Annotated in this window: 39 protein-coding genes (2 of these 39 cut by a window edge); 15 read left to right on the top strand and 24 right to left on the bottom strand. The window is 45.2% G+C overall.

What is annotated here, in order from left to right; translation table 11 throughout:
* Positions 1-651, bottom strand: the 5' portion of a protein-coding gene (locus J4N23_RS00615) for a hypothetical protein (RefSeq protein ID WP_207425068.1). It extends 384 nt beyond the left edge of the window; the window shows 651 of its 1,035 coding nt (coding positions 1-651); the start codon lies at positions 649-651; its stop codon lies off the left edge, out of view.
* 471 nt (positions 652-1,122) lie between these two features.
* Between J4N23_RS00615 and J4N23_RS00610 the strand changes: the two genes are divergently transcribed.
* The 3 genes from J4N23_RS00610 (at position 1,123) to J4N23_RS00600 (ending at position 4,874) form a co-directional block, all read left to right on the top strand.
* Positions 1,123-2,100, top strand: coding sequence for a hypothetical protein (locus tag J4N23_RS00610; protein WP_207425067.1), 978 nt, complete (start codon positions 1,123-1,125; stop codon positions 2,098-2,100).
* A 44-nt stretch (positions 2,101-2,144) separates the two neighbouring features.
* Complete coding sequence (locus tag J4N23_RS00605) at positions 2,145-2,831, top strand: peptidoglycan-binding protein (RefSeq protein ID WP_207425066.1); 687 nt, start codon at positions 2,145-2,147, stop codon at positions 2,829-2,831.
* 633 nt (positions 2,832-3,464) lie between these two features.
* Positions 3,465-4,874, top strand: a complete 1,410-nt coding sequence (locus J4N23_RS00600; protein ID WP_207425065.1) for a hypothetical protein — start codon at positions 3,465-3,467, stop codon at positions 4,872-4,874.
* A 286-nt stretch (positions 4,875-5,160) separates the two neighbouring features.
* Here the strand turns inward: J4N23_RS00600 and J4N23_RS00595 are convergent, their stop codons facing one another.
* From J4N23_RS00595 to J4N23_RS00565, 7 genes are all read right to left on the bottom strand, one after another.
* Complete coding sequence (locus J4N23_RS00595) at positions 5,161-5,721, bottom strand: peptidoglycan-binding protein (protein WP_242689030.1); 561 nt, start codon at positions 5,719-5,721, stop codon at positions 5,161-5,163.
* A complete protein-coding gene (locus tag J4N23_RS00590) occupies positions 5,718-6,086 on the bottom strand; it encodes a hypothetical protein (protein WP_207425064.1) in 369 nt (122 codons plus the stop codon). Before J4N23_RS00590 ends, J4N23_RS00595 begins: the two co-directional genes overlap by 4 nt.
* A gap of 26 nt (positions 6,087-6,112) precedes the next feature.
* Entirely contained in the window at positions 6,113-6,733 is a 621-nt protein-coding gene (locus J4N23_RS00585; protein ID WP_207425063.1) for a DUF6266 family protein, read from the bottom strand.
* A gap of 65 nt (positions 6,734-6,798) precedes the next feature.
* Entirely contained in the window at positions 6,799-7,362 is a 564-nt protein-coding gene (locus J4N23_RS00580; protein ID WP_207425062.1) for a hypothetical protein, read from the bottom strand.
* Positions 7,363-9,057: 1,695 nt separating this feature from the next.
* Positions 9,058-9,360 (bottom strand): hypothetical protein, encoded by a 303-nt coding sequence (locus J4N23_RS00575; RefSeq protein ID WP_207425061.1) that lies wholly within the window; start codon positions 9,358-9,360, stop codon positions 9,058-9,060.
* A gap of 17 nt (positions 9,361-9,377) precedes the next feature.
* The gene (locus J4N23_RS00570; protein WP_207425060.1) at positions 9,378-10,799 is read right to left on the bottom strand and encodes a GntR family transcriptional regulator; all 1,422 of its coding nucleotides are present in this window, start codon (positions 10,797-10,799) and stop codon (positions 9,378-9,380) included.
* A gap of 221 nt (positions 10,800-11,020) precedes the next feature.
* Positions 11,021-11,224 carry a hypothetical protein gene (locus J4N23_RS00565; RefSeq protein WP_207425059.1) on the bottom strand — a complete coding sequence of 68 codons (204 nt, stop codon included), beginning with the start codon at positions 11,222-11,224 and terminating at the stop codon, positions 11,021-11,023.
* 252 nt (positions 11,225-11,476) lie between these two features.
* On the opposite strand from J4N23_RS00565, the gene J4N23_RS00560 reads away from it, so the two are divergent.
* Complete coding sequence (locus J4N23_RS00560; RefSeq protein ID WP_207425058.1) at positions 11,477-11,896, top strand: helix-turn-helix domain-containing protein; 420 nt, start codon at positions 11,477-11,479, stop codon at positions 11,894-11,896.
* Positions 11,897-12,436: 540 nt separating this feature from the next.
* Here J4N23_RS00560 and J4N23_RS00555 read toward each other — a convergent pair.
* The 9 genes from J4N23_RS00555 to J4N23_RS00515 form a co-directional block, all read right to left on the bottom strand.
* The gene (locus tag J4N23_RS00555) at positions 12,437-13,324 is read right to left on the bottom strand and encodes a hypothetical protein (protein ID WP_207425057.1); all 888 of its coding nucleotides are present in this window, start codon (positions 13,322-13,324) and stop codon (positions 12,437-12,439) included.
* 25 nt (positions 13,325-13,349) lie between these two features.
* Complete coding sequence (locus tag J4N23_RS00550; protein ID WP_207425056.1) at positions 13,350-14,117, bottom strand: hypothetical protein; 768 nt, start codon at positions 14,115-14,117, stop codon at positions 13,350-13,352.
* A gap of 52 nt (positions 14,118-14,169) precedes the next feature.
* The gene (locus tag J4N23_RS00545) at positions 14,170-14,886 is read right to left on the bottom strand and encodes a hypothetical protein (RefSeq protein WP_207425055.1); all 717 of its coding nucleotides are present in this window, start codon (positions 14,884-14,886) and stop codon (positions 14,170-14,172) included.
* Positions 14,879-16,720, bottom strand: coding sequence for a BREX-3 system phosphatase PglZ (gene pglZ, locus J4N23_RS00540; RefSeq protein WP_207425054.1), 1,842 nt, complete (start codon positions 16,718-16,720; stop codon positions 14,879-14,881). Before pglZ ends, J4N23_RS00545 begins: the two co-directional genes overlap by 8 nt.
* The gene (locus tag J4N23_RS00535) at positions 16,713-19,823 is read right to left on the bottom strand and encodes a helicase-related protein (protein ID WP_207425053.1); all 3,111 of its coding nucleotides are present in this window, start codon (positions 19,821-19,823) and stop codon (positions 16,713-16,715) included. Before J4N23_RS00535 ends, pglZ begins: the two co-directional genes overlap by 8 nt.
* Position 19,824: 1 nt before the next feature.
* Entirely contained in the window at positions 19,825-20,148 is a 324-nt protein-coding gene (locus J4N23_RS00530; RefSeq protein WP_207425052.1) for a hypothetical protein, read from the bottom strand.
* 11 nt (positions 20,149-20,159) lie between these two features.
* Positions 20,160-21,842, bottom strand: coding sequence for a DUF262 domain-containing protein (locus tag J4N23_RS00525; protein ID WP_207425051.1), 1,683 nt, complete (start codon positions 21,840-21,842; stop codon positions 20,160-20,162).
* Between the two features lies 1 nt (position 21,843).
* Positions 21,844-24,474, bottom strand: a complete 2,631-nt coding sequence (locus tag J4N23_RS00520) for a DNA methyltransferase (protein WP_207425050.1) — start codon at positions 24,472-24,474, stop codon at positions 21,844-21,846.
* Positions 24,475-24,700: 226 nt separating this feature from the next.
* A complete protein-coding gene (locus J4N23_RS00515; protein ID WP_207425049.1) occupies positions 24,701-28,366 on the bottom strand; it encodes a DUF6079 family protein in 3,666 nt (1,221 codons plus the stop codon).
* A gap of 678 nt (positions 28,367-29,044) precedes the next feature.
* Here J4N23_RS00515 and xseA point away from each other — a divergent pair.
* The 5 genes from xseA (at position 29,045) to J4N23_RS00490 (ending at position 37,065) form a co-directional block, all read left to right on the top strand.
* A complete protein-coding gene (gene xseA / locus J4N23_RS00510; protein ID WP_207425048.1) occupies positions 29,045-30,586 on the top strand; it encodes an exodeoxyribonuclease VII large subunit in 1,542 nt (513 codons plus the stop codon).
* Positions 30,564-30,755, top strand: a complete 192-nt coding sequence (gene xseB, locus J4N23_RS00505; RefSeq protein WP_207425047.1) for an exodeoxyribonuclease VII small subunit — start codon at positions 30,564-30,566, stop codon at positions 30,753-30,755. Before xseA ends, xseB begins: the two co-directional genes overlap by 23 nt.
* Before the next feature lie 1,063 nt (positions 30,756-31,818).
* Positions 31,819-34,617 (top strand): SIR2 family protein, encoded by a 2,799-nt coding sequence (locus J4N23_RS00500; protein WP_207425046.1) that lies wholly within the window; start codon positions 31,819-31,821, stop codon positions 34,615-34,617.
* A 298-nt stretch (positions 34,618-34,915) separates the two neighbouring features.
* Positions 34,916-35,284 carry a hypothetical protein gene (locus tag J4N23_RS00495; protein WP_207425045.1) on the top strand — a complete coding sequence of 123 codons (369 nt, stop codon included), beginning with the start codon at positions 34,916-34,918 and terminating at the stop codon, positions 35,282-35,284.
* Positions 35,285-35,286: 2 nt separating this feature from the next.
* Positions 35,287-37,065, top strand: a complete 1,779-nt coding sequence (locus tag J4N23_RS00490; RefSeq protein ID WP_207425044.1) for a hypothetical protein — start codon at positions 35,287-35,289, stop codon at positions 37,063-37,065.
* Between the two features lie 173 nt (positions 37,066-37,238).
* On the opposite strand, the gene J4N23_RS00485 is transcribed toward J4N23_RS00490, so the two are convergent.
* Positions 37,239-37,439, bottom strand: a complete 201-nt coding sequence (locus tag J4N23_RS00485) for a hypothetical protein (RefSeq protein ID WP_207425043.1) — start codon at positions 37,437-37,439, stop codon at positions 37,239-37,241.
* Between the two features lie 800 nt (positions 37,440-38,239).
* Here J4N23_RS00485 and uvsE point away from each other — a divergent pair.
* Positions 38,240-39,151 carry a UV DNA damage repair endonuclease UvsE gene (uvsE, locus tag J4N23_RS00480; RefSeq protein ID WP_207425042.1) on the top strand — a complete coding sequence of 304 codons (912 nt, stop codon included), beginning with the start codon at positions 38,240-38,242 and terminating at the stop codon, positions 39,149-39,151.
* Entirely contained in the window at positions 39,148-41,757 is a 2,610-nt protein-coding gene (polA, locus tag J4N23_RS00475; RefSeq protein WP_207425041.1) for a DNA polymerase I, read from the top strand. Before uvsE ends, polA begins: the two co-directional genes overlap by 4 nt.
* A 591-nt stretch (positions 41,758-42,348) precedes the next feature.
* On the opposite strand, the gene J4N23_RS00470 is transcribed toward polA, so the two are convergent.
* The 5 genes from J4N23_RS00470 to J4N23_RS00450 form a co-directional block, all read right to left on the bottom strand.
* Entirely contained in the window at positions 42,349-42,492 is a 144-nt protein-coding gene (locus tag J4N23_RS00470) for a hypothetical protein (protein ID WP_207425040.1), read from the bottom strand.
* Between the two features lie 668 nt (positions 42,493-43,160).
* A complete protein-coding gene (locus J4N23_RS00465; RefSeq protein WP_207425039.1) occupies positions 43,161-43,304 on the bottom strand; it encodes a hypothetical protein in 144 nt (47 codons plus the stop codon).
* Between the two features lie 518 nt (positions 43,305-43,822).
* Positions 43,823-49,591, bottom strand: a complete 5,769-nt coding sequence (locus J4N23_RS00460) for a carboxypeptidase-like regulatory domain-containing protein (protein WP_207425038.1) — start codon at positions 49,589-49,591, stop codon at positions 43,823-43,825.
* Positions 49,584-50,084, bottom strand: coding sequence for a hypothetical protein (locus J4N23_RS00455; RefSeq protein ID WP_207425037.1), 501 nt, complete (start codon positions 50,082-50,084; stop codon positions 49,584-49,586). The genes J4N23_RS00460 and J4N23_RS00455 overlap by 8 nt, the downstream gene beginning before the upstream one ends.
* Positions 50,085-50,616: 532 nt before the next feature.
* Positions 50,617-50,760, bottom strand: coding sequence for a hypothetical protein (locus J4N23_RS00450; protein ID WP_207425036.1), 144 nt, complete (start codon positions 50,758-50,760; stop codon positions 50,617-50,619).
* A 1,068-nt stretch (positions 50,761-51,828) separates the two neighbouring features.
* Here J4N23_RS00450 and J4N23_RS00445 point away from each other — a divergent pair.
* Positions 51,829-52,095 carry a hypothetical protein gene (locus tag J4N23_RS00445; RefSeq protein WP_207425035.1) on the top strand — a complete coding sequence of 89 codons (267 nt, stop codon included), beginning with the start codon at positions 51,829-51,831 and terminating at the stop codon, positions 52,093-52,095.
* 169 nt (positions 52,096-52,264) lie between these two features.
* Here the strand turns inward: J4N23_RS00445 and J4N23_RS00440 are convergent, their stop codons facing one another.
* Positions 52,265-53,194, bottom strand: a complete 930-nt coding sequence (locus J4N23_RS00440; RefSeq protein ID WP_207425034.1) for a hypothetical protein — start codon at positions 53,192-53,194, stop codon at positions 52,265-52,267.
* 289 nt (positions 53,195-53,483) lie between these two features.
* On the opposite strand from J4N23_RS00440, the gene J4N23_RS00435 reads away from it, so the two are divergent.
* From J4N23_RS00435 to J4N23_RS00425, 3 genes are all read left to right on the top strand, one after another.
* Entirely contained in the window at positions 53,484-54,005 is a 522-nt protein-coding gene (locus J4N23_RS00435; protein ID WP_207425033.1) for a hypothetical protein, read from the top strand.
* A 209-nt stretch (positions 54,006-54,214) separates the two neighbouring features.
* Entirely contained in the window at positions 54,215-56,083 is a 1,869-nt protein-coding gene (locus J4N23_RS00430; RefSeq protein ID WP_207425032.1) for a transglutaminase domain-containing protein, read from the top strand.
* Positions 56,083-57,671 carry the 5' portion of a hypothetical protein gene (locus J4N23_RS00425; protein ID WP_207425031.1) on the top strand. Its footprint extends 622 nt past the window's final position, so only the first 1,589 of its 2,211 coding nucleotides appear in the window; it begins with the start codon at positions 56,083-56,085; the stop codon falls past the right edge of the window. Before J4N23_RS00430 ends, J4N23_RS00425 begins: the two co-directional genes overlap by 1 nt.

Raw genomic sequence — 57,671 nt, 5'->3', positions numbered from 1 at the left:
AAACGGCCTTTGCGGATCCCCTACGCGAGCCCGATCATAAATATGTATCTTTTCATTTACCATTGAAACCTCCCAATCGGAGGAGCGCTTAATGTAATTTTCCGAGAACTCTGATATTACCTGTTTTCTTTTTACAGCGTTTTGCAGAGCATCCGCCAAAATAGTTTCGTGCAGCTTACGTTGCGCCGAGACCCAGCTGCCTTCATCGGTGAAGGGTTCAAAACCTTTGTAGAACTTAGGATCGATTGGTGCTAAGTCGTTCTGAGCGGCCACCATAAACCCACTGGTAGTAATTGATCGAAGTTTTATTTGTTCGTTTTGCGGAACTAAACGGATCGAATTGCTAAAGCTTTTTATTTTGAAAATTTCCTTATCCAGTGCTTCTTTTATGGACATTTCTTTGATTGAATTACCCACTGAAAATGTGATAACCCCAGTGTTGCTACTAATAGTTGAGAAACTCAAATCCGAACCAATTTCGGGCCATTTTCGTGGGGCGTCTATACAATATGCAGGTATAACCGCCAGTCCACCCTCGTCAAGTTTAAAACTATTCAGGGCCGGGATCATCAAACGTTGTGTCGCCTTTTGGGCCAACAACGGATGTCTAAGACAGAGAATAATGAAAGCAAGAACGGCTAACGTTTTCATAGTTTTTCGTGTAAGCAGATAATGAATTTAGGAAGAAAGAAGCGCTAAGAAAATAGCTAGAGATGGCTATTTTTCATGGTGGTGAAGGATGGCATTTTACTACTGGATCTCTCTATAACGGTTTTCGAATTCCTCCTATTCCTAAATCAAGGTAGCTGCAGATTGCCTCCCCCTACCCCCTCCAGAGGGGGACAGTTACCTACCAGCTTTTCTACCGATTAGAATTGAGCGGGTATTAAGTTCCGGCGTATCAGGTCTTCTTTGGCAAATTGAAGGTACCCCTTGGCGATCACGATCTAGAGAGAGCGTTGGGTTTCTTAGTACCCGTTAGATAGGTGGGTGTCGACCGCTGTCCTCCGCTGGCCTAGCTTGCCCCGAGGAAATCTCGACGCCGGGTTCGCGCAAAATGACTACCAATAGCTATTTCACATCCGTGTATTAATAGGGATATTGAAATACAAACTCAGCCTCATGAAAACATCAATCTATAGCTTTCTCAACCTGAAGCTTTACAGTGAAATCAGATGGTTTTGGACACTGAATATCTTTCTCCTAACGCTCGTCGCCATTTATATTGCCGCCCATCACTTCACGCGTGAGTTGAAGATTGACTATGAATACGCAAAGTTGTCCGACCACCAAATTCAGCTTATCAACCGGATCTATTTCGACACCCTTACCGTCGAAGGGCCTCAACAAGTTGCTAAATTGGAGCAAGATACTTTAGCACCCCTTGGGCAAAAGCCGGCAGAGAAAGTTCAGGTGAACCAACTTGCTTTTGTACAAGCAGCGCAAGATGTCGAACAAAGTGAGAATGCCAGGGCATCTAAACATATAAAGGCGCTCCGGTTTATCGACAATGAGTTTAATAACAAAGTTGACAGAGTACAGCTGGACAGTATCAGGTTGCTGCTCGCATCTGCCAGCGATCTGGAAGCGACAAGCTACCTGGACGAAGCCCGTTTCGTTGTAAAGTCTTACTTCTGGTTGACGGGGCCTGCAATTTATTACGAGATCGTATTTTGGTCGATTTTCGGGGTGCTCGCCAGCCTCCTTTTTAACCTGGGCATGGTAAGTAAGAACAGCACAACGGTTCCCGGTGATCCCCACACGCAATTCGACAGTTCTGAAATTCCCTACCAATGTGCAAAAATCCTCTACGCTCCTATTTGTACATTGGCAATTGTACTCGGATATAACTTCTTCAATGACTCAAACATGGCTGATATTAACTCAGGAAAGGGGGTGATTGCCTTTGCCTTTATCGGTGGATTCTACAGCTCCCGGGTGATTGCGTTTCTTGACCGGTTGAAAGAGGTTATCCTGCCTACAAGTGCCCTCTCTGGTGCTGGCAGCTCCTCAACCACCACCAATAATATTCCCCCTGATGTCTATAACCCAACTATTGATACGCCGCCGCCTCCGCCAAGTGCCACTACAGGAAGCTAAGTAAGACGGGCGCTTTATGTTGAATACCTATTAATCATAAGAAGATGATCGTATTAAGAAACCGTGTGCAGGATAAACTCGTTGAGTACCTGCAAAAAAAATTGGTTAGCTTGCAGTACGACCTGTTGGTAGACGGCAGCTTCGGTCCGGATACACATGCAGCAGTGGTAGACTTCCAGACAAAGAATAAGCTGGATCCTGACGGCATTGTTGGCGGTGATACCTGGACGAAGATCTATGAGATGACGGAGCCTGCACGGCAGGTTACAGTGCTTTCTGAGCGACACACGAACGTCATGCACCTGCATCCAAAAGTCAGGACAGCAGTGGTGAAAGTGTTTGTGCAGCTGCAGTCGGAGAATATCCCCTTTCGCATTTTCGAAGCCTACCGGTATCCCCAGCGCCAGGCACAGCTCTATGCGCAAGGAAGAACGAAGCCAGGAAATATAGTCACTTATGCTCGTCCATGGTCATCCTATCATCAGTATGGACTGGCTGTTGATTTCGTTCTGTTTCTGAATGGCAACTGGAGCTGGGATACCGGTGCAACAACACGCGGATGGTGGAATCGACTCCACCAGCTGGGAATACAGGAAGGCTTGATGCGTCTTGATTTTGAAGTACCACACCTACAACTGGCAGGAACAAGTTCCAGCGCCTTGAAACAGGGAATGTATCCTCCGGGAGCGGATAAGAGCTGGACTGATAATATGAAAATGGCAATAGGCTGAGGGTGAAGTAGGTGAACGAGGGCGTTTAATACCAAAAATGACGATACAAGTTGAGAGAAAGACTCTTTTGCCAAACACTAAACAAATTTTTGTGACGCTTGTAACTCTCTTCATAAAAGTCTGTGCATTGCATCTCCAGCCCTGTTCCCCACTCTCTAATTTTTAATCCGATAGAGCCTTTAGCCGCATAAACAACTCCAACTTACTCAATTTGCTTGTTTATATGCTTTTTATCGTGCGATCATGAATAGATAGTCCTAGATATAGTACTACTTTATTTAGAATTTGTGTATTGCAATTATTTGTGAATGTGATAATTATTTGTAACTTACTAGTAAATGAGGCAGCGGACCGTCATTGATTTACAGATTGACTAGAAAAAGCAATGATCCATTTACAATTTAAATTTTAGCTATGGAAAAAAAAGTGAAAATCATATTTTGTCGAACGGGACATTAAAGTCATAGGGTACCTTTGTTTAGTTTTTAAATAAATAAGATAGAATTATCAAATTCTATGGACGAGACTCCTTCGGGAAATAATGAAAGTCCAGCTAGTAATTAAAATAACAAACATCCCTTTAATAGTCAAGAAGTTACGAGCTCAAAGTGTTTGCCCTTTGGGCTTTTTATTATGATAATAACTTTGCAATACACAGTTACTGATATTAGAAAGTTTTCTAATTCGGAATCTTTATTGAAGTTGCCGAAGTGGCCATCCCCAGTTCCATTCAAGGAATTTGTTAGGGGTAATGGGAGAATAATACCCGGTTCACTACATAGCCCTATAACCTACTTTGGAAGGACATGTATTGCTGAAAATTTCGTCTGTAGAATTAACAAGGGGGTAAAAGTTCCGAAAATTATCAGCATAAACGATGTTGAAGGACTTATTTTTAAAAACGTTCACAACCACTACTACTCAGACGGAGGAGTTTTATCAAAATTTGAATTCACATTTAAATCTGAAGGAGACCCGCCAACATTAAGCCACATAGAACTGAAGAAGCTAACTAACAGTCTTTTAGAGACAAAAATATTAATTAGAAATAAAAATTTCGGCTACTCTGCTTATACTTTCAAAAATTCCTTTAGGGGGCTTAAAGAACTTCATCTGATTTCCACTACAAGTAAGAACTTTTTTGACGTGGTTGAGGCTGAGAGTTTGCTACTAAAATGCACGCCCCAGGTATTTACTACCTTTCACAAAAATGAAGCTTTCATACCAAAAACCAAAAACCGTGTAATTCTTCCGCTAGAGAACCTGAGTAATTCCACCCTTGTTGGATGGTGGGAAAACTATAGTAACAATCCCTATAAATTCTGGGTATTACAGACGAATGAAAAACGAAACTTAAGTGTTAATTTACTTAGGACAGGAATATTGCGAATACACTCGGAAAAGGAGTGCATCAACAATGTAATTCAATCTATTCTGATAAACTTAATTTCCCTTGGTGTACAAACAAAAGAATCGGATTTAGTCCAGCATTTCTTAAACCAAAAGATTAAAGATTTAGGCAGCGACCTAAAAAAAATCAACAGTTTTAACAAGTCGCAGAGATTAGAGAAATTTATTAAACAAGCCTATGAGCAATTTAATCCGGGGGAAATACAGAACCTTCGAACGCGAATAAAAGAATTGAACTTTCGGCCTCAAGTTGAAACAAAAGTAATAAACCATATTACCAATTATGCCACTTACATAGAGAGAATCGAAATGGGACATAAAATAAGTATCAAAAATAGTAACATTACCGGCCCAGTAAATGCTTCCATAAATACCTCTACAGGAAATGGGCAGGATTTCAGAACGATATACCAGGAGTTAGAAACCCTTTCGCAACATATCGAATCAGAACCGGAGTCTTTTGAAAAGAAAGTAGCTTTAGTAAATATTGAAGATGCAAAGAATGCAGCTGTCAAAGCCGACTCCAATTCATTAACTAATAGTTTAGGAAAAGTAGGAGCGTGGACATTCGACGTAGCGACAAAGTTGGGAGTAAACGTCGTGAGTGAACTAATAAAAAGATCATTACAGTGATTGATAGGGGGTTAGGAGCTATATGGAGACGTGACCTCCTTGGGGCGTGCTAAGTAGGGGTTGTGGATATTTATTGTCGCCCTAACACGTCTTCGTGCGCCGGCGGCTGTCATCTCAGCCTATGAAAAAGTCTATCTACTTCAAGAAATAGATTCCGCCTTCCTTGGAATGACAAAAGCAGCGATAGTGCAAGCACTTGTATTACAAAATCAGGGATAGTAGCCGTCCCGGCAGGGTCTCCCGCAGGGGACCCAGCCCAGGAATAGCTGCCTTTGAGCACCGTGACTTATAACCAACTCGCCACCGCATAAATCCCTTTCACCCACCTTCGTCTCTTGTATACCCCGTCTCCTTCCCTGCTGCCTTCGGGGTTGGTATTGCCTTCTACGGTAATGAGCCATTTGTCCGTCCAGTGGTCGACGAAGCCGGCGTGGGCGATGCGCTTTTTGTTGGGGAACCAGATGCCGAAGATGTCGCCGGATTGCGGAAGGGACCGAACTTGCTTTCCGTTTCTCCAGATCACCTTGTCGGCGGGAAAAAGAGCGGGCGACCAGGCGGTGCGTGGTTCGGGAAGGCCTGCCTTTCCGTAGGTCCAGCTGATAAAGGCGGCGCACCAGGGATTGCCTTTGGGCAAGCCGGTATACGCCAGGTAAGCCTCTACCCTTTTACCATCGTTGCGACCGGTCTCTTCGCGGGTTCCGATCTCGGCGGTATAGATCTGTCTGATCAATAGACGCTGTTTGTCCCCTGAAGGACTGCTGCCAGTCCGTGAAGGAATAGCAGCAGGTTCAGCAGGTGTTGAATCGGTGGTGTTTAACACGTTAGTCTCCTGATCGTTGCGGGTCATACAATCGCGGCCAAGGTAAAGACAAAGGAAAACAGCAGCGAGAGGTAAAAGGCCAGGAAAATGAGGATTTTTTGCCATGAGCTTAGGGATTGAAAGTCGTTTTCGAATTGGTTTCGGGAGTACGTCGCCAGCAGCGGCCAGACGGATTTGATGAGCCACCAGGTCACTGCCTTGAAAGAAAGGATGGCGACTATACTCAGGATGAGGGCACTGATAATGCCGGCGTCGATCGGTGCGGCACTGATGTCTATATACCGGATCAGCTTTGGAAAAAGCAGAAAGAGCAGGATAGTGAACACCAGACCTATCCACTGGCGGTGCAGCGAAATAGGCGGCAAATACTGGTTTAAATTAATAGCAGTCATAATCTTAAGGATTAGAAGGTGAATTGTTAATGGATATCGACAGAGCCGAGATAGGCGGTCGCTGAAGTATCCTGTTGATCTTTGCTACGGAAGAACAAGAAGGCTTCGGCAACTTGTTCGCGAAGGTGTTTAGGGATCCGGACTGCAAGGCTTCGAAGTGGTTTGGGTGCTATCTGGTACAACCACTGATTTGTCAGGGGAAAATAGAGCACGGCTACTGCTTCGCAGTCCTTGCCGGCGAAGTCGCGCTTATGCCAGAACCACTTGAAAAGCACTTCGTCGCTGTTAGCGGCCACAGAATAAAGCGCAGGGCTCTTCAACGTTCCTTCGCTGAGTTGCAGCCGGGTGTAATCAATACTGAGGGCGGTGGCCGTCTCGCACACTGCCTTCATGACTAATTTCATTGCCCGCGAATAGCGGCTTCTCGGGTCGGAAGCAAAGGAAAGGCGGAATACCTCCAGTGCCTGGGCCAGGAAGGCCGTCGCGAAGCTGAAAGACCTGCGGGTGCGTTCTTGCATTTCTGACACCCGCTGCGTCCGGCGCGGGCGGCGGCGGGCGAACGTGCCCCTTTCAGTGGTTACCAGTACGTAGTTGCCCAATTTTCCGGAGCAACCGTATAGTAAATGTTTTGGATGAAGCTTTGCCATGATAAAGAGTTTAAGGATGAACAAAAAGCTTAACTGCGGACGGGCCGCAGTCAAGCACGATGAAATTAGAGGGTTACTACCCGCTCGGTTTGGTTTCCGGGAACATCCGTTGCCGTGATCTTAATGGTCGATCCAGGCAGGGTATTGTTCTTTTTGGTGGCGGTATAGATCCATTGCAGACTACCTCCTACCTGTGCCGCGGCACCTTCTTCCAGCACGGTTCCGTCGGCATTTTTGATCTCTACGCGAACGGAAGTAACGGTAAAGTCATCCAATGCGTTCAGGATGATCTGCTGTCCGATATTGCCGGAATAACCCAAGAGATTGATGTCGTCGATCTCGGGAGGAGTCAGATAGTCGGTCACCGCCATTACGTAAATGCTGCTGCCTCTCTTTAGCGAGGTTTGGTAAATGGCGCTTTTTGCAGCGTCGTCTACTACTGCTTTTGCATAAGCGGAGGCACTGCGGAAGCGCTTACGGGCCAGGATCTGTTCGGGGCTTAGCGGCACCGTGCTCTGTTTAGGTTTGTTCGCTACGATGGTTGCACCATTCCGTTGACGGAACACTACCAGGTCTCCTACCAGGCCACTCAGGCCATGGGTTAAAATGTTGTTTTTGGACTTTGCCATGTGAATAAAAATTAAAGATTAAACATTCTATTTCAGCAACATTTTGTACCGGTACCGCTGCCTTGAAACAAACATAAAGTGCTGGTTTACAGAATGCAATAGATGGGGTTGAATTGGCGGGGATTGGCGAGAAGTGGCGGGAGTTGGCGAAGAAATGAGGTAAAATTTGGTTGCTTACAGTTCTAGATGTGACAGTGCTAGCAAGCTCCTTAGATGTGGTCGAGTTTTTTTCCTCCAACTTTATTCGAATTGTCAGTTCTCTATAGGCACTCATGAGCTCCCTCCGGTCGGTTTTCTTGACAAAAAGTTGGGCAAAACTTAGCGAAGCGTTCTCTTTCAGGCCATTAAAAATCAAATAATATGCTGAAAAACTCAAGGACTTCCCAAGGTGCCTTTTCGCTCAAGGCAGCTGCACAGTTCCTGGATCAGCGCTCGAGGGCTGCGCCTGCTTGGCCCTAAACGCATAGGGCCTAGGCTTCAGCCAACCAGCCAATGCCCTCTTCCTTTGCTCAATCCCTGCTGATCCAGGAACTTTTGCCGGCACTGAGGGAAGTCCGGGCCCTCCGGATCAACTGTTGTGCGATTAGAGCAACTAATACAAGTAATAAGGTAAAAAGCTGTTAAACGGTTAATTGTAGTGCCCGCGATCAAGGGTAGTATGGTTAGCTTGGTTGAAATTTTGCAGTTCCGTTGATCAATGGACCCGCCGGCCCGTAAGTTCCGGAAAAAATTTTCGCATCAGCTGGCTTGTGTTTTGGGATGGGGCCTTGGCTGGTTGTCTGAAGCGAGCGCCCGTGCGTCTCAGGGACAAGCAGACGCAGCCCCGAGCTGATGCGCAAATTTGTGCGGCTGGCATGTGCGGCAAAGGAACATTCGGGAAGGCTTGATTTTTTTGTTTCTTTTTGTATCAAGACAAAAAGATAAAAGGAACAGAACTTAGCGAAGCGATCTCCTGATAGGAATACTAAGGAATATCTCTTGTCACTTTTCTCTTGAAAGAAAAGTAACCAAAAGTTCAAGGACTTCCCAAGGTGCCTTTTTGCGCAAGTCAACCGCACAGTTCTGCCAGCAGCGCTCAGGGCTGGGGTGCTTCGCCCTCTAGCTCATATCCCTCGCTTCGCAACCAGCCAATGCCCTTTCCTATCACACAAACCCTGCTGCTGCCAGAACTTTTGCCGGCACTGAGGGAAGTCCGACCCTCCGGATCAACGCTACTACTAGTACCATTGTCCCTTTCACCCTAGTACATTTTATCAAGGGTAGTATCGGTTAACTTGGTTGAAAACTTGCAATTGCCTCGTTTAATGGACCGCCGTCCCGTAAGTTCCGGGAAAAATTTTCGCATCAGCTGGCTTGTGTTTTGGGATGGGGCCTTGGCTGGTTGTCTGAAGCGAGCGCCCGTGCGTCTCAGGGGACAAGCAGACGCAGCCCCGAGCTGATGTGGAAATTTGTGCGGCTGGCATGTGCGGCAAAGGAACATTCGGGAAGGCTTGATTTTTTTGTTTCTTTTTGTATCAAGACAAAAAGATAAAGAAAGAAACTCTCACAATGGACAAAAGCAACGGTACTTACAAAAATCTTTAAGACAAAACAGAGAGGAAAAAAACTTCTAGCTTCGGTTAAGCTACAGTTAGTGTACAGTATAGGTACAGTATAGGAATAGTGTGGGATCAGTGATGGAACGGTGAGAATTCACTAAGTAGCTTTCCCATTTCTGGTAGAAATCCTGCCGGAAATCAAATCGATAATTTCAGAAATAAAGTAAAACTCTCTTCCTGCAAACTTGCGCGGCTGCACTACCCGGAGTGTCTTCTCCCGCTGGAAGCTTCTTTCGGAAACCTTCAGCTTCTTCTTCAGATCATCATACTCAATCAGGTCGTCGAGGGATTTGCGGCTGGTGGCTTTTTGAATTTTCAGCAAATTGGCATTAATCTCCGTGAGCAGCTTCAGCATTTGTTCCAGCATTTGGAGGTTTTGTAGAGACTGGTCGTTTTTCATGATGAAAAGGATAGGTCTTATAGCTGATACATCACAGAAATATTGCGGAACAAAGTTTCCAGCTGCTCCCCCTGCTGCATGCCGAAACCAAGGCGAACGCCGTCGTAGCGATATAGCGCAGCTGCTCCGGAGGGGTCGTCGCTGATTCCGGTCTTCTGCAAGGGACCAAAATCCGGCACTACTACTGATTTCCTGGACGACAGCCAGGCGCTTAGTCCCACTTCCGGCAAAATCAGATCCAGGTGGTCTCCCAAATACCTGGCTTTCAAACGCCATAAATCCGACTCCCGCTCGCGAAAAAATGAGGCCAGTTTTTTCTCATCGGTCTGCAGCATCTCTTCGTTGATCAGTCGCGCAATCGTCTTCTCCATCACCAGGTCGCGGTGCTGGTAAAAAGGCTTATGGATCATCCAGAGGTTATGGATAAACTCGGGGGAGCCGATCACCAGCTGGTAGTTGCTTAAGGGTGCATACAGCTTGGTCAGGGTACTGATGGTAATGATGTGTTGGCCGGCCGACTGCGTAATCAGGGGCTTCAGGGGCTGCTCTCGCCAAAGCTCATGCTCTTCGTCGATCTCCAGGATCACAAAGCCGTATTTGGCCGAGAGTTGCAGGAGCTCCCTTCGTTCTTCGAGAGATAGTGCGAGTGGAACGGGAAAACCGGCGGCGGGACGGGTGACGACAAGACTAAGGCGCTGTTTCCGGCAGATCTTCTCCAGCTGCTCCAGGTCCAGCTGCGATGAATCCCGGGAACTGAAGCAGAGCTTCGCACCCATAGAGAGCAGCAGGTTCCTGACCTGCTCGTCGGCCGGAGAAGCCAGCAATACCGGATGATCCTTCAAAGCCAGGGCGGAGCAAACCAGCTGTAGGGCCAGGGCCCGCTGAGGGACCAGGCAAAACTGGTTCATGCCGACGAAGATCTTCCGGTCGTGCAAGAGTTTCAAGAGCGCCTCATCCAGTCCGCTGAGCATGCAAGGCCGGTGTTTATTGGAATAATGGGAAGCATACACACTGCGGTAGACATTCAGGAAGCGGTCGTTAGGCAGAATGCCAGGATGAGGATAATGCATACCCATCTCTAGCCATGAAAGCGAGTGTTTAGAAAAATCCCTGATCTTCTTCACGGTCAGCGAACAGGGTACTTTTCCAGGCTTGCAAGGGGAAATGATCTGCTTAGCGGAGCCAGGCATTTTGATGAAGCAGCCTTTATTGCCGCGACACTCCAGCAAGTTCTTTTGTTTCAGCTGGCGATACGCTTTCTCCACGGTCCGGTGGTGGACAGCCAGCAGTTCGGCCAGCGCTTTAATAGTTGGAAGCCGGTCGGTAACAAGCAGCACACCGTCGGCCATTAAACGGACAATGTTTTCTTCAATCTGTACAGCAAGGGGACGACTGCGGTCGAGCGAGAATTTAAGGTAATTGCAGGGCCTTGGTTTCATAATTGTGTTCGGGTTAGTTTTTAAAGCATCGTACTGTAACATTCGGGTATCCCGAGTGGAGAGCGTGATGTAAAGATATTGAAATGAGGGGATTGTAAAACAGATTTTACTTAACCTACCGCAAAAAATTATTTTGAACCTACTGCCATACGAGCTGGGTAAGCAGCTGTTCAACGCTGTCCTCCGCTGGGCGGGCCTGTCCCAAAACAGTCGGAACGGTGCTAAAAATGGCTATGGTGCGTCTCTCTGATTCTTCCTTCGTCGGAATTATAAAGGCAGCAAAAGTGCAAATCGTAGTAGTTCCCTCCTTTCTTGTCATCTCGACGTGAGGAGAGATCTCTCAGTGTGAGGTTCATAGGTTCCTTCTTCGTCGGAATGACAAAAGCAGCGGTGTTGCCATTCATGGTAGTTCCGTCTTTTGTCATCTCGACCTTAAGAGAGATCTCAACTCCCAAAAAAGTCCCGGCCTGTGGGAAGCCGGGACGGACCCTACATCTACCCTTTCCTATGAAAGTATTTGCGCTCCTAGCCAGCAGATTCAGTTTAAAGATGAGCCCTGCCCTATTCCTAGTCCTGCAAACAAAGGAATTAAACGAGCGGTACCGAACTCATCCTGCCGATACTTTACTCATTTTTCCGGGTTTCTTACCAGTTCAAATTTCTTCTATATTTGAAAGATGGAAAGCAATCAAAAACCTGCACATATCGGAAGAAAAATCAGTCGCATTCGTGAGCTCAGAGGCATGAAACAGGAAGTCCTTGCCCTGGAACTGGGTGTAAGTCAGCAGACGGTTTCGAGAATGGAAGCGAGCGAGACGATCGAGGAAGAGGTGCTGGAGAAGGTGGCGAAGGTGCTGGGGGTGAGTGCTGAGGGTATTAGAAATTTCAGCGAGGAAGCTGTTTTTAACTACTTCAATAATTTCAACGATAATAGTGGTGCCGGAGCCTGTAGCCCATATGGAACCTTTAACTTTAATCCTTTAGAGAAGTTAATGGAAGCGATTGAAGAGAATAAAAAACTCTATGAGAGGTTGTTACAGAGCGAACAGGAAAAGGTCCAGATGTTACAGCAATTTGTCAACCTGAAGAGCTCGTAATTCCATCTGGATGATACTCTTGTCTAGTGCCCCAAAACCCATCAATAATTGACTGGAGTCAAGCTCCCTCTGTCTTCCTCGGCGCTATAGGCTTAATTTATACGAATGTCAGAGCTCCTAGCCCATCTTCAACCTTTGCCAAACCACAATAACAATTAATTGTCTTAATTTACCGATGTACTTTACCGCGGAACTACTGGTGTACTATGGAGCGGAATATCCAGATTAAACAACACTATCCCTACTACCGGTAAAAAAATAGATGAAGTAAATGAGATAAAGAAAGTAATCGGCCATCTGGAGATTCAAAAGATGTTGGTTACAATGATATAAAGATTACGCTCGGCACTGAAAAATTAGATTAGTCCTTGTAGCTTACTTCTGAAGTAACCGCTTAGGTCATCTAGATAACTTTTGGGAGTATCCTATTTCCCCATTGGTTGTGGTCGAATTGCCGAACTTGTAAAGTGACCTGATCCGTGGGAACATACACAATAAACACTTCTCCTTACTAAAGCTCCTGAAGAGAATTGACGAGATCTAACGCCAAATTCCTTCGTAAAGATCTTTATAACCTTGCAGATCGATTATCTTAAACCCAACTCTTTCGAGGAAAAGACGTTTACCAGAGTTCATCTCACCATTTTCTAGAACATTAATATAGTAACCTTCATACTTTCTTTCAGGAAATTGGCGAAAATACTGCATGCGTTGCAGCAGTAACCAGCGTAAAAAGGTTTCGTTTTCCTCTAACTGCAATCCAAAAATTATCAGGGTACAATTGAAGATTATATGTAACCAGCTATTACGGCCTTTCCAATTTTCCTGATTTTTCCCTGAGAACAATGATTCCTCATTGCCGGCGTGGATCAACAGTCTTGCCTTTTCAACACTGCCCATATAATGCCCAAGACCTAACCGGATACTTCTGGAATAAAGGATCATTCCATTGATGTGCCATATACTAAATCCATTTAAGGGCGAATCAAGAACTTTATCGCTGAAATACGTCTGCCAAGGATAAAAATCTGTGAACACAGGGCCATCCAGTTTTTGAAATTTCCCACCAACTGTGGCCTTTTCAAGGCAATCGTCAAAATTAGTCGTAAGAATTGGCAAGTTATGAAGACGAGCATACTCTACGATACGAAAGTGTTGTGAGGATGGGGACCAAGTTGAAAGAATTGAGGCAACTTCCTTTTGGAAGTTGATCTTTTCGTCATTTTCAAGCTCCAAAATATCATAATATTCCGTTAGGGAAATACCAGCCGGCCTTATCGGAGGTTGATTTGAAACTTTTTGCCATAATCGTTCCAGCAATCCATCCCACGATAGGACATCGGACCGAGCGTTGAATTTATTAACGCCATTTCCTATCAACAAGGTAGGATTTGATTCTTGAAGGCAAATATCTTTTAGTAGGAACATATTGGTGAATTTCCTCTTTATGTAACTAGGGATTTACAAAACGGTGATTCCTACTGTACATCCTTATTCTTCTTTCCCCAAAATAGCCTCGCCCAAATCCAAATTTCATACTTACTATTGCTAGTATAGTGAAAAAGGCAGAAAAAGCAATCATCGGATTCAAAGTAGAAATATCATTACTGTAAGTTTCAAAGTAGCCTTCTGAGGACAGGAACTGAAACGCAAATAAGATCCAAACGCCTATAAATGCGCTACTTATTATCTCGTTGATTTTAGAAACCGAGTATGTCCGATCTGTACTTACAGTTTGATAGAAAGGTCCATAGTATTTTCGCTCTAAAAGATCTATATATTCTTCCCAATGCCTTTGCCAAGCCTTGCTTCCTTTATTTATTAGAAACCAGGCTGTCGAGAACGTGATTCCTAAGCAAGTTATTACGAACAGTTCATCGGGCTTCGCAGACAGCTCCCCAGAAATAGAATTTTTGTTTATCAAAAAATATCCTCCGAATGCAGGCACCTGGAACAGCCAAAAATAATTAGCGCGTTTCCAATACAACTCTATCTCAAAGTCACGCACTTTCCACGCTTTTTCAATCAGCTCCTTCCATCTTTCCGTTCTTGCGGATTGGTTTACCGGCATCACCTGCTCGAACTGATCGTAAAACTCTATTTCATTTAATTGCTTTATTGCCCTCGGATATGGCTTATAAAATATATGTCGGAATTTTCGAAAGCAAATAGCTATTAAGAATAAGGCTGTTACAATAAAAAATAGATATGAGAATAGCATCTGAAAAAACTTGTTTTACATTGGTGTTACTATTAGAGTAGTTTACAATTCTTTAAGCTATCGAAAGATAGCCTTTGCCCACTGCGCTCTCCCGCACAGTTACCAACGTATCCAAACGTCTTGAATCAAAATTTTGCAAACTAAAATACAAGAACCAGGGCTTATAACTTAAATCGTCTAGTAGTATGGATTTAGAACCTGAAAGTTTAATATCTGTGTAAATTACCAATTCGGAAATAAAGGGATCGTTAACAACCAGTTTTGTTGCGAGGGAATACAAACTTATTTTATCTCGTTTAATAGTGTTCAGTTCAATTATCATGGGAAGTAATGCATCGATAGCGACATCTACGGTTCGGTTGCTTCCATAGATTGACATCACCCTTTCACTGATAAATCTCTTATTGATTTGGGTTTGTACCTTGAAGCCCTGCGCCAATCCAGTTAACAGATTATAGGTTATTGGATAGGTTAAGCTAATTAGACTGAGACAAAATGCTTTTCTATCATTAACCTTTAACGAAATGTAAGGTACTTCTTTTAAGATCCGCCGCAACTTATTCAGGATCGGTAACTGGCGCTTCAATATCTGGGCTACATATTTGGAAGCCTTTGCTGCCCGGTTTGCGCCTGAAGTGAACTCCTGCATACGTTCAAAAATGTAGGCTTTATCGATAACCCCATTTTTTATATAAAAATCAATACATGAGTCCAAAACCTCAAACGGAATGCGCTGATTTAAGCCTATGTACTTTCCTGTATTATTCATTGATACTAATAAAAGGGACAATTACTTCCCATAAATGAGAGCCCCCGTGGGTAATCACGTGTGTGTTTTCTGTTGTAAAGGCGTCGTTATGCTTTAAATAAACAGATAACCCTTTTTTGCCAATCAATATGCCGATGTTTTGTTCAACAAAATTAGTTAATAGCGTTTCATTTGTGAAGCAAATATGTCTTTTTCCACGGCTTAGCGCACCTACTTTTTCTTTCAAAGTTAGATTCTTTATGCCAGAAGCTTCGATGTTTCCGTGATCAGCGGTAATGTGAATTTGAAAACCGTTTGTACGAAGTTCTGCTATTAACTGTACAATGTTTGATTTTTCAATCCATTGTTCCGTAGACGTCTTTAACTGGTAATTGCCTAAGATCGACCCGTGCATTATGTTGTCTAGATCATTACAGACTAATCCTAAAATTGCGGTGTCTCTCGAAATATCGTGGGTGGAAAATGGTTCCGATATGCCGAACTTTTTGAAATCAATTTGATAGGCGGGAACGCCACGTTTTGTCCAATATTCTTCAAATAGTTTTGCCTCCTTCGAGTTGTCTTCTTGTAAAGCTGGTTTATCTCCCCTAAAGATCGCCTGACGTGACCAGGCTGTAATGGAGGGTATAAAAGCTAATGATGCACCTGGGGAATGCTTGATGCCTGCTTTGGACAATGCTCCACTTAAGAGTTGCCATTGCCAATAATTCATTCCATCGATGACTAGAAGGGTTTTTCTAGTTTCGGCCCGAGCGTTGAGGTGTTCAAGTATTCTGGTAACTACTACCGGTTTACGAACACCACTTAAAGAGAACAGACTTCCATAGGTATTATCAATGAAACGTTGAAAACGAATATTGAACTTATTTTCTATTTCTTGGTAATTTGCTTTCAATCCTTCGTTTCCAGACAGTAAACACTTCAATTTACCGTTGGCAAGTACCGGAACAATTTTGAACCACTGATCTGGTATATCTTCGATAGTTTCAAGGTGTTGTTTTAAGTGTTCCATCAACCCCTCGAGTTCCTGGTCGATATGACCTTCTTCATCTATATGTAAACCAATTTTTAATGGAGGTGGGAAAGTGTTATACTTCGATACTGGCACTTTTATCTGCTTTAAATTATCGAAGGCAAACAGATATCCCAAACTTTTAATGAGAAGAGGTTCTTTAAAATCAAGTATCGACTGTTCGTATGTCACAAAGGCTAGCCACTGCTCCTGTATGAAGTCAATTAAATTCTGCTTGCTTAACCCTTTTGAAATAAGCGTGGGATAATAGGGTCGGGCTATACTAACCAGAAAATCGAGGAGGGGCTTATTGATATCATCTTTTTCAATTAACACCGTTATTAAGGCGTTCAAAACACGCTCCTTGGCCTTGGAATTTGTTAGTGTATCAAAATCTATATTGTATAGATTTTCCAATAGGAACTTCAATGTTTTGCCATGGCTCAGTTCTTCGTATGGCTTGATGTTTGACAGCAAGCACAATGCATTGAAACTTAATCCTTTTATTGCTCTCGAATTCAGATTGGGAAACACCTGAGACAACCCGATAGACTGGAAATTAACCTCCATCTCGATATCTGGAAGAGGAGTATAAGAAGAGGGTGCAATAATTAAAAATTTACTATCTGAGCCACGTACCTGTAATTCGAATTCAACCCTAACTTCCAACTCCGTTTTAGCGTTAACAATAGAATATCCTTCAAGTATGAATGCCTGCAGCAACTCTTCATATGCAAATAGACTATCTTGATCTGCAATTATAGTATGCTGCTTGTGACTGGAGATCACCAGCTTTTTAAACTTGTCGACCCAATTACTCATCTTCAATGCTCACCATAAGAAGACAGGACAAGGATGGAACAACTTGCGTTGCAGAAGAAAACGTTGATTCCCATGCTTCTTTTTCTTTATACAGCCTGCTTAGTCGTGATTGTCTAATGTTTTCAATGCCTATTCGATTCATCTGCTTTTCCTGAAATGCAAAGGACTTCTCTTTGTTGCTCCTTATTTTTTCTGTGTTTTGAAGAATGCTATTTTCAAATTCTTCGTACTTGTATTGAAGTAATTGCTCTGCTTTTTGAGAGATCTCACTGAATATCACTTTTGATTCCTCTGTAGATCGCACTCCAATGCAATCAATAAAATCCGTTTCCTGGACCAACTTATCCCAAATACTTTGCGCAAAAGCAGAAAAGTTTTCGCCTTCCAAGGAAATAAAAATAGGCTGGATGATCTGGTTCGTTTCAAACTGGTTTTTTACTTCCAAATGCCAGAGAGACCAAATGCCTGCAACTGTCTTTCCTTGCTTGATTTTAGCTATCGGCACTCTTTGGGATGAAGTGTAGTGAATTGCGTCCTTTAAAATGGTTTGAATTATCTCATGCTGCAAAGAAATAGGCTCAGGTATAGGGTTGTTTACACTTTCCTTAATATTGAAGGTGTAGATGCTTTCCTGATGGCCTGGAAATTTGAAATTTATCCCGTCGTTTAAATACTTGTAACCAATACCTTTTATTTGAAGATAGCTCTTCGTCAACCCTTCAAGCCATTTAGGAAGAGGGCTATGTTTGATAGCTTCAACTTTGTCCGCTTTGATTTCTGCTGATGCTAATGTTGGCAGCGCCCCCTCTGTACTTCTATATTCTTTTAGTTTGCTTTTAATGTCATCGAGCCAATTGTTACTTTCTTGTTCAAACATTGCTGGGTTGAGCAACGAAGTTAGGTATAATCGGTTTAGTCGGTCTCGTTCCAATGTGCTATCAAGAACATCTGATGTTTTATCAATTCCAAGCTCATTCATAATTTGTGTCAACTTTGTTTCGACGACTTCATAGACTCGCTTATCTACCGAATTATCAAGCATCATATTTAAAGCAAGGACTTCAAATGACTGCCCAATACGATCAACACGGCCGATGCGTTGCTCTAGCACCATTGGATTCCAAGGCATATCATAATTGATAACGATATGAGCAAACTGCATATTCAGTGATTCGCCCGCTGCATCAGTACAGATGAGTACTTGAGCACTTTCTTTGAATTGTTTTAGTGCGTCTACCCTTTGGTCGAAGTCCATTGAACCATTGATCACCTCGCAGATGTATCCGCCATTTTCTTCTAAAATCTTTTGCAACATGAATTGAGTGCTGGTGAATTCTGTAAAGATTAAGAACTTCAAATCTGGATTTTGTTCTATTCTTTTCAGTTCCATCAATTTGTTCAATAGGACAGCTACTTTAGCGTCGGTCTCTTTGTCCAGACAGTCTTTAGCATCTCGAACCAAGCCTTGAAGGATGCTTAACTCCGTATCATAGTTCGCGCGGGTTTCTTCAACCAACGAGAAAATTTTATCCTCAAAGTCCAATTCCATCTGCCCCTCGAAGCCAAACTCATCCATGTTGTTGACGATATTTTCTTTGTTTACCTCTTGTCTTTCCCCAGAAAGTCGGTCCGCGCGCTTTTGCATCGCATCCAAGATGGCCTGAGTTGAGCTGCTCATCATTCGTTGGAACAAAATCATCACGAATCCATAGGACGTGTTTTTTGTTTGTTGGGCAAGGTTAAAGCCATTTACTACATACTCAGTTACTGCAGTATATAGTGCTTTTTGTTTGCGATGTAAGATTTCGTCGTAAACTACTTCAATTTTCTTCGTATGGCGCTTATTAAATAGCGGTTTACCATTATAATCAACAGCCTGACGCTTTTCGGTACGAACTACATATGGTTCTAATTCCGGAATAGTTGGCATTCCTTCCCCCGCAAAGGCATCTGCGTTAAGTAGTTGTAGAATACGTCTAAAGTGATCACTTTTACCGCGATGAGGAGTTGCAGAAAGTAATAGCACATTAGGGATCGCATTACATAATACATCTGCCATTTGAAAACGACCGACCTGCATATTGCTGCCTCCTACTTTATGGCACTCATCTATTACAAGTAAATCAAACTCTGCCTCCAGCACACTATGGATGCGATAACGGTTGTATTCTTCAACCTTTTCTTTGCTCCAGCCCTGCCGAGTTTCGATTGGTCTTAAAGCGTCCATAGAGACAATAATCTGGTTATGCTGAGTAAAGAGGTTTATTTCATTATCTAACTCAAGCCTCGCAAAGGTTTTACTTAGCGTGTTTATATATTCAGTATCGTAAATGTGAAACAGCTCATTAAAGTGTTTCTTCATTTCCTGTTGCCATTGCCCCATTGCTGATTTTGGAACTACGATCAAAGTACGTTTAGCAATGCCCCGTAATTTAAGTTCCTTTAAGATCAAGCCAGTTTCGATGGTTTTACCCATACCTACCTCATCAGCAATCAAAAATCTCAGGGATTGACCGTTCATCACCTTCTCTAAAGCAAGTATTTGATGTGGTAGGGGAATAATGTTGCTTTCGAGAGGAGCAATCATAGCTTGATTAGCAATTTCTGCTTTAATTTTTGCAGCAATGGCTAAGAACCTAATTTTAACATTAGAGAAAATTGCTAACTGCTCTTCTAACTGGTCAACCTTCACTTCAATTATATTCCCACTTCGCAAGAGTTTGATTTGAGCTTTTTCAACGCCGAATACCTTAGATAGCTCAATCACTTCAGCATCGTCCCCGTTGAATGACACTAGTTCTCCAATCTTAAAACGATTCTTTTGTATAGAAATGACTACCCCACGAGCTACCTCTCTTAGTCCCTCAGTAATGGTAAAATGAGATCCTTCAGTAACTAGACTAGTCCTGCTTGGATGCAAAATTTTTATTTCGACCCTTTCTGATTCTCCTGGTCTAATGTAATTACTATTAAGAATAGTAATTACGCAGTCAGAGCTTTGATTTTGGCTAGTGCGAAAAGTCGGTCTATATCCATTATAAATCGGGTTAATCCTACCACCCTCTTCAGTCGCTATTAAATCTAGTCTTCCAATAATTCTCATTTTAATTCATGTTGATTGGATCGATTCTCAATATTGCATCATTAAATTCATTTAAAACCCGCATATCTATGCTTACTGCATCGCAATCATCTAACCGCATTATTTCTTTACAGACACTATTGATATTAATGACAACTCTTAAAAGTATGTAGGGAACACGATCAATCTTCATTACTATTTCCCGGCCATAATAATGTCCACATTCTTCAGAAATAGCGAATTGCTTCGCCTCCAATGTTCGTTCTGTACATCTAAAACGGTAGCCTTGGGCAATAATGTCATCATATTCCGTTTGAGTGACAGCTCGAAATAAAATATACTCCATGGATAACTACATTATAACGACCAATACTCTTTAGCCCAATATGCAATTTCTCCAGCCCTATCTTCTATATCTGTTCTCCTCCAATTATTCCTGGGGTCGGCAGTGATTCGAGCAATTGACCAGTCTTTTAAATGTTCTTGATAAAAACTCTTCTTAACACCGTAATCAAAGTTTTTCACTTCATTATTAGTAGTGGGGTCAATTACAAAGAGATTACCAATGTTATTTACGATATTATTGTAAGCATTTGTGTCAATCTCACCGTTTTCATCTATTACTGCAGCTTCTGCATACCAATAATCAGTCCCAGTTTGGGGCATCAAATGCTCCAGTTGATAGTCTAAAATAGTTCTATTGCCTCTTTCGCCTTCCTCATGGTGTCTTAAAATAATACGAGCCGGATAATTACCATGGTAACCGGAAATTTTCACTAAGGTCTCAAAGGTGGCGTCATCAGGAGCATCCGCTCTTAGTATTCTAGCGATAATAGTATTTGCTCTACACTTCCTGATTTTCTGTGCTTCATTTTCGTCGACTGGATCTCCATCTTCTGATCTGCTAAAATCTATGCTGCTAAACCAGCCAACAAATTTTCGTTCCCTTGACCGCTTTCGGGAAATCGCCATTCTGATTTGATATGATGCAAGCATTCTTAAAAATGCTTCATCGAATATTGATTTTTTTCCGAAGGCAGCTGCATATTGAAAAAGCAGTGAGCTGAAGTCTCTACGACCTAAATCACGAAGCACTCGTAAAGCCTTGCGTCCATCAGAAGTAATATTCAGTCCATCAGAGAAATGTTTAGGGATGCCATCTATATCTACATGCCAGAACCAATGAAATATCTCGCTGTTTTCGGATATGTCAAGTGTAGTTATAGTTGTAGGATATAGCTTTGTAATTTCTTTGAATAGGGCGTTCTCAGTTACAAACTTCTTTGCCTTGTAACGAGCCAGGAATAATAGGTAGGCTGTTGAATCAGCTTTTAAGGGTAAGATTTTCTCCTCCCATATTTGACCTGCCTGTTCGCCAATATCCGACCTACCACAAACGTAAGCTTTCACCAAGTCTGTCGGGTTTAAGGGCTCACCTTTACCGTTTAATCCTATAAATAAGTCCCAGGCCTTGCCATAATCATCAGCCACAATTACAATAAATTGCGTGTATTCCCGTAGGAATGCCGAAAATGAATCTGGACTGAGTAGTTCATTTATTTTACTGCGAAAGTAATTTGCACTCTCAACCATTTGAGAGTTACCTTCAAGCGCGTCGGCACTCTGCATAATTTTAAGGTAAACTGGAGCGTCCTTTGCCGAAACCTTCAGCTTAGCTTCTTTCCCTAGAAAAGTTAGAATTTGATGTATTCTCGCTTTTTCCGTTTCATCTGTCAACCTTTTATAGAGGTACCAAAGGATTACGTGAAATGTGGTGGAGCGTTGTTGCCCATCTATAATATCAAAACTTCTTTTTAAACTATTTTTGACGAAAACTACCGGACCGAGAAAGTAATAGTCGGGCGTTCGATTTTCCTCCAGCGCTTTCAAATATTCGGCATAAGCATCGCTAAGGTCTTCCCAAAGTACTTCATAATTCTCGGTGTTCCAGGTATACGGTCTTTGATACTGCGGTATCGTATAAACGTCTACTTCGGAACTATTTAATGTTGCTGCAAGGCTTAAGGCATCTGCTTTCATTTTATACCCTGTCTTTTGCTATATCGTAATACATTAGTAATTGCTCGTCTTCCAGAAGAATGTTCTGGGGAATCATATCGCCAAGAATGACGATAGTTTTGAAATTTTTGAGTTCCCAACTATTTTTGAAACCTGCCCGTAGTGCTTCTACGCGAACCTCCTTGAGCTTTTTAGCTTTCGGTTGGTTAATGGCGGCAACATATCCATTGAATTCTTTCAGCAGCACTTTTAACCGCAAGGCTTCCCGGTCTTTTGCTTCATTTGGATCCGGTGTTCTCCAAGTTCCATCGGCCTCTTGAATAAAGTTTTCGTTGAGGATGTCTTTTAGCTCCGGTAGGGTGTCACCCTTTCGAAGAGACTGGGTAGCAATCCGAAAGTCGGGCATAATATCCTGGTATTTTTGAGCTCGTTTACGTAGTCGATCTTTTAGCCATTCAATCGCATCTGACTCGTTTGTGACTATTAAAGACAACTGTACAAATTGTGGAGCTTTTGCTTTTTTCTCATCGTACTCAGCTGCCTGTTGTTTCGTGAAGTACATCCCATCTCTTTCAACGAAACGCTGCTTTAGGCCATCTTGAAAGTTCCTTGCATCAATTGGGACAGGCATCCCCTTCATTAAATAGAAGGATATCAATCGGTCGTAAAGAATTTTTGCGCTTCTTTCCACAATAGAAGTTGTACTGCCTTCCTTAGTCAAATGTATCGGGAGATGATTCAAATGTTCATCGACAAAGTCCCATACTAAAACTTCCTGGGAGTTACTTGAAAACCTACCGACAAATTCTAAAGAAGGTTTATAACAACTAATAGCTAAGTCCTGTCGTACACCTGTAGCGGTGGTTATTGAACGCATTCCCCCCTGCTTTTTATCTATCGCAGCGACATTGGCAATAATAAAGCCGGCTTTTTGCAAAGCAGTCTGAATGCCGTTCCAAACAGCAGCGGATGTATTGCTAAACTCAATAGTCATCCATTTTCCTGGTTTCAAGAGGCGATAGTATTCCTGAAAACATTCGGTCATTAGTTCTTGATAATCTAGCAAGGATTTTCCCTGCTTCCTGTTCTGTATCGCCTCTTTTTTGTTATTTGTCCTCACCTTTAACCACGACTCCCACAGAAAGTTCAATTCAGAATACATGATATTAGCACCAAATGGAGGATCAGTGAAGATGTAATCTATAGAGGAATCTGGGATCGGTTGATGTGATGCTGAGGATATATAAACTACGTTTCCCGATGCATTAATGCACTGCTTGGCCTTAATAAAAGATTGAATCTTGTCCCCCACCTGTTCGATAATGGAGGTCTCAATAGGAATCGAAGGGATGTGTATGGTTCCTTTCATTATTCCAGCATTCCAACCACCCCCTCCATGGAAGAAATTCTTTACATGCATTCTATTCATTTTTGAGGACCTTTGTATCATACCCGTAAGGATAAATAATAGAGGCTGTTTATATTTTGAAGAGCTGATAATACTTAAATACTTGGCCAAAGCGATTAAATTGCGTTTGGTATAAAACTTATGCACGCAGTCAATACCCATTCTTAATGGCTCCGAGGTCTTTTCTCCTTCAGGTAGACTATCAAGAGGGTGCCAATCCAGTATTTTTTCATTTTCAATCCTATTTACTAATTCTATATCCTCGGCTGAAGCTTCTTTCAAGTAACCTTTCCCTCGGAATGTGTATTTTATTAGAACAGGTTTTGAAGATATTTTCCTACTGGCTGTCATTGTAAGGGAATCAAAAACAGTTTCCCACTTATAATCCAGACCCTTCTTTTCATGCACCGCGTTGCAAGACTTGCATTTGAATTTATCTAAAACCTCTTTAGCTAAGAAATCAACCGCGGAGTCCCAGAATACAATTTCTTCCCCGCAATTCGAACACAGAAATATATCGCTCCAAACAACATAATTAATTTGACCGATTTCGTTTTCCAAATGTTTGGTCTCATACATCCAGGCGCAGCTTGACTGTAATTCTGCAAGAGTTCTTTCTGCTTCATTTCTAAAGTCTTCTAATGGAAAACTCGTATTATAAACACTTGACAGGAAACTTGCAAGGGGAGACAAATCACTGCAAATGGCGTTTCTCCGTCCCCAAATGGGTGAGGAGCCAAACTGAAGTTTAAATTCCTGCTGGATTTGGTACTGTAATTCAGTCGCCGGACTTTCGCAAGTGTAGGCAGCAACACCAGTCATGCCAGTTCCGGCGAAGCCGTCTAAAACAATGTCTCCAGGCTGAGTGTAATGCAGTATGTACCTTGCAATCGCTGGATGGGGAACCTTAGTATGGTAGCTATGGGCGGTGTAAACCGGATTTTTCTTCCCTTCACTTACGTCACTTGCGTATGGTTCATCTACATGAAAGTCTCTGTGTCTCCCAGAAATATTTTCTTTCTCTTTTTCCCATTCATTGATAAAATCATTCAACCAAGGATTAGGGCATGCCGTGTAGTATGGTGGATCACTTAGGTTGATGATATCTTCATCTTCACCAATGGGAAAGCCTTCTATTTTTTTAAGCTCAGGTAATTTAATCCGTAGTTCATTCCGAAAGTATTCTCTGCGTTCGTCTTCTGATGTAAACTCTTTGCCGAGGCAAATTACTTTTCTATTCTCCATCTATAAAATTCATTAGTTCGGTGATTACAGCACCTTTTGATGTGGTGCGGTATTTTTTCCTTGGGCTGGTGGGGTTTCTAGGAATGGTCATGGCAACGTTTGCCATCGACCTTCTCAATTGATAGTTTAGGGTGATATGCAAACTGCAAAGATTATTGTCCCCCATCATCTTTCTCTGGATTTTCGGGAAGCAGATCCTGTGAATTAATATGCAGAGCCACGGGAGTTACTTAATTATAATTCTGACTTTGTTTCTTTCCTTGCCAGCACACAAACCATCAATGTAGCTGGTGAGCGTGTCGATTGCTTCCTGCGGCGTTAGTGGTTTGCTCAATTGCTTCCTCACGTCATCGATAGTAATTTCTACTTTATCGATTCCTTGGGAAAATTGGGCAATAAGGTTTCTTAGCCTTGGTGCATTCTCGACAGTTAACTCCACCGACCCGGTCCTAAAATCTACCACTAATTGCTTGTCGGTCGAATTCAGTATATCCATGTTTTCCTGTACGGAAGGATCCTTAAAAACGGAACGCATGGCAGAAGTCCATTTTTCCAGAATAGTGTCCAACTGCTCTTCAAGCTGATAAATATTGAACATTGGCTTTCCATAGTATTCGCGAGGATTGAAGTCGTGGTATGGCTCGGTCAATACTTGGGCTTTTGTTAGGAAAGCATCCGCCGGACGTAAGGAGGTGATACTGTTAACCAAATTTTGATATTCGGTAGCAGTGATAAATTCAGAATCTTTGATGACGTCGCAGATCCGTTTTTTATCACTGGCTAAAATCCGGGCTTTTGCTAAATCGTCTTTGTTAGACAGGCGGAATCGGGTGTATTGTTGTAAGTAATAATCCGCATATCTGTCAATCAATGAGTTCAGCAGTGCTTCATATTTTTTAGTATCGGAGTCGTTTGCAGAAGCAACTACTGCCGGCAAGTTATCGATTGCGGTTTTTATGTCGTCATATAACGGTCTTTCTTCATGGACGACATAAGATTGTGCAGTGTAGAGATAGCCTACCAATCGCTCAAATTTTTCAGCTTTATCCTTCAATTTATCTACCAGATCGCAATATTGCCACGCTTCAAAAGCAGACGTTAATTCATCCTCTGTAAATTTAAAGGCCTTAAGTTTGCCATAGGAATTGTAAGATTGAATGCTGTCTAGAATGCCGGCTAAATTGTCCAATTCGACCTTCATGTTAGCACTCATATCATCACTTAGTAAAGAAACATTTCTGCATTTAAGCCCCTGAGCGATGGTTGCCTTTGTTGTTACCGTTCTTTCTACTTTTGTCTTAGCTTCTGTAATAATCTTGGTGATAGTCTCTGGTTTTTCCAGTTCAGATGTATAATCGGGCAAACCTAAGCATGAAAACAATGCCTTTAGATGCTTTACCGGAATGCCTTGCGGCTGCTTAATGTGCTGGAAAGTAAAGTAGTCTTCATTCGAAAGCGTCAATACTGTGTCGATATTGGTTGCTGAAAGACTTTTATTCCCATGCCAGTTAACTTCAATATCTCCTTTATAAGCTAATGCCGCCAAAACGATGAATTCCAGCTGATAGTCAATATTGAAATCAACGGAGTACCACAGGTTAGCCGGTGCATAGTGAGCCCAAATTACTTCGGACCTATTCAATACTGCGCCGTCGCCCGCCTCTTTAATTTTCTTTTTAATACTCTCCGCATATTTACTGTTATCAGAGACAATTGCCTGGCCGCTCCATAGACCCAACCCACCCAAAATAGCTTCGCCATCCCGGTTCGGCTGGGAGGGAGTGGTGATCTTTTTCAGGGCAGCCTTAATACGCCCATCAAAATTCTCTTTGCTTAAGGGCTGTAATAAATCGGTGAATGCCGGATAATCCCGGTATTTATCGGTGAATGTTTTATTTAAAAGTTTCGCAGCGACATTGCGAAAAATCATTTCTTTCGTTGAGCCTTCACCTGGCAAAGAAAATGATTTTAGTGATTTTATTTCACCATTGTAAATCACTCTAGTCTTATCGACATACTCTTTGTCGAACATAGCAATTGCTCTACGCTGATACTCTTCAATCTGACTGCTAAACAATGCTTTTTGGTTGGTTGGAGCAGAGGCGTATTTCGCCTTAGCAGCGCCATAGAGGCAGATAGTGTCTTTAAAATCATTAGACAAGCCCGCAACATCGAAATAAACTTCATCAGCTTCATCATTTCTGTTAATCGAGTTGAATAGCGGACAGAAGAAAATATAGTATTGCTGAATAGGCTCGGTTGTGCTTCTTTCATTCGGGTTGCCAAAGAAAACATAGCCTAAACGGAAACTCTTTTTATCAATCCATTCTAGTGAATGTTGCCAGATCTTGAAGCCTGAGCGATAAGAATCCTGTTGGATTTCCAATACAAACTGCAAAAAGTCGAAGTAATATTGATCGGCCTGGTCGATATCTTTTTTAATAACCTCGTCTGCATAGTCACGGATGAGTTGAGGTACATTGATGCCGCCTTCCGTACGAATGTAAAAATCTGCACTAACGGGATCTTGATCAACGTATTGGCCCGCTGTTGCTGTTACCAATTGTTTTGCAGTGCTATCAATTGCAGCTAATAACAGTTCCGGTTCGTCCACATTTGATATAGTCGTGCATAAATCTTCTTTCAAACTGTGAGCACTTGCCCCATTCCTTTTGTCAAGATCATCGCACAAAATGCGGATAGCTAATGCCTGAACAATACTCTGACCAATGTCTTTCCGATTGGCTCGTGCACCAGTAAAATGATTTGCAACCCGTCCGGTAATAATATCGACCTTGTCTCTTACATTTCTAATGTCAGGAATTGTAAGCATAGCCGGATTACTGGCAAGATCATCCCAATACGTATCGTAAGTAATTAATCCTGGATTGTTTGATGGTACTTCCTTATCCAGGATATCATCAAACTTCGCACTTAGAACTTTTAATATTTCTCGCTGGCTTTTACCGTGTTTTATTTTCTCAAAGTAACTGACATAGTTAGGGTGGACAGGAAACAGGTCTACAAACTCGTTCAAGTTAGTATTGATCCCTTCGAATAGGTGAGCATACTGTAACAGATGTTCTCTTATCCTCGCTTTCTGGTGGATATCTTTCTTGAGTAATCGCTCCTTCACCACGTGGGAAACATCTTCTTTGGTAATGATTAAATCAGCGTATCTATCTTCGATTTTGTTGAGCATGTCTGCCTGAAACTGAAATTCAGGCGAGCGGTATAACAATTCTTGGACACCAAAAATGAGTTTGAATCTGGAGTTATCGCATGCCTCCCCAAGCTGTCTCAATAGCATCAAATCATTATGAAGCTCATTGGGTTTTCTACCTTTCAAGTATTCGAGTAGCTCATCGATCACCAATAGGAAGTGATGTTTAGGGAATTTTGCTTCGAATGACGCGATCATTTGTTGAATGAGTTCTTTCCAACTAAAGTGCGAATCTTCATCAAAAGCAAAGTCTACCCCTTCCTTACTTAGATATCTTTCTATCTGAGCAAACACAATATCTTTTAAAGGTTTGTCCGTTCCAATCTCAAATCGGAGAACTTTATAATGCCCTGCTATTGCTTCGAAATCCTTCTTTAATTCATCATTCTGCAAATGATCCAAAAGCTCAGCATTTTCAGCTATAGCAGAAACTAATGACATCAAGTGCGATTTCCCTGTTCCATAGCTACCTACGATCTGAATGCCTTTTGTTTCATACGTTGGCTCAGCTTTGAGATTCTTAATTATGACCTCCCGTACATCTTCCTGCATCTTATTAGAAAAAACAAAACTTTTGACAAGGGTTTCGGCAACGGACAGGTCAGCGGCAGTAACTAATTTCACGACCGTAGTTATCGGTTCGAATTGAATCAGCTCTTTATATTGCATAATGAAGTTTTTTTACGTGAAGATCGGACATGTCAAGGAAGTATAAATCTTCTTGGGCAGGCCAGAACAACCTATCACCATCTTTCAATCTATTCTCCCACAGAATTATTAGAGCGGATGTTTTCGAAAATTCTTTTAGTAATTGTTGCGCATCAAGGCGAAGTGTTGGTTCTAGAAGAATGCCTAGGTTGTAAATAAATAGCAAGTGAGTATTGGATGTTCGACATTGTTTTTTTTGTGAATCGAAAAGTTTCACTAAAAACTCTTGAACATCCAGCTGTAAATATCTAAATGAATTGAGCCGATTTATAAATAATGCAATCTCTTTACCGATATTTAGTGGAGTAAACCCTAGGTTTTCTATGTACTTAATTTCGTCTAAAATATTCGCATTACACTCCCTAACGTAAATCTTATGCCTGTCTCGGGAATTATAAACATCAAAAATTGAACATTCAATCATCGTCTAATCCCTTATTTAAGGGAATGTTTTATTTTATAAAAGTGAAGGTTTACTTAGAGACTAGAATTTGGCAAGCCTTTCATCTAAATGATATGTCTCTAATAACGTGTAAAAATAAATAAAAAGAATCGAGATTTACTCTGACGAATCGATCTTTTGTCCGAGCAGAAAAGGTTCATCCCGCGCTCTTACTGTAAAATTCATTGTTGGAGTATGTGTCGCTAGATTTAATCTCTTTTTCTTCCCTTATCTTTGCTATACCCATGTCGACCAGCACTTACATCCCCCTCAAGCAACTCCTCACCCAGGTTCAAAATACCATCCGGGAGCGTTTCCCTGCCTCCTATTGGGTAAAGGGAGAAGTGGCGGGTGTGCGGAAGATCGGCAGCCATGTCTATTTTGACCTGCTGGAGCTGGAGAAAGGCGCTAAAGTAGCGCAGATCCGGGCCTGTGCCTTTCTGGGGGAAGGAACGATGGCGATTGCGGGCTTTGAGAAGGTTACGGGACAGAAGTTCGCCGAAGGGATCAAGATCGGTGCTCGGGTGACGGTGAATTACCACCCGGTGTACGGGCTGAGCTTGGTGCTGTGTGAGATCGATGCCGAGCTGACGCTGGGAGGTATTGAGCTGCAACGGAAGGAGACGCTGCAGAAGCTGCTGGCGGAGCATCCCCGGGTGATCCAGTTTCAGAACGGTGCTTTTATGACGCCGAATAAGCGGCTGCCCCTGCCACGGGTGATCCAGCGCATTGCCCTGATTACTTCTGCCAGCTCGGATGCGTATTCTGATTTTATGCATGGGCTGCAGAGCAATGAGCAGGGCTACCAGTTCAAGGTAGATCTGTTTAATGTGCTGGTGCAGGGTTATGGAGCGCAGTCCTCACTTTACGATGCCTTTAGCAAGGTCCGCATTTCAAAGATCCCTTACGATGCTGTGGTGCTTACCCGCGGTGGTGGTGCTCCGGCCGACTTTCTTCCTTTTGACGACTATCACCTGAGTCTGGCCCTGGCGCAGTTTCCGGTGCCGGTGATCACGGGTATTGGTCACCATATGAACCAGGGGATCTGTGATTTCTTTGCCCGGGTACATACCAAGACACCGAGTATTGCTGCGCAGTTTATCATCGATCATAATTATAGCTTTGAGAAGCAGCTGAAGCAGCTGGGGGCTGGGATCCAGAAGAATGGGCAGGAACTCTTGTCGCGGTGCAGCCGGAACCTGCATGTGCTGCAGGAGGGCCTGATGCGTTCGGTACGGGAGGAGCTGAAGCGGCGGGGGCAATCGCTGGAACGGAAGTCGGAAGTAATCAAAGTGGCTGCGCTGACTTTGCTGCGAGCGTCGGGACAGGATTTAAAGTCGCGGCAGTTTGTGTTGAACACGAAAGCACGAGCGATCTTGCATCGGCATGAGAAGGAAGTGCAGGAAAAGGTGATCCGGATGGGGTTTCGGGTGCAGCAGCTATTAAAAGAGGAAAAGCAAAAAGTGGGGTCGCTGCAGTCGGGTTTATCGGCTTCCCTCCCACGTTTATTGGCTAACCGGAAGCGGGAGCTGGAGCGATTGGGTGAAGGGATTGCGGCGGCGAGTCCGGAGAAGATATTGAAAAGGGGCTTTGCAGTATTGAAGAAGGATGGGAAGATTGTAGGAGCCGGAGAAGAGCTGAAAGCGGGAGAAGTGGTTCAGGTGATCAGACATAACGAGATGATAGAGACAGAGGTTAAACGAACAGAACGAAGTAATGGAAGAGAATTTAAGTTATGAGGCTGCGTATAAGGAATTAGAGCAGATCTATCAGGATATTAATAATGAGGAGGTGTCGATTGATGAGCTGGCGGAGAAGGTGAAGAGGGCGTCGGTGTTGATAGGGTTTTGTCAGAGGAAGTTGAGGGGGACGGAAGAGGAGATTGAAGGGATTTTGAGAGAAGGGTAACTTGTGCCCTCATGGCCGGGCAGGCCTAGTCCTTTTCTCTTGAAAGAAAAGGACCAAAAGTTCAAGGACTTCCGAAGGTGCCTTTTCGCTCAAGGCAGCCGCACAGTTCCTGGATCAGCGCACGAGGGCTGCGCCTGCTTGGCCCTAAACGCACGAGGCTTAGGCTTCAGCCAACCAGCCAATGCCCTCCTCCATTGCTCAAACCCTGCTGATCCAGGAACTTTTGCCGGCACTGAGGGAAGTCCGACCCTCCGGATCAACGCTACTACTAGTACCATTGTCTTTTTCACCCTAGCACATTTTATCATGGGTAGTACGGTTAGCTTGGTTGATAACTTGCAGTTCCGTTGATCAATGGGACCGCCGTCCCGTGAGTTCCGGGAAAAATTTGCGCATCAGCTGGCTTGTGTTTTGGGATAGGGCCTTGGCTGGTTGTCTGAAGCGAAGGTTTGCGCGTTACAGGGGACAACCAGGTGCAGCCCCGAGCTGATGTGCAAATTTGTGCGGCTGCCTGTGCGGCAAAGGAACATTCGGGAAGGCTTGACTTTTTTGTTTCTTTTTGTGTCAAGACAAAAAGAAAAAAGAATCCCAAAGGTGCCTTTTCGCTCATGGCAGCCGCACAGTTCCTGCATCAGCACCCGAGGGCTGTGCCTGCTTGGCCCTAAACGCACAAGGCTTAGGCTTCAGCCAAGCAGCCAATGCCCTCTTCCATTTCTCAAAGCCTACTGATCCAGCAACTTTTGCCGGCACTGAGGGAAGTCCGGGCCCTCAGGATCAACGATAGTGCAATTTGAGTTACTTGGAGGGGTAGTGCTCTGATAGAAGCGATAAGATGCATTAAAAATGCATTTCTAACTACACCCTCGTTGCAAACTGGCGCGTTCAGTGCTCCTTATAAAACCTCCTATCCCAGACACAAATGACTACTAATAGCTATTTCAACTTACTCCCTCCTGTACCGACCTTTATAAGATCTTATGACAGTAAGCAAATTGATAACTAGACTTTTACCTCAAGCATCAGCATAAGGCAACTATCGTTTTACAAACGCAACCAAACTTAAATGGAAGATTACTACTGGGAACTGAAAGAAGCAATGGACGACGATAAACTCGTCGTTTTCTGCGGAGCCGGCACCTCCCAGTATCTCGGCCTGCCCTCCTGGAAAGACCTAACCCTGAATATCGTACAGAAAACCAAGCGGTATAGCCGGCAGTACAGGTGTTTGGAAGACCTGCTGCGGAATGACACAATCAGTCCGCTATTTATTCTTGATCTTCTGGAAGACGATTATAGGAGCCTGATCGTCAAAGAGCTGTCAGACCGGATCAAACTGGACAGAAAACAAGACTTCGAACGGCAGAAGAAGATTCTTAAAATAACAGAAAGGGTAATTACATCAAATTACGACAAAGCCTTCGAATACGCGTCGGACTCGCCAAATGTTATTATGAACGATGGTAAGTTTAAACTGGCACGGATAGCAGATAATAAAAAATTCATCTTCAAAATTCACGGGGATATTGATAACCCCGAGGACTGTATCCTCTTTACCAGGCAGTACGAGGAGTTATATCGGGACAGCGCTTTTCTTTTAGGCCTCAAAATGCTCTTCATTCAGAAGACGATCCTCTTCATCGGCTTCAGTTTGAATGATCCCTATATTGAGCACATTATCAATTCGATCACTCAGACCTTTGGTGCTTTCAACAGAAGGCATTTTATTGTTACCACCGATAAAAAGTTCGACACCTATCGGTTTAAAAAGGTGGTTAAACCAATCCTGCTTCGTCGCTACTCGGAGTTGGACGTCTTTCTGAACACCCTTATTAGTTTAAAGAATCAGGGGGTGCAGTCGCTGGACTCGGTTCACAATCTTAAAAATTCCCCCGCAAATTTTAGCATTTGGGATAAAAGGCAGCTGGAAGACATCATCCAACTCATCCTAAATCTGCAACCGGTGACGGTGATCCTGGGACCTTCGGGCTCGGGGAAAACAAGTCTGGCACAGGAAGTGGCTTATCTCTGTTTGGGGAGGTCGAGCATTGAAGTCAGAAATCCTATTCGATTCGAATATGTGGTCTGGATCTCAACGTGCGATTTCACAGATCCCAATAAAATACTAAATGCGGTGTTTGACGAGATTGGAAGGGTCACAGGATATCTTCGGATAACCTTTATAAATGAGAGTGAAATTAAAGCAAAAGAGTATGCAGTAAACAAAATCCTGGCTGATCTGCCGGTGCTGATCATTATTGACAATTTTGACCTGCACAAAAACGAGCCCCTAAGCCGGTGGATCCAGCAGATCGCACCGCCCAGCGAAGTACTTTTAACCAGCCAGGTACCGCCGAACTTCAAACATAATCCCTATCCGCTGAAAGGGTTCAGTGAGGAAACCTTTCGAAAAATCCTGGTTCAGGAATTGAAGTTCAGCGAAGTTAACTTCACACCAGATGAAAGGACATTGAAATCGTTGTTCACGATCTCGTCAGGGAATCCGCAGGTCATACTCCTCATTATCGGTCTATTAAGACACAGGAACTCGATTAAGGTTCCCAATGATCAGAAGCGGGATCTTCGTTCTACCTTCAGGCTGCTCTACAATATATCCTACGATGCGTTAGAGAAGTCGAGAGCACTGTTGTCCTACATTTCCTTACTTACTCAAAAAAACGGTATTCCACGGGAAGCGCTTAAGGAGGTATGCGGATGGGATTGGAAGGATTTCAACGATGCTTTAAAAGAACTGGCAGACTGGAACCTCCTGGTGATTGACCAACACGATAAGTATTGCCAGATACACCCAACCCTTATCACCTTCCTTGCTGAAAAGGCAAAAGAAGGACATGAAGGTGCGCCCATGGGCGAGCAAACGGAAGCACAAAGTGAGATTAAAATAAAGTTTATCAACTATTATCTAAAGCTCGTCAAAAAAATTATTAAACGGGAGTTCCCCGATGAAACCTACTGGAATAGTCTGGTATCTCCATCCATGGACCTTTTAGACGATCACTGGAGCTTTGTTGAGCAAGCAATAAAATGGACTATGGAAATTCCCGAAGCGGCAGATCATCTCTGCAAGCTGGCGAACTACCTGGTGCATTATATGGATAGCCGGTTTTACAATTCCTTCCGTATCGAGATGATCTTAGCAGCAATAGAGGCATGTAAGAGCAAACGAAGATACTTTCAGGAGGCACTGTTTAAGATTGACGCGCTCGGCTGGACCTGCGTAGAAGAAGACGAACTAGATAAGGCGGAAGCCTATATACTGGAGGGGAAGCAACTACTCGAAGCTCACTGCCAGACTGACCCGGGGAAGAATGATCTGGAAGCACTTTCCTGCGCCTGGCTGGCTCGGGTGGAAATAGAACGACCGAATTGGAAATGCAGTAAGGCCAAAGAATTTATTGAAAAGGCTTTAGACAAGAAAAGTAGCTGTGAACCCTGGATTTTGTACCGGATTTATATGGTTGCTGGAGATGTATGCTACAAGACAAATGATATTTCCGGCTGCCTGAGCCATTACCGCGATGCAAAAACTGAGATAAATAACTATGGAGGCGAAGGGGGCAATTACCAGATCAATCCTCGCCTCGGCCTGGCGTACCTGCGGGTGGGAACGGAAAGAGCGCTAACTGAAGCAGCTAAAATATTCGAGGCGGTGAGGCAAAATAATAAGATTTTGATTGGGAGACTGTATGGGGAATATGGACTGGCCCTGGTTGCTTACCAAAGGGGGAATAAGGAAGAAGCAAAAGAGCAGGTACTAAGGGTAGAAGAAGAAATTTGCAAACGGAGCCCCAAAAACCTGCTTCTGAAACTTATCCGGCAGTATAAAGCGGAGCACTTTAACTAAAGCGACTGTAGATGCTCTTGATCTTTTATCTGGGAGCAAGTGATTGTTAGGCTATTAAACAGCGTGAAATAAGTTGGAAAAACTTTAAACACTGATTTGTAAGGAGGGCATCCTGACAGTGCCAGAGGCAGCTATTTCTCCTGAAATAAATTCGGGATAACTACTATAGCAGCATAGGATTATTTTGGCCCTCTTGCACAATTACTTTAAAAGAGAAGAAAAAGTCGACCCTTTAACGAAATTTTTTTTCTAAATTTATCCAACTGAAACCAGGTATGACACCTAACACAATCGCCCCATGACCAATCCCAATCTTATCCTTTCCGCGGGTCCTGTAGCCGCAGCCGAGTTTAATCAGTATCTGAGCACTTCCAATAAAGTATACCTTCTGATTTTGGGGAATAGTCCAATGCACCAAAGCTTAATGACAGAAGCCTTAAAACAGGCTTGGAACTGGCGCTGGGTAATAACTGCACCCGATCCTACTCCACTTTACCCAAAGCTGTTGTCTATGCCTTTGAGCGACGGGGTTGCCGGAATAACAAGTCCATGGCCCTCTGGAATCCTAGCCCTGAGCATTACCTCTGGAGGATCCATTGCCTATATCGTCACTAATACCAACCCTGCCGAGATCGACGCCGCCTTTATGCTTGCCGAAACGAACTAGATATGAAGAAACATATTTTCACAGTGATCCTATGTTTGAACGGCCTCCTAATATATTCGCAGGAAAAGCCGGTACTTAGGATCAAAGAAACCACCTCGAATGGTAAGGATATCGATCACGAACCAAACTACCGTGTGGTAGATCCTAATAGTATCCTTACCATCCAACTCGACCGAGAGCAGCTCTATTCCCGTATGGCAGATACCACTGCTCACAAAGAACTAACAGAAAGGCTCCGAAAACTGAGAATGATGCTAGAGAAGGAGGTAGAAGCATTGCAGACGCTGGCGCGAGCGATAGAAGAATTTGATAAAGGCCAGAAAACTGACCTAAGATGGCAACAGTCGCTGAAAAAACTCGCCCCTTATACCAATCTTATTTTAAGAGATCCACAGGGAATGAAGGCTTACACACTTGTTCGTGGAGCGGGAGTTGATAATATAAATGACCAATACGCGCTTCTTTTCAAGGCTGCACGTCTAATGGTAGAGACACTGGAAGACGAACTAAAGGCGGAACTGAAAGCAAACGGCTCCTACGTTCAACTTGGCGCCTGGATAGAGACTAAACAAGGGCAAAGGGCTCTCCATATTCCCGGATTTGATGATATCGCTCCACAAAAACCGTATCAGGTGGCCCAGTTCATATACCTCCTTCCCGAGGAGCAACAACAAGAGATGAAGGCGATTGCGCAGCTGGCAAGTGTAGCAAACCGTGAGGGACTGGGAGCAGCGCTGAATACGAGAAACGCAATCAGAGAGCTGCTGCTATCGGCATTAGACACTAAAACGGCTCAAAACCTTCAAACACTCGAGGCAAGCCTCAGTAGTATTCTGGACCGGGCCTCGCAAGATTTAGGTGGCGCAAAAGCCGCTCTTGAAAAGTCTCAAGGTGAGCTGCTATTATACAACTCCTTCATCGAAGCAACCGTCGAAAAATACAAGCAACCTTTCAGTGGCGCATCTGATGCCCACCTGGTTGAGTTTAATGCAGATGTAGCAGAGTTAAGGACCAAAACAGAACAGCTTTACGAAAACCTTACTTCAAATGCGGCATTGGTGGATCAACAGCTAAAAACTGTGAAGGGCGGCCTTCAGGCTGATGTAGAGAAGCTTTCGGAGGATCTAAAACAATTAAGCAGGGGATTCAAGGAAGAGCTGGGTGTTGCCGAGAACAGGATCAGGAATGCCGTTGAGGTGCTTGTGCACGGTGAAGCCTTTCGCACGGAGGCTTATCAGTTTTCGCAGGAGGTAAAAAAGATGACCCTCGACCGGCTTCCGGAATCGGGTACGCTAAACCTGGAAACCAGCGGTGAAAGAGATTTGGGAGACGCCCTTGTCATTAGAATTGCCTATGGCAAAGGCAGTTCCGCCCTCCGTGATCTCCAAACACTAAGATACCGCCTGTACTTCTGCTCTGCTTATGTCCGCACGGCAGTTAGCTTTCTATTCCTCGACCCGGTTCCCTTACTGGAGCGGTCAGACAACAAAGCCTTGTTTCAGTACGCGCCCTCTTACAGCATCCTGTTGAAAGGCATCTGGAAAAACAGAGAAAACTCAAGGAAATCCCTTAGCTATCATACCTTTTTCTCGCCAGGCCTTGGTCTAAATATCTCCAGCCTAGACTTTGACGGCAATGGAGCGATGGAGATCGGCATGGGTGGAACCTTCTCTATATTTCAGGATTTTCTCCAACTAGGCTACGGCAGCAATTTGTTTTCAGGACGCGGCTACTCCTTTTTTGGCCTGAGAATTCCTGTAGGTGGTTTTGCTATCAGGTAGTGTTTGGCTTTGCTAAGCAGGAGCTTGAACCAAGACCTGTACTATAAAGAGTCGTCGAAGTGATGGCCAGTTGAAAGATTAGTACCTTAATTGAAACAATAAGATGGATTGAAAATGCACTTCTCGCTACACTCCGGCGGCAGACGAGGCGATGAGCACGAGGCTGATGATACTTATAAAGCTACTACTCCGGAAGTTTTGCAGTGCTGCTGACTAGTCCCCTTCCAACTTTTCTTGTCAAAAAGTTGGGCAAAACTTAGCGAAGCGATCTCTTTCGGGCTATTAAAAATCAAATCAAATCCTGAAAAGCTCAAGGACTTCCCAAGGTGCCTTTGGTTCTTGTCACTTTTATTCGTCTGATTATTCGTTTTCATTGGCACTCATGAACTCCCTTCGGTCGGTTCTCTTGAAAGAAAAGTAACCAAAAGTTCAAGGACTTCCCAAGGTGCCTTTTTCGCACGAGTCAACCGCACAGTTCTGCCAGCAGCGCACAGGGCTGGGCTGCTTTGCCCCGATACTCATATCCCTCGCTTCGCAACCAGCTAATGCCCTTTTCCGTTGCACAGGGCCTGCTGCTGCCAGAACTTTTTCCGGCACTGAGGGAAGTCCGGGCCTCCGGATCAACGATAGTGCGATTTCAGTTACATCCAAAAAGGCCTGTTTGAAAAACATACGTTTGCAGCGGGTAGAAAGGTCGTTCGAAGGACGCGGGTGAGGCGACAAAAATGCGGGCCAGAGCGGGCCTTGCGGGCTGAAGCTTATTTTTGTCTTGATTTTTTGGTTCCTTTTTTATCAAGAAAAAAGGAACTAGGCCTGCCCGGCTATGAGGGCACTCCCAAGGTGCCTTTTCGCTCATGGCAGCCTCACAGTTCCTGGATCAGCGCTCGAGGGAAGTCCAGGCCCTCCGGATCAACGATAGTGCGACTAGAGCAATTGATACAAGCAAGGAAGTAAAAAAGCTGTTAAGCGGATAATTGAAGTACTCAAAATCAAGGGTAGTACCGGTTAGCTAGTTTAACCCCACAGTTATGCCCGCTCTCCGACAAGGAACGCTAGCTTCTCTCCCAATAGAACAATGGCCGGACCTTCTGCCATTGTTCTAAAACACTGCGAGCTTTAAAATGGTTGTGCTTGATAATTGTTTGAAGATAAAATCTGCTAAAAAAGGAGAAAGATGCGATATGGCTATGCGGCACTTAATTTGACCCTGGCTGCTGAAAAAGTACAGGTGAACAGGGCGATGATTAAAAAGACTTTCCTTGAAAAAGGAATCGCTTATGCTTCCAGCCATGCCCTGGCGAATGTCCGTGACCTGGAAAAGGTGCTCGAATGGAATCTAAAGCATCGCCTCCGATTTTATCGGATGAGTTCCGACATGTTTCCCTGGATGAGCGAATATGAGATAAGTGATCTTCCGGATTATGAGCAGATCAAAATCGTATTGCAAAGAGCTGGAACTAAGGCAAGAAATAACGACATCAGGCTTAGCTTTCATCCGGGTCCATTTAACGTACTTGCTACTAATACTCCCAGCGTCCTCACGAAGACGATTAAAGAACTGCGACAGCACGCTGAAATTATGGACCTGATGGGTCTTCCACAAAGCCCTTTTGCCAAAATTAACATTCATGTTGGCGGCGCTTTCGGTGATAAGAATACAGCGCTGGCTAGATTTGCCGAAAGCTATACAGCCTTGCCTGATTCTATCCGGGCACGTCTCACGGTAGAGAACGATGATAAAGCGAATATGTTCAATATCAGGGACTTGCTGTGGTTGCACCAGCAAATAGGTATCCCCCTTGTATTTGACTACTTCCATCACCAATTCTGCAGCGGAGACATGACTGAGGAAGAGGCATTTTCTGCAGCCATTGAAACCTGGCCTGCTGACATTACTCCTGTAGTCCATTTTTCCAGCTCCCGAAAGCGTTTTGAAGACCCTACTGCTGCCGCAACTGCACATGCAGACTTCCTGTATAGTCGTGTAAATACCTATGGCGCTGAGGTCGACATTATGTTTGAAGCCAAAGCGAAGGAAACAGCAGTGCTAAAATACCTGGCTGATTATCGATTAAAAGCACTATGAAAAAGAAAAGACTATTCCTTTTGGATGTGATGCCCCTCCTCTACCGGGCGCATTTCGCCACAATGGGAAAACGTTTCGGCACCAGTACCGGAATTGACACAAGAACGAGCCTTGTATTTTTCAATTACATCTTCCAAATTCTACTGGAGGAAAAGCCGGATGCGCTGGCAGCAGCTCTAGACTCAAAGTCTAAGGACCGCCTGGACTTATCGGACGACTATAAAGCAAACCGGGAAAAAATGCCCTCTGAAATCGCCGAGGCATTCCCTTATGCTTTGCGATTGCTCGAGTATTTGCAGATTCCTGTTCTTAAAGTGGATGGCCTGGAAGCCGACGACATACTCGCTTCGCTTGCCCTAAGATCTCAAAAAGAAAACTATTCAGTTTATATCGTCAGTCCCGATAAGGATTTTGCCCAATTAGTGAACGAAAATGTTTTTCTTTTCAGGCCCGCTTATAAAGGGGCTGTGATGGAGACGCTCGATACCGAGGGCGTGCGGGGAAAGTTCGGTGTAGACCCTTCTCAGATTACCGACTTTCTTGCCCTTCGCGGCGACAGCGCAGATAATATTGCCGGCATAAAAGGAATTGGTGATAAAACAGCAGCTAGTTTGCTCGCTCAGTTCAAAAACATTGAACATATCATTGAGGAAGCGGAAAAGATCAGGCAACCGAAGATTCGTGAATCTATACTCGAATCGCAGGAGCAATTGATGCAAAATAAACAGCTGGTCAGTTTAGCGGACAAGTTGCCTTTTGAGGTGGAACCGGCAAGCTTAATCCGAAAGCCGGCCATGGAACCGGAGCTCCTTCAACTTTTAGAGGAATTAGAGTTTGTTCGAATCAAAGAACGAATACTAAAAGCCGGGCTCATTAAGCAGGAAAGCGCCAGTGCCGCTTCATCTTCCAGGATAGCGCTTAAGATGGAAAAAGCATCCCTGGAGGACTGTATTGAATCTATCTCTAAAGCAAAGCAAATAGCGCTGGCATTTCAGCCTGACGTTAGCAAAAGTATCTTCTTTCATTTTGATGCAAAGGAAGCAGTAGAACTGCAAATCGCCGATCGGATGCAATGGAGAGAACTTTTGACAGAACTTGACAAAAGCGAGGCAGAAGTATATGGTTGGTTTCTGAAGCCGCTGCTAAAAAAAATCATGACGATGGACCTTCAGCCTCCCGGCAAGTGGAAAGACCTTTCTCTGGCTGCCTACCTTTTAGCTCCTGATGCCAAAATTGAATGGGAATACCTGAAGGAAAAGTATCAGCTTTCTGAATACGAATTGCTTGGTCCTTATCAGCAGCTTAGTTATCTACCTGCGCTTAGCCAACTTGCTGAAAAGATTGAACAAGAACTCGACCGGCTTGATCTTCGGCCCTTATATGAAAACATTGAGCTACCCTTGCAAAAGGTGATTGCCGGAATGGAGATTAGCGGTATTCGCATAGACGAGCCGGCCCTCGCTGAAATCGAAGAACTACTTTCCGTTCAACTACAGGAGCTGGAGAAAGAGATTTTTGAACTAGCAGGCTCTCGTTTCAATTTAGGTTCGCCTTCGCAAACCGCCACTGTCTTGCGAACGATAGTGGAAGCATCGGAATTGAAAAAAACCAAGACAGGTCAAATATCCACGGCAGAACCTTTTTTAATTGATCTTGCACCCAAATATCCTTTTGTGGCCAAACTCCTCGAGCACCGGAAGTTGAGCAAGATTATTAATACTTACGTGCAGGCTCTTCCGCGCTATGTGAACCCTGAAACTAACAAGATCCACCCCAACTTCCAACAGATCGTGGCCGGTACCGGACGCTTAAGTTGTACCGAACCGAATCTTCAAAATCTGCCTGTCAAAAGCGAGGCTGGGCGGGAGGTCAGACGAGCCATTATCCCCTCAGGCGAGGAAAGAAGTATTTTAAGCATCGATTACAACCAGATAGAGCTTAGGCTGTTAGCAACATTGAGTGAAGATGAATTTTTAGTTGAAGCATTTCGAGCTGATAAGGATATTCATACCATCACTGCCTGCAGGATTTTTAAAGTGGAGGAAAGTGCAGTAAATAAAAATATGCGAAACAAGGCTAAGAGCGTAAACTTTGGAATTGCTTATGGGATGACGCCCTGGGGACTTGCAAGCAGACTCAAAATCTCACAACGGGAAGCGAAAGAAATTATCGATGCCTATTTTGAAGAATTCAGCTCGGTTAAAAGCTATTTGGAACGATCAATCGAAGAAAGTCGGGAGCGCGGCTTTTCACGTACGCGCTACGGAAGAATACGATACATCGAGGGGATCGATTCCCGCAACGGAACAACTCGGAAGATGGCTGAACGCATTGCCGTAAATGCCCCCCTTCAGGGCTTAGCTGCCGATATTATCAAGGAAGCGATGGTAAAGGTGGATGAGTATATTTCCAGAAAGGCGCTCAAAACGAGGCTTATCCTGCAGGTGCATGACGAGTTGGTGTTTGACGCAGTAGACGCCGAACTCCCCGACATCGTGCCGGCAATCCAAAGCATTATGGAAAACACGGCTAAATTCATTGTGCCCCTAAAGGTGGGAATTACCGCTGGGAAGAACTGGTTGGAGCAAGAACCCTACAAGCTTTAAATGCGAAAAGCTATTTTAAGGTGTCGTAATTGTGGCCGTCGCGATAAGCGGGTTACGCCCCAAATAATTCATATGTTGACGCAGGCGTGTTGTGTGTGCTTACAGCTATTGAATTTCTAATAGGCCTTTGCCTCCAGAATAGTCAATCGCGCTATTTAGCAGTTATCCGACAACTTTTTCGAATCGTTAGTTTTCTTTCGGCACTCATGAGCTCCCTACGGTCGGTTCTCTTGACAAAAAATTGCGCAAAACTTAGCAAAGCGTTTTCTTTCAGGCCATTAAAAATCAAGTCAAACACTGAAAAACTTAAGGACTTCCCAAGGTGCCTTTTTTCCTCCAACTTTTTCTTGACAAAAAGTTGGGCAAAACTTAGCGAAGCGTTTTCTTTCAGGCCATTAAAAATCAAATCAAACACTGAAAAACTTAAGGACTTCCCAAGGTGCCTTTTTTCCTCCAACTTTTTCTTGACAAAAAGTTGGGCAAAAGTCAAGGACTTCCCAAGGTGCCTTTTCGCGCAAGTCAGCCGCACAGTTCCTGCATCAGCGCGCGAGGGCTGCGCCTGCTTGGCCCTAACCGCACAAGCCTTGAGCTTCAGCCAACCAGCCAATGCCCTCTTCCATTGCTCAAACCCTGCTGATCCAGGAACTTTTGCCGGCACTGAGGGAAGTCCGGGCCCTCCGGATCAACGGTAGTACTAAATATCATCGTCCCTTCAACCATGGTACCTTTTATCAAGGGTAGTACCCGGTTAGCTAAGTTGAAAACTTGCAGTTCCGTTGATCAATGGGACCGCCGTCCCGTAAGTTCCGGGAAAAATTGCGCATCGGCTGACTTTGCGCGGGAGGATGGGGCATTGGCTGGTTGTCTGAAGTGAAGGTTTGCGCGTTTCAGGGGACAAGCAGACGCAGCCCCGAGCTGATGAGCAAATTTGTGCGGTTGGTATGTGCGGCCAAGGAACATTCGGGAAGGCTTGACGTTATTCACAAATTTATTTGTTATTTAATGGTGTTCATGGTCTCGCTTTGCTCGGCATTGTTTCCTTTTGTGTCAAGACAAAAGGACTAGGCCTGCCTGGCTATGAGGGCAACCCAAGGTGCCTTTCTCACACAGCCCTCCGGATCAAACGTAGTAATAACATTAGTAGGTATCAATCAGATGAATTTAGGAAGATGTGATTGATAAGCTTGGTTGTCGTATTTAGCAGTTTTCCTCCAACTTTTTCTTGACAAAAAGTTGGGCAAAACTTAGCGAAGCGTTCTCTTTCAGGCCATTAAAAATCAAATTAACATCTGAAAAACTCAAGGACTTCCCAAGGTGCCTTTTCGCGCAAGACAGCCGCACAGTTCCTGCATCAGCGCTCGAGGGCTGCGCCTGCTTGGCCCTAACCGCACAAGGCTTGGGCTTCAGCCAACCAGCCAATGCCCTCTTCCATTGCTCAAACCCTGCTGATCCAGGAACTTTTTCCGGCACTGAGGGAAGTCCGGGCCCTCCGGATCAACGGTAGTACTAAATATCATCGTCCCTTCAACCGTGGTACCTTTTATCAAGGGTAGTACCGGTTAGCTAAGTTGAAAACTTGCAGCTACGTTGATCAATGGGCCCGCCGTCCCGTAAGTTCCGGGAAAAATTTGCGCATCAGCTGGCTTGTACTTGGAGATTGGACCTTGGCTGGGTGCAAGTGATATTAAAAAGCTAATTCATAGAATTTAAGAAAAAGTGGAGGAGCTTAAAAAGTGCTTTATCCACCTCCGCCTATCGGCACCTTCGCCAGCGGAGGACAACCCTGATGACCTTACCAAATCAACGTAGCTCTGCTTTTCAATTGAAAGCGTTCTCGGGTTAACGGTCGCTCCCGTCATGGCAAGCGCATTCTTCGTTTCTGGCTCACCTCGCTTAGGTTTCACTGCCAGCCAATGCCCTTTTCCATTACACAGGGCCTGCTGCTGCTGCCAGAATTTTTGCCGGCACTGAGGGAAGTCCGACCCTTCGAATCAACAATAGTGCGATTAGAGTTACAGGGGTCTCTCCTCCTGCGGACGTCCAAATGCAGGAAGATAGCCATCTACTACTCCCCTATCCTTACTTGCCTCATTCCCTCTCTTCCATAAAATACCGGGAAGTACATCATCTCCGCTTTGGCGGGGTTTAGCTGGAAGTCGCCGCTGTAGCGGGGCATGAGCTTGATCTCGAAGGAGTGCTCGCCCTGCTTCAGCTTGCGGCAGAAGATACTCACCTTGTGCTTGAAGTATTCGCGGTGTATTTCGAGTCCCCGCCAGCTTTGTTCTTTTTCCTCGTAGGAACATCCGGCTGGGATGGGAATTTCGATCATGACGTAATCGGCATCGGCCTTTACCTGTACCTGCGCCGTCAGGATTACCGGCACCCCGCCTTTCAGCTTGCTGAGCACTGCTCCTTTGTTATCTATAAAGCGGGTGTCCACCCTGAAATCTTTTGATACTTTTTCAGGTACAGCGTTCCAGTATTGCTGGTACCCGGTGATATAGATAGGGAGATCTCCCTGTTTTTCTACGGTGAGCTTTGCGCCAGCTTGCAGTTCGCGGCTATAGGGAAAAGTGCTGACGGTTTCCTCCAATGCACCGGATAACCGGACCGAAGGCGCTGCAGGCTGACTTCCCCCTTTTAGTAGATCCGGCAGTATCGTCTCGAGGATAAGGGAGGACTCGTAAGTATTTCGCCATTGCCCATCCCTGCGCTGTTCTAGAAAGTAGTTCCTCATTTTCCTTAAGAGATCGGGCTGCCTTCCATCCGCTTTGATGATCTGGTAAGCAAGGATTGTTGTCTGGATGCTGTTGTCGAAGAGGCGGTAACTGTCATTTCCGAAGTAAAGGCTCCCAAACATGGTCTGGCGCCGATGCTGAAGCAGCGAGTCGATGGATATGGTCATGCCCGCTTTTTGTTTCATGGCTAGCAGCTTAAACTGATTATACAAGCCGGGTTTCAACGTGGCCTGTTTCAATTCCCGCTCATACAGCGCGATATGGCTCCGGTAATCCACGGCACTACCTAGCTTTTCCAGCATGAGCATGACGTCCAGCTTATCCATTCCTTTAGCGCTGGAAAGCTGATACGTGAGGTAGTCCTTCAACTCCTGGCGGGGGACCGGAATGTCAAATTTAGCTTCCGCCGCAGCGACATAGGCTTCCACTGCGTGGCGGCTGATCCACCATTCGGTCTCACCGTGCTTCCACCAGCCCCAGGTGCCATCTGTCCGGCGGCCTTCTTCCAGTTTTTTGATCAGGGATTTAATGTCGCGATCGTGCTCGAAAGGCTGGCCCAGGTACGCCCTGATCTTCCTTTCCAGCAACAGCGATTTCAACTTCGAGGCCATCTGCTCGTTACAGAGGTAGGGGTAATTCCGCAGACGCTCCGTCTCATCCAGCAACACCGGCAAAACAGAAGCCTCGGCCCGAAAAGTGACAGGACCCAGTGCCGGGTCAAAACTAAGTGTAAGGGTAGTATCACCTTCCAGGCTGCTGAACACTCCCTTTGTTTCCTGTACTCCGGCCCGGAATAAAGGAATGTTGCGTTCTTCCCCATCCGTATAGCTGCTTGCTTTCTGTAGGGTGTATCTGAACTTCAGGCTGTCGCTGCCGGCAGCCAGCACCTGAAGGGTGTCGATGTGTGAATGGAGTACTTTAATGCTGCTGTTCAGCAGGACCTGGTCGTTAAAAATAAACTGCCGTTGCAGGGAGGTTGCCTCCGTGGTGTAATTGGAGATTTTGCCCAATGGATGAAAACGGTCGCCGGCGATAGCGAAGGCCGGACTTACGAAAGTTGCACTTAGCGGCCGGAAGGCCTTAATGCTGTTCTCAGCATAGCCGCTCTGTTCCTTCCCGTTCATAGCGATGACGAAGGTGCGCCAGTTGGTGATGTCGTCAGGAAAAGTAACGGAGAAGCGAGCCTTACCCTCCGTATTAGTTCGCAGGGAGGGTTGCCAGAAGGCATAGTCGGAGAAATTTTTCCTGAGCGTAGCTCCCTGTCCGGCCATTGCAGCCTCTGCCGCCTCTTTTTCAGCTTTTGCCTTTCCTTTTTTAGTGGTGATGATGATCACGCCGTTCGCCGCTCTCGCTCCATAAATAGCGGTTGCAGCTTCCATCTGTAAAGTATTCAGCTCCGCAATCTCATCCGGGCTCAGCTGGCTCAGGGCATTCTCCTGAGGAATACCGTCGACAATGTACAGGGGACCAGCGCTTCCAGCCGAGGACAGTCCTCGCACCGTAATAGTGGATACCGAGGCCGTCATACTTCGCCGTATGTCCGCACCTGCCAGATAGCCCTGTAAACTCTGCTCCATCTCCCGCTTGCCGTAGCCTACCACCACAACTTCCTGCAGCTGCATTTCACTCTGTTCCAGATAAATATCTTTGTGTCGGCCAGGCTCAATATCCAGTTCCATCGGATTATATCCTACGAAGCTAATTACCAGCTTCCCTCGGGGAGGTACGCGGAGACTAAATGTTCCGTCTATGCCGGTTACCGTTGTCACAGAAGTCCCCTTGATTTTGATCATCACGCCAGGTAAGGGCTCCTTATCAGACTTATCGAACACCGTTCCCGTAATTCTTCCGGTATAGATGGCCGGGTCAAGGTACTGCTCGTTAAAACGCTGCTTGATCTGCTCCGTCATCAGGTTGGAAACCGGGAGTTTTCCCATCGCAGCCTCGGCAATCTGTTCTCCTATGTGCCTGCTCATGGAATCTGCCGGACATATTTCAGCGAAGGGAATGCTTACGAGGTTTCTTCCGCTCGGCAGGAGTTTCAGGTGTTGAGGCGGCAGGTAGCGGTTCCCTTTGAGGAGCAGCAACAGACGGTAATCTCCCGGTTCCAGGTAGCCGAGGTTGGTTTCCCTGCCGGGATAGATCCTCAGAAAATCAGGATCATCGTTCCGATACAGTAAGACACTTTTGATCAGCTGTCTGTCTTGCTTGTCGCCCGGTTCTGTCAGCCGGATCTGGAGACGGGCTGAACCCAAGTTCTTATTTGGAAAATCAAAAAGGTGGGTGGTATGACTGCGAAGATCCAGGTAATCTGTCCAGATGCTATCCAGCTCCCTGTTGGTCAGCACCCGTTCCTTATAGCCGGGAACGGGAGTAGTTCCGCTGGTAGCCACATTAAAAGGATATTTGGTATCAATAGATTTTTGTTTGATCAATCCGGGCTGGAACGTATAGGAATAATTCGGCTCGGCTGTAAAAGTGAGGGGCTTCTCTCCTTTGACCTGAAACTCCGCCACATTATACGACAAGGGGCCCACTAATTTCGGGTGGCTCTGGAAATAGGAGTCGCCGCCCGAAGAAAGCAGAAATACGTTATCGGGACCTTTTACCGTTGCATAACGCGGGCTCCAGGTATCGGCTACTGAAATCATGTACCGGTTCAGTACATTGGCCTCTGCGTCACTGAGCACGGGGGGAGCTTTAGCAATGGAGAGGTTTATATGCTGACTTGGGTCTGCGTTGAAACTAATGACCAGCCTCTTCCCTTTTTCTACCCTCACTCCGGCAACATCTATAATTCTATCTTTCAGCCGGAATCGGAGATTCAAAAGACCCGGCTCCACCTTGAAGGAGTAACGCCTGAGCTGTTGCGCCCGACTGAAATAGACTGGTCTATCGTTGATATAAAGGATGTGGACAGGCAGAATCTCGCCGTTCTCCACCACAAAGGGAGCAATCTGGGTGATGGAATCAGGATCGCTTTCATAGTATTTATATTCTTTCTGCGGATGTGTGAAACGAAAATAGGCGATGGAATCCAGGCCCAGCTCCCGTCCCCAGCGTTCCCAGGCAAGCTTGCTGCTTCCACTGAAACCCTCATCTGTTTCCAATTCCTGTTTCCAGCGTATCGCCTTAGCCCGCCGGCCGAAGTAGGGTATGTGAGGGACCTGATAATCGAACTTGGAGGTAATGGAAAATGCAGTAAGGTCGACCCCTTCAACAGCCTTACCTTTCGCATCCCTAACTGAAACCTCCATTTCTGCGCGCTCCCTGGGCGATACCACGAGCGGTTGCCGAACGTCCAGCTGCAACTGCTTCTCTGCAAACTGCGCCTCGGTATTCGCCCCAACGCTTTCTCCCGCCCAGATAAAGCTGTAACTGAACGTCGCCTTCTCTTTCCCTCGCCAGGCACTTCTATAGCCGGAATCGATAGTGGTTCCTCTGTCGACCACCTTATTTCCCTTAAACACCGTATACCAGATTGGGATCCTTCGTGGATTGGTAATGCTGACCAAAATCGAATCGGCGGTCCTGCGGGCAGCGGCTGACACACGATGCTCGTCCTGCTCAAACTCATACCAGTCAGAAACATCTTCTCCTTCCACCTCGTACTCGGCGGCCTGCAAATTTATTGGAGCAGCACCAGGAACGCTGGCCCTGAATTGATCGATTTCATCCCCGTTCTGGTCCAGGGCCCTGATCGTTACCTCCCTTTTCCGCTCAGCAGGATCACGGAAAGAGAGATACAGGCTATCAGCCTTCAATTCAAATTCCAGGTCGCTTCCCGGTTCATCTTGAAAATCGAAATGTTCGGAGGCATCCCTTTCCTCGTTATTGCTATTGAGGAAAGTTGCTTCAGCTACATACTCTAAATCTGCATGCGGAAAAATAGAATCGGGCAGCACGAGCCGGGTTTCTCCCAGCGCGTCTAGTTTCAGTTGGTGTTTCCAAAGGGTGTCTGGCACAAACACTCTGTCCTTCTTGAAACCGGAAACAGACTGGGTCCGAATCAGCAGCTCTACCCGGCCATCGAGTACGTTCAAGCCGTTCTCGTCGAGCGCCCGGAAGTAAAGCGACTGGGCTTGCTTTCGAGAGTGCTCGGGCTTGTCGCCGCGCATACTAAAGGAGATTGACTTTAATTCATATTCTTCGTATTCGAAAGTACCTTCATAGTACTGCTTGTTCCGGTGTTTCAATTGAATGCGGTAGGTTCTGTCGAGCTGCAGCTTCAGGCTGTCATGCAGGGGAAACGCAAAATGATAGGCACCTGGGTGGGGCGATAAGGCCCCACCAAGTTTCAGCGATTTGCCCTGCGGTGTATTAAGTATCACCTGTAGTGGCAAATCCAAGGGCTTATGAGCCTTCGGTTTAAGCAAATAGGCTTTAAATTTTACCGTATCGAGGGGCTTATAGAACGGTTTATTGAAAACCAGGTAGCCTGAGGCGGCGGGCCGTTGTCGCCGGCCATAGTATTGCTTTTTTACCCAGCGCTTGTACAAGCGTTCCGCCGGGACAAAGAGGTACTTAATAGGAGATTGGCGCAAGAACCAGTTGCTGTAATGACTAAAAGGCTTCCCTTCCTTGTCCCGTTCGATGATGGAATAGTTAGCCACTCCCTGGTAAAAGACCCGCACGAGGTTTTCGTCCTTCCGGGGATAAGCGGCACGCCATACCCCTCCCTTTTGATCGTAAGATACCGCTTTGTTGTTGACGGAGACTTCGGCATCCCTGATCGCCTGCCCCTTCTTGTCGAGCAGTATAAACTGGAGCTCTTTTCCATTTGACAACAGCTTGAGCTGGGCACTGCGTTGTTCGAGCAGTGTATATTTCAGGGAATTCTGATCGGCATACACTTTCAGATAGTTGCCCGGAGCCAGGGAGGGCTCGTAATAGGAACCTGTTTTAAAAGAGTCGACCGGATGCGTCAACAATTTTTCATCCAGGGGAAGGCCCTTGTAAAGCTGTTCGACTACTTTCTCGTTTAACGGATAAACGTAGGTAAACTCGCTGCTCTCTCGGGTATTTTGAAGGTTTTGCTGACCGAAGCAAGCAATGCTCGCCAGGATCAATAGGAATAAGGTTGAATATTTACTCATCGGTTGCGATAAAGGCATGGGAAATTAATGAAAATACTGGAATTAATGTAAAGAGGAGAAAAAGGGGTTGATGGTTTTTTGTCAGAGGAAGTTGAAGGGGATTAATGAAGAGATTGAAGGGATTTTGAGAGAGGCGTAGTGATGTAATGCCCTCATGACCGGGCTGGCCTAGTCCTTTTTGCTTAGGCCAGAAAGGACCAAAACTTAGCGAAGCGATTTCTTGAAGGCCAATAAAAATCAAATCAAACACTGAAAAACTTAAGGACTTCCCAAGGTGCCTTTTTTCCTCCAACTTTTTCTTGACAAAAAGTTGGGCAAAAGTCAAGGACTTCCCAAGGTGCCTTTTCGCGCAAGTCAGCCGCACAGTTCCTGCATCAGCGCTCGAGGGCTGCGCCTGCTTGGCCCTAACCGCACAAGGCTTGAGCTTGAGCCAACCAGCCAATGCCCTCTTCCTTTGCTCAAGCCCTGCTGATCCAGGAACTCTTGCCGGCACTGAGGGAAGTCCGAGCCCTCCGGATCAACGGTAGTACTAAATATCATCGTCCCTTCAACCGTGGTACCTTTTATCATGTGTAGTACCGGTTAGCTAAGTTGAAAACTTGCAGTTCCGTTGATTAGTGGACCGCCGTCCCGTAAGTTCCGGGAAAAATTTGTGCATCAGCTGGCTTGTGTTTAGGGATGGGGCATTGGCTGGTTGTCTGAAGCGAAGGTTTGCGCGTTTTAGGGGACAAGCAGACGCAGCCCCGAGCTGATGCGCAAATTTGTGCGGTTGGTATGTGCGGCAAAGGAACATTCGGGAAGGCTTGACTTTTTTGTTTCTTTTTGTGTCAAGACAAAAAGAAAAGAAGCAAGACTTAGCGAAGCGTTCTCTTTGAGGCCTTTCTTGTCACTTTTCTCTTGAAAGAAAAGTAACCAAAAGTTCAAGGACTTCCCAAGGTGCCTTTTCGCGCAAGTCAGCCGCACAGTTCCTGCATCAGCGCTCGAGGGCTGCGCCTGCTTGGCTCTAAATGCACAGGGCCTAGGCTTCAGCCAACCAGCCAATGCCCTCTTCCTTTGCTCAAACCCTGCTGATCCAGGAACTCTTGCCGGCACTGAGGGAAGTCCGGGCCCTCCGGATCAACGGTAGTACTAAATATCATCGTCCCTTCAACCGTGGTACCTTTTATCATGGGTAGTACCGGTTAGCTAAGTTGAAAACTTGCAGCTACGTCGATCAATGGGACCGCCGTCCCGTAAGTTCCGGGAAAAATTTGCGCATCAGCTAGCTTGTGCATGAGGATGGGGCCTTGGCTGGTTGTCTGAAGTAAAGGCCTTGTGCGACTCAGGGGACAAGCAGACGCAGCCCCGAGCTGATGAGCAAATTTGTGCGGTTGGTATATGCGGCCAAGGAACATTCGGGAAGGCTTGAGTTTTTTGTTTCTTTTTGTGTCAAGACAAAAAGAAAAGAAGCAAGACTTAGCGAAGCGTTCTCTTTCAGGCCTTTCTTGTCACTTTTCTCTTGAAAGAAAAGTAACCAAAAGTTCAAGGACTTCCCAAGGTGCCTTTTCGCCCAAGTCAGCCGCACAGTTCCTGCATCAGCGCTCGAGGGCTGCGCCTGCTTGGCCCTAACCGCACAAGGCTTGCGCTTCAGCCAACCAGCCAATGCCCTCTTCCTTTGCTCAAACCCTGCTGATCCAGGAACTCTTGCCGGCACTGAGGGAAGTCCGAGCCCTCCGGATCAACGGTAGTGCAATTTGAGCAACTAATACAAGTAATGGGGTAAAAAGCTGCTAAACGGATAAATGTAATACCTGCGATCAAGGGTTGTACCGGTTAGCTAGGTTGAAAACCTGCAGTTTGGTTGATCAATGGGACCGCCGTCCCGTAAGTTCCGGGAAAAATTTGCGCATCAGCTGACTTTGTGCGGGAGGATGGGGCATTGGCTGGTTGTCTGAAGCGAAGGTTTGCGCGTTTCAGGGGACAAGCAGACGCAGCCCCGAGCTGATGAGCAAATTTGTGCGGTTGGCATGTGCGGCAAAGGAACATTCGGGAAGGCTTGACTTTTGGGTCCTTTTGTGTCAAGACAAAAGGACTAGGCCTGCCCGGCTATGAGGGCAACCGAAGGTGCCTTTCTCACACAGCCCTCCGGATCAAACGTAGTAATAACATTAGTAGGTATCAATCAGATGAATTTAGGAAGACAATAGTGACCTAAACTATTTCAAGCTCCTCACGTTGTAAACAAAAAAACAATCCTTATGGCTAAATGTAACTTTACAATCCCCTTTCAAGGCTCGGCGGAATCCCTTGTTGCCAAGGCTCAGACTGCTATTGCGCAGGCGGGCGGAACTTTTAATGGCAGCTCCTCAGCTGGCAGCTTTGCTATTTCTACTCCTCTCGGTAAGGTATCCGGAGCCTATATGGTGGAAGGGCAGGGTTTTAATATCAGCATTGAGGATAAGCCCTTCCTGGTGGGCTGTGGAAAAATTGAAAGTACGTTAAGAGAGTATTTGGGTAAGTCGTGAGCACCTGGTTAAGTGTAAAAAGGGGTTCTAGAGATACTGAAATAGGGTTGAAATAAGTTCAGCGTAAATTTCAGGATGACGAAGAAAAGTGCAGTTCTACTGCAGAGATAGAGAGCTCCAGACGGCGTCTTTCATAGCTCCCCGCGGTTCTGACTACGCTGCACCTCCATTACTCCTCCGTAACCAGCTCAATTGTCCTCTTGTCGATCTGCGTGATATTGTCACCTTTTGTAGTTCGCTCAAGAACACTGTAAAGAAGCCAGCCTGAGGAGGCATGAAAACTGGATCCGAGGTAGTCTTCAATTGTCATGTCAGGAAGATCTTCACGTTTAGGGGCAGGGCTACCCAAGCTAGAAGCCATCTTTTTTAGATATTCATACGTTGCTTCGGTCACCTGTTTAGAATCGATAGTTTGCCAGGATTTTATGATTCCGGTATCTTCCTTTTCATCCATCTCCTCCAAAATAACAGAGACTTCTGCATCGAAAGGCTCCCCGCCATACAGATTCGCCATTTTGGTTTTTCCGGTCGCCTCTTCGTGTAAGGTGTATTTTCCGCCGTAAAAATTGTGGAACTGAATAATATCTTTTATCGCTGATGCTTCGATGCCGGCCTTAGTGCTAAATCTTTGTTCTACCTGCCCGGTAATTTCCTTCAATTTGGGCGTGCCTTTAAACTCCTCCCGCAGTAGAGCTGTTGCTTTTTTTATGTAGTCACTGACTTCCTTCCAGTTTAGCACCTCCTGAAAGACACCCATTTCATCCGTTTTAAACACAATGGGAAGCTGCTCTGAGAGGCCGGCCACCTTCTGAATAAATTTATTATCTGTTTTCACCCTCACGTTTTTATAAAGCCACTGAACCGTAAAAGAATTAGCTGTGGAGTCGCTTACGGTGATCTCGACATCGTACTCCGTAGTTTCCCTCGAAGTAGTATCGCTATCTGTCACCTTGAATTTTTCATCTACGATATGATAAGTCTGCTTTTCCTGCTTATTCCAGTAAGCGATGACCTGCATCGTCGAATCTTTCATATTTATCTGTGAAGAAGCGTGCAGCGATATAATCAAGGCAATTGTAGTAGTGAAAATTCTTGGCATAAGGTATCGGCTTTTTTAAAAAATCGAATACAATGATAGGACAAAGAATTTTAATGAACAAAAGGAGAAAGAACGTACACAAACAACCAAGTTCAATAGGACTTCAGCCTCCCCCGCGGTAGCTTGGGAGCTGACCCAGATAAGTCCTCGTTTCTTGTTTTTAGGGCAGAAAAATCTCAAGGGCATGCTTTCGTTTGAAGGTACTTTTTTTCTCTCCGACGAAAGAAGCTTTATGCAAAAACAAAGCTTCTTTTCTATATTTGAGCAAAACTTGTCACAATTGAAACGTATGATGTTAGTTGCGGCCTTAGCACTGGGTGCGAAGGCTAGTGTGTGCGCACAATCTTTTAAAGCCTTTAAAGTAGAGCTTGCAGTGGGGCCGACCATGGCCACCGGTAAGGGAGGCGACGTAGGTGTCGTGTTAGCGATGGAACCTAAGTATGCTATCAACGATAAACTCACCTTCGGTCTTCGGCTGGAAAGCGGAGAACGGATTTATGCTGCCGGAAGCAGAATTGAATTTGACGACCTGGCGGGCTCCTACATGGCTACCGGCGACTACTATCTGAACACGAATGGACTACGTCCCCTGTTTGGCATTGGTGTAGGTGTGCTGGACGCGGCAGCCGTAGATGAATCAGGAGAACGCTTGACCCACAAAGACAGCCCTGCCATTCTTGCGCGGACCGGATTTGAAACGGGACACTTCCGACTGGGACTCGAATACAATAAGTTACTGAAGACTTACGGCTTCAACGGCGATTATGCTTCCCTTAAGCTGGGCTGGATGTTCGGCGGCGGAAGAAAGTAGGTTCCGGGCTTCCCTCCTGAGAATGGTAACAAAAGCAATAGCGTTCATTCATTTTAAAGAAAGCTGAGAAATCCCGCTCATTAAGTATTATCACAACTCCGGCTTCAAACGCTCTCCCGAAGCTGCGAGGTTGGAATCAGCTCCCAACGACCTGAGAACCCCGCATCCGGACTAACCGGTTACAAGCGCTCTATCAAATTTATATTCTTATGTTAAAGAATCTGTTTCTGTCATTGATGATAGCCTTTGTTGCTGTTATCAAATCTTTTGCTGTCGAGCCCGATTCAAGTGTTCTAATCACCAGTGCCGTGACCGAGATCAAGTTCGAGTGGAACGGAAAGACGTCGCAGGTGAAAGTGCGACAAAAGGAGGTACTGAACTATCTGGCCGAGGGTTATAATGCCAATATCCAGGTGGCGGAGTTCTATGATAACGACACCGAAATCGATCAGGTAAGCTGCACGGTGAATGGGTATAAGCCTCTGGGCTTCAGCCCGCAATATAGCCACCATTCGATTGACGGGATTTTCTATTCAGATGCCCGGGTTTGTCATTTCCCAATTGTTCTTAAAGAAAAGGGGAATAAGGCTACTTCCACGATTGTAAAAACAACAGAAGACCCCAGGTATTTCTGCAACCTGTATTTCACGGAGCCCTACCGGATACAATCGCGTGAGATCCGTGTATCTGTACCGAGGTGGATGAAGCTCGACATCAAAGAGTTGAATTTCGGCCCCAACATCTTCAAAACCGTCCGCTATGATAAGCGTGACGATGCCGACGTATTCACCTACCAGGTCAGTAATCTGGCTCCTCAAAAGGCAGAACCGGAAAGCCCTGGTCCCACCTACCTCTACCCTCACCTGCTTTTTTTACCAAAATCAGCCAGCTATAATGGCACTTCGATCACCTATTTCAATACCCTTGCCGACCAGTATGCCTGGTACAAGGCTGTTGCAGTAAACGGTGAAAACAGGGAGGCCGTGAAGGCCAAGGCACTTGAACTAACGCAGGGACTGAGCGATGACCTGCAGAAAATCAAGAAGATCTTCTATTGGGTGCAGGATAACGTCCGTTACATCGCTTTTGAAGATGGTATTGCCGGCTTCAGACCCGACAAAGCCGATGAAGTACTCAGGAAAAAGTACGGCGACTGCAAAGGCATGGCTAATCTTACTAAAAATCTTCTGGTCGCCCTGGGGTTTGATGCCCGCCTGTGCTGGATTGGAACCAATCACATTGCTTATGATTACAGTACTCCTTCGTTAGCCGTAGATAACCACATGATCTGTGCAGTCAACTATAAAGGGAAGCAGTATTTTCTGGACGCGACAGAAACTTACCTGCCTTTTAACGAGTATGCCGAACGCATCCAGGGCCGGCAGGTGCTGATAGAAGATGGTGAAAAATACATTTTGTCTAAAATCCCTGCTACCAGCGTTTCCCAGAACCTGGATTATGAAAAAAGGCTGCTAAATCTGCAGGCTGCTGCCTTGCAGGGGACTGCTCAGCACAGCTATAAAGGAGAAGAGAAAGAGTATATGCTTAGCCGCATTAATGCTTTGAAAAAAAGTGACTACGAAAATAGTTTAATGAAGTATTTGAGCAGCGGCGAAGAAAACACGGTGAAGAATGTGACCACCTCTGATCTGAACAATTATGATGAGGAGCTGAGCATCCGGTACAACGTGGTACAGAAGAGCGGGATCAGCTCTTTCGATAAAGAATATTATGTAGAGATGGATCTGCGGAAGGAGTTTGGCAACTTCCAGATCGATGAAGCTAGCCGGAGACACGACTACTGGCTTCCTTACAAGTTCAATATCGAACGAGAAACGGAGCTAAAAATACCTTCGGATTATACTGTGGGAAGCCTTCCCCAAGATCTTTCCATTCGTAATGCCAACTATGAATTCAAAATCTCCTACCGACAAGAAGGCGACAAAGTATTTTATAAAAAAACGTTGCGCTTTCAAAATCCCCGTATTCAACGTGCTCAGTTTGCGCAGTGGAACGCGGACATTAAGAAGTTAAATACAGCGTACAACGAAACAGTTATTCTAAAACCAAAATCATAATGAAAAAAACCTTACTTATTACCCCCCTGCTGCTGGTCCAATGCCTGGCCTTCGGGCAGAAACTGAGCTACCAGCAAAAGGCGGAAGAGATAAAGAAGCAGGTATGGGCGACTCCGGCACCTGGCTTTGAACTGAAGGAGGCGCCTGCAGGTATGAATTCTGAAAGTGCTGTGGTGCTGGCCCGTTACTTTGACCTGCAGCGGACCAAGGGCAGCAGGTTTAAATGGGGTGCATCCGGCGGAACCGGCAATGTGGCCCGTACCGATAAAACAACGATTTTCCGTGAACGAGTAAAACTGAACGACAAATCTTCCCTGGAGGAATTTTCGACCATCGAATATCAGAAAAGGCTGGACAATACCAGTCACTTCGGCGTGTCAAAGCTGAGAAATACGGCAGAGACATTTATTGGTATCAAAATTCTGAAATCCGATGGTAAAACCATTGAGGTAGATATTGATGAACAGGTGCTGCTGAAGGATAAAAAAGACGAGGCCGGAAAAATTGCGGTGTCCAACCTCAGCGTCGGTGATATCATCGATTACTACATTGCTACCTCGGAGATTACCGAAGGATATGCTGACAACTACGACGATAACAATTATGTATTTTTCCTGAAAGATGAGTACCCGGTGCTAAACTATAAGATCCACTTCCGCTACGGACCCAACATTGTGGTCAGGCAGATGAGTGGCAATGGGGCTCCTGAACTAAAGATCACCACGAACAGTGATAAAGACCATATTCTGACAGCTCAACTCAGTAACCTTCCCAAGCATAAGGGCCTGATCTGGTCGTCCCCCTACCGTCAGTTCCCCTACATCTCGGTGTCAGGGACGTTTGTAGGAAAAGGCTCAACCCGAGAGGAGTCGACTCTGCCTGTAGTTGACGCCCATATAGAGACGCTGAAAAACATGTATGATGCAAGGACAGGGGTGGCAGATCCGGAGATCAGCACTAAAGTAAAAGACTACTTCGGAGGTGCTAAACAATTGAAGGCAGTGCCTTTGGACAGCGTGATCTGCAAGCTATACGACACCTGGAAACATTCCCTCTTTTGCTTTTATGATGGAGAAGAGATGGATATGTCGAACGCACGCAATTCCAGGACAGCCAAGAGCTTGTACAATGCCGCGGTGTTCAGTCAGAACCTCATTGATTTGAAAATTGATCACGACGTTCTGCTTGCAGCTTCCAGATTCTCGCCGGCGTTAGATGCTAAAAAGCGAGATACTCCCCTGGAAACCTTTATCCGGGTGAAGGGAGCGAAACCCATCTATCTGTTTTTTAACAGCGTTACAGGATTGTATAATGAAATTCCTCACATGTTTCTGGGCGAAAAAGCTATTGTGCTGAAACCTGACAGAAAAAACAAGTTTGAAACGAACTTTACAAAAAGCGAAACAGTGCTCCCGGCAGGCAGCAGTGACGAGAATACTTTATCGGAAGTACTTCATGTAAGCCTGCTTAACGAAGCGCCGCAGAAGGTAAAAATTACCCGAACGAGCAAACAGCGCGGCTTCCTTCGGAGCGATGTTCAGGCTCACCTGTTGCTGATGGAGGATATCGACCGGGAACTGACGGCACT

Source organism: Pedobacter sp. SYSU D00535 (genome assembly GCF_017355855.1).
GTDB lineage: Bacteria > Bacteroidota > Bacteroidia > Sphingobacteriales > Sphingobacteriaceae > Desertivirga.
Note: the sequence above shows the minus strand (reverse complement) of the source record. Positions and strands in the feature narration are given on the sequence as shown.

Bases quoted from the DNA above. Each gene is read 5' to 3' on its own strand.
- J4N23_RS00530 (WP_207425052.1), bottom strand. From the start codon at position 20,148: ATGGAGTATATTTTATTTCGAGCTGTCACTCAAACGGAATATGATGAC.
- xseB (WP_207425047.1), top strand. From the start codon at position 30,564: ATGGAAGAGAATTTAAGTTATGAGGCTGCGTATAAGGAATTAGAGCAG.
- uvsE (WP_207425042.1), top strand. From the start codon at position 38,240: ATGCGATATGGCTATGCGGCACTTAATTTGACCCTGGCTGCTGAAAAA.
- J4N23_RS00535 (WP_207425053.1), bottom strand. From the start codon at position 19,823: ATGAGAATTATTGGAAGACTAGATTTAATAGCGACTGAAGAGGGTGGT.
- J4N23_RS00460 (WP_207425038.1), bottom strand. From the start codon at position 49,591: ATGAGTAAATATTCAACCTTATTCCTATTGATCCTGGCGAGCATTGCT.
- J4N23_RS00550 (WP_207425056.1), bottom strand. From the start codon at position 14,117: ATGCTATTCTCATATCTATTTTTTATTGTAACAGCCTTATTCTTAATA.
- J4N23_RS00595 (WP_242689030.1), bottom strand. From the start codon at position 5,721: ATGACCCGCAACGATCAGGAGACTAACGTGTTAAACACCACCGATTCA.
- J4N23_RS00525 (WP_207425051.1), bottom strand. From the start codon at position 21,842: ATGAAAGCAGATGCCTTAAGCCTTGCAGCAACATTAAATAGTTCCGAA.
- J4N23_RS00570 (WP_207425060.1), bottom strand. From the start codon at position 10,799: ATGAAACCAAGGCCCTGCAATTACCTTAAATTCTCGCTCGACCGCAGT.
- J4N23_RS00495 (WP_207425045.1), top strand. From the start codon at position 34,916: ATGACCAATCCCAATCTTATCCTTTCCGCGGGTCCTGTAGCCGCAGCC.
- J4N23_RS00490 (WP_207425044.1), top strand. From the start codon at position 35,287: ATGAAGAAACATATTTTCACAGTGATCCTATGTTTGAACGGCCTCCTA.
- J4N23_RS00500 (WP_207425046.1), top strand. From the start codon at position 31,819: ATGGAAGATTACTACTGGGAACTGAAAGAAGCAATGGACGACGATAAA.
- J4N23_RS00600 (WP_207425065.1), top strand. From the start codon at position 3,465: ATGATAATAACTTTGCAATACACAGTTACTGATATTAGAAAGTTTTCT.
- polA (WP_207425041.1), top strand. From the start codon at position 39,148: ATGAAAAAGAAAAGACTATTCCTTTTGGATGTGATGCCCCTCCTCTAC.
- J4N23_RS00555 (WP_207425057.1), bottom strand. From the start codon at position 13,324: ATGTTCCTACTAAAAGATATTTGCCTTCAAGAATCAAATCCTACCTTG.
- J4N23_RS00485 (WP_207425043.1), bottom strand. From the start codon at position 37,439: ATGAAAACGAATAATCAGACGAATAAAAGTGACAAGAACCAAAGGCAC.
- J4N23_RS00450 (WP_207425036.1), bottom strand. From the start codon at position 50,760: ATGATAAAAGGTACCACGGTTGAAGGGACGATGATATTTAGTACTACC.
- J4N23_RS00515 (WP_207425049.1), bottom strand. From the start codon at position 28,366: ATGCAATATAAAGAGCTGATTCAATTCGAACCGATAACTACGGTCGTG.
- J4N23_RS00520 (WP_207425050.1), bottom strand. From the start codon at position 24,474: ATGGAGAATAGAAAAGTAATTTGCCTCGGCAAAGAGTTTACATCAGAA.
- J4N23_RS00430 (WP_207425032.1), top strand. From the start codon at position 54,215: ATGTTAAAGAATCTGTTTCTGTCATTGATGATAGCCTTTGTTGCTGTT.
- J4N23_RS00575 (WP_207425061.1), bottom strand. From the start codon at position 9,360: ATGAAAAACGACCAGTCTCTACAAAACCTCCAAATGCTGGAACAAATG.
- J4N23_RS00565 (WP_207425059.1), bottom strand. From the start codon at position 11,224: ATGACAAAAGACGGAACTACCATGAATGGCAACACCGCTGCTTTTGTC.
- J4N23_RS00560 (WP_207425058.1), top strand. From the start codon at position 11,477: ATGGAAAGCAATCAAAAACCTGCACATATCGGAAGAAAAATCAGTCGC.
- J4N23_RS00445 (WP_207425035.1), top strand. From the start codon at position 51,829: ATGGCTAAATGTAACTTTACAATCCCCTTTCAAGGCTCGGCGGAATCC.
- J4N23_RS00585 (WP_207425063.1), bottom strand. From the start codon at position 6,733: ATGGCAAAGCTTCATCCAAAACATTTACTATACGGTTGCTCCGGAAAA.
- J4N23_RS00605 (WP_207425066.1), top strand. From the start codon at position 2,145: ATGATCGTATTAAGAAACCGTGTGCAGGATAAACTCGTTGAGTACCTG.
- J4N23_RS00440 (WP_207425034.1), bottom strand. From the start codon at position 53,194: ATGCCAAGAATTTTCACTACTACAATTGCCTTGATTATATCGCTGCAC.
- J4N23_RS00435 (WP_207425033.1), top strand. From the start codon at position 53,484: ATGATGTTAGTTGCGGCCTTAGCACTGGGTGCGAAGGCTAGTGTGTGC.
- pglZ (WP_207425054.1), bottom strand. From the start codon at position 16,720: ATGAGTAATTGGGTCGACAAGTTTAAAAAGCTGGTGATCTCCAGTCAC.
- J4N23_RS00590 (WP_207425064.1), bottom strand. From the start codon at position 6,086: ATGACTGCTATTAATTTAAACCAGTATTTGCCGCCTATTTCGCTGCAC.
- J4N23_RS00545 (WP_207425055.1), bottom strand. From the start codon at position 14,886: ATGAATAATACAGGAAAGTACATAGGCTTAAATCAGCGCATTCCGTTT.
- J4N23_RS00580 (WP_207425062.1), bottom strand. From the start codon at position 7,362: ATGGCAAAGTCCAAAAACAACATTTTAACCCATGGCCTGAGTGGCCTG.
- J4N23_RS00610 (WP_207425067.1), top strand. From the start codon at position 1,123: ATGAAAACATCAATCTATAGCTTTCTCAACCTGAAGCTTTACAGTGAA.